At 47.1% G+C, this 56,509-nt stretch carries 67 protein-coding genes and 1 pseudogene (1 of these 68 cut by a window edge); 29 read left to right on the plus strand and 39 right to left on the minus strand.

What is annotated here, in order from left to right:
- Positions 1-157 precede the first annotated feature (157 nt).
- From AB5213_RS05725 to AB5213_RS05805, 17 genes and pseudogenes are all read right to left on the minus strand, one after another.
- A pseudogene (locus AB5213_RS05725) lies at positions 158-295 on the minus strand (L-serine ammonia-lyase, iron-sulfur-dependent, subunit alpha); the annotation flags it as partial.
- 3 nt (positions 296-298) lie between these two features.
- Positions 299-598 (minus strand): hypothetical protein, encoded by a 300-nt coding sequence (locus AB5213_RS05730; RefSeq protein ID WP_022220610.1) that lies wholly within the window; start codon positions 596-598, stop codon positions 299-301.
- 223 nt (positions 599-821) lie between these two features.
- Positions 822-2,105: a bifunctional phosphoribosyl-AMP cyclohydrolase/phosphoribosyl-ATP diphosphatase HisIE gene (gene hisIE / locus AB5213_RS05735; protein ID WP_117834741.1), complete on the minus strand. Its 1,284-nt coding sequence runs from the start codon at positions 2,103-2,105 to the stop codon at positions 822-824.
- 22 nt (positions 2,106-2,127) lie between these two features.
- Complete coding sequence (gene hisB, locus AB5213_RS05740; RefSeq protein ID WP_368276426.1) at positions 2,128-2,718, minus strand: imidazoleglycerol-phosphate dehydratase HisB; 591 nt, start codon at positions 2,716-2,718, stop codon at positions 2,128-2,130.
- A 3-nt stretch (positions 2,719-2,721) separates the two neighbouring features.
- Positions 2,722-4,020, minus strand: a complete 1,299-nt coding sequence (hisD, locus tag AB5213_RS05745; protein ID WP_215634455.1) for a histidinol dehydrogenase — start codon at positions 4,018-4,020, stop codon at positions 2,722-2,724.
- Between the two features lie 5 nt (positions 4,021-4,025).
- On the minus strand, positions 4,026-4,682 hold the full coding sequence (hisG, locus tag AB5213_RS05750; RefSeq protein WP_022220614.1) for an ATP phosphoribosyltransferase: 657 nt from the start codon (positions 4,680-4,682) through the stop codon (positions 4,026-4,028).
- Between the two features lie 10 nt (positions 4,683-4,692).
- The gene (hisZ, locus tag AB5213_RS05755; protein ID WP_177999326.1) at positions 4,693-5,931 is read right to left on the minus strand and encodes an ATP phosphoribosyltransferase regulatory subunit; all 1,239 of its coding nucleotides are present in this window, start codon (positions 5,929-5,931) and stop codon (positions 4,693-4,695) included.
- Between the two features lie 148 nt (positions 5,932-6,079).
- Positions 6,080-6,619, minus strand: coding sequence for a Holliday junction resolvase RecU (locus tag AB5213_RS05760; protein ID WP_008370565.1), 540 nt, complete (start codon positions 6,617-6,619; stop codon positions 6,080-6,082).
- A complete protein-coding gene (locus AB5213_RS05765) occupies positions 6,592-7,617 on the minus strand; it encodes an RluA family pseudouridine synthase (protein WP_368276427.1) in 1,026 nt (341 codons plus the stop codon). Before AB5213_RS05765 ends, AB5213_RS05760 begins: the two co-directional genes overlap by 28 nt.
- A gap of 21 nt (positions 7,618-7,638) precedes the next feature.
- The gene (locus tag AB5213_RS05770; RefSeq protein WP_368276428.1) at positions 7,639-8,214 is read right to left on the minus strand and encodes a hypothetical protein; all 576 of its coding nucleotides are present in this window, start codon (positions 8,212-8,214) and stop codon (positions 7,639-7,641) included.
- 12 nt (positions 8,215-8,226) lie between these two features.
- Positions 8,227-9,006 (minus strand): SDR family oxidoreductase, encoded by a 780-nt coding sequence (locus AB5213_RS05775; protein ID WP_055248821.1) that lies wholly within the window; start codon positions 9,004-9,006, stop codon positions 8,227-8,229.
- Between the two features lie 24 nt (positions 9,007-9,030).
- Positions 9,031-11,082, minus strand: a complete 2,052-nt coding sequence (locus AB5213_RS05780; RefSeq protein ID WP_368276429.1) for a YgiQ family radical SAM protein — start codon at positions 11,080-11,082, stop codon at positions 9,031-9,033.
- The gene (locus AB5213_RS05785; protein WP_215634458.1) at positions 11,082-11,750 is read right to left on the minus strand and encodes an HAD family phosphatase; all 669 of its coding nucleotides are present in this window, start codon (positions 11,748-11,750) and stop codon (positions 11,082-11,084) included. The genes AB5213_RS05780 and AB5213_RS05785 overlap by 1 nt, the downstream gene beginning before the upstream one ends.
- Complete coding sequence (locus tag AB5213_RS05790) at positions 11,744-12,448, minus strand: pseudouridine synthase (RefSeq protein WP_368276430.1); 705 nt, start codon at positions 12,446-12,448, stop codon at positions 11,744-11,746. The genes AB5213_RS05785 and AB5213_RS05790 overlap by 7 nt, the downstream gene beginning before the upstream one ends.
- The gene (locus tag AB5213_RS05795) at positions 12,445-13,830 is read right to left on the minus strand and encodes an RsmB/NOP family class I SAM-dependent RNA methyltransferase (RefSeq protein ID WP_349095857.1); all 1,386 of its coding nucleotides are present in this window, start codon (positions 13,828-13,830) and stop codon (positions 12,445-12,447) included. The genes AB5213_RS05790 and AB5213_RS05795 overlap by 4 nt, the downstream gene beginning before the upstream one ends.
- A 38-nt stretch (positions 13,831-13,868) precedes the next feature.
- Positions 13,869-14,582: a M23 family metallopeptidase gene (locus AB5213_RS05800; RefSeq protein ID WP_368276431.1), complete on the minus strand. Its 714-nt coding sequence runs from the start codon at positions 14,580-14,582 to the stop codon at positions 13,869-13,871.
- A 10-nt stretch (positions 14,583-14,592) separates the two neighbouring features.
- Complete coding sequence (locus AB5213_RS05805; protein WP_368276432.1) at positions 14,593-14,718, minus strand: hypothetical protein; 126 nt, start codon at positions 14,716-14,718, stop codon at positions 14,593-14,595.
- A gap of 88 nt (positions 14,719-14,806) precedes the next feature.
- Between AB5213_RS05805 and AB5213_RS05810 the strand changes: the two genes are divergently transcribed.
- On the plus strand, positions 14,807-15,745 hold the full coding sequence (locus tag AB5213_RS05810) for a nucleoside recognition domain-containing protein (RefSeq protein ID WP_349095753.1): 939 nt from the start codon (positions 14,807-14,809) through the stop codon (positions 15,743-15,745).
- Between the two features lie 5 nt (positions 15,746-15,750).
- Here the strand turns inward: AB5213_RS05810 and AB5213_RS05815 are convergent, their stop codons facing one another.
- From AB5213_RS05815 to AB5213_RS05900, 18 genes are all read right to left on the minus strand, one after another.
- The gene (locus AB5213_RS05815) at positions 15,751-16,362 is read right to left on the minus strand and encodes a hypothetical protein (protein WP_008370579.1); all 612 of its coding nucleotides are present in this window, start codon (positions 16,360-16,362) and stop codon (positions 15,751-15,753) included.
- A gap of 29 nt (positions 16,363-16,391) precedes the next feature.
- The gene (gene coaD, locus AB5213_RS05820) at positions 16,392-16,871 is read right to left on the minus strand and encodes a pantetheine-phosphate adenylyltransferase (RefSeq protein WP_215634460.1); all 480 of its coding nucleotides are present in this window, start codon (positions 16,869-16,871) and stop codon (positions 16,392-16,394) included.
- A 4-nt stretch (positions 16,872-16,875) separates the two neighbouring features.
- Positions 16,876-17,484 carry a 16S rRNA (guanine(966)-N(2))-methyltransferase RsmD gene (gene rsmD, locus AB5213_RS05825; RefSeq protein WP_177999314.1) on the minus strand — a complete coding sequence of 203 codons (609 nt, stop codon included), beginning with the start codon at positions 17,482-17,484 and terminating at the stop codon, positions 16,876-16,878.
- A 122-nt stretch (positions 17,485-17,606) separates the two neighbouring features.
- A complete protein-coding gene (locus AB5213_RS05830; protein WP_215634461.1) occupies positions 17,607-18,506 on the minus strand; it encodes a mechanosensitive ion channel family protein in 900 nt (299 codons plus the stop codon).
- A 3-nt stretch (positions 18,507-18,509) separates the two neighbouring features.
- On the minus strand, positions 18,510-19,367 hold the full coding sequence (gene pgeF / locus AB5213_RS05835; RefSeq protein WP_118199173.1) for a peptidoglycan editing factor PgeF: 858 nt from the start codon (positions 19,365-19,367) through the stop codon (positions 18,510-18,512).
- Between the two features lie 61 nt (positions 19,368-19,428).
- Positions 19,429-19,806 (minus strand): YraN family protein, encoded by a 378-nt coding sequence (locus AB5213_RS05840; RefSeq protein WP_022220621.1) that lies wholly within the window; start codon positions 19,804-19,806, stop codon positions 19,429-19,431.
- 41 nt (positions 19,807-19,847) lie between these two features.
- Positions 19,848-20,609: a ribonuclease HII gene (locus AB5213_RS05845; RefSeq protein ID WP_215634462.1), complete on the minus strand. Its 762-nt coding sequence runs from the start codon at positions 20,607-20,609 to the stop codon at positions 19,848-19,850.
- Complete coding sequence (gene lepB / locus AB5213_RS05850) at positions 20,602-21,177, minus strand: signal peptidase I (RefSeq protein WP_008370589.1); 576 nt, start codon at positions 21,175-21,177, stop codon at positions 20,602-20,604. Before lepB (AB5213_RS05850) ends, AB5213_RS05845 begins: the two co-directional genes overlap by 8 nt.
- Positions 21,170-22,027: a ribosome biogenesis GTPase YlqF gene (gene ylqF / locus AB5213_RS05855; protein WP_008370590.1), complete on the minus strand. Its 858-nt coding sequence runs from the start codon at positions 22,025-22,027 to the stop codon at positions 21,170-21,172. The genes lepB (AB5213_RS05850) and ylqF overlap by 8 nt, the downstream gene beginning before the upstream one ends.
- Positions 22,028-22,041: 14 nt before the next feature.
- On the minus strand, positions 22,042-22,635 hold the full coding sequence (gene lepB, locus AB5213_RS05860; RefSeq protein ID WP_008370592.1) for a signal peptidase I: 594 nt from the start codon (positions 22,633-22,635) through the stop codon (positions 22,042-22,044).
- Between the two features lie 68 nt (positions 22,636-22,703).
- Positions 22,704-23,051: a 50S ribosomal protein L19 gene (rplS, locus tag AB5213_RS05865; protein WP_008370594.1), complete on the minus strand. Its 348-nt coding sequence runs from the start codon at positions 23,049-23,051 to the stop codon at positions 22,704-22,706.
- A gap of 98 nt (positions 23,052-23,149) precedes the next feature.
- The gene (gene trmD, locus AB5213_RS05870) at positions 23,150-23,920 is read right to left on the minus strand and encodes a tRNA (guanosine(37)-N1)-methyltransferase TrmD (protein WP_055157163.1); all 771 of its coding nucleotides are present in this window, start codon (positions 23,918-23,920) and stop codon (positions 23,150-23,152) included.
- A 24-nt stretch (positions 23,921-23,944) separates the two neighbouring features.
- Positions 23,945-24,457 carry a ribosome maturation factor RimM gene (gene rimM, locus AB5213_RS05875; RefSeq protein ID WP_008370599.1) on the minus strand — a complete coding sequence of 171 codons (513 nt, stop codon included), beginning with the start codon at positions 24,455-24,457 and terminating at the stop codon, positions 23,945-23,947.
- Positions 24,458-24,636: 179 nt separating this feature from the next.
- On the minus strand, positions 24,637-24,867 hold the full coding sequence (locus tag AB5213_RS05880) for a KH domain-containing protein (RefSeq protein WP_008370600.1): 231 nt from the start codon (positions 24,865-24,867) through the stop codon (positions 24,637-24,639).
- Between the two features lie 23 nt (positions 24,868-24,890).
- Positions 24,891-25,136 carry a 30S ribosomal protein S16 gene (rpsP, locus tag AB5213_RS05885; protein WP_022220623.1) on the minus strand — a complete coding sequence of 82 codons (246 nt, stop codon included), beginning with the start codon at positions 25,134-25,136 and terminating at the stop codon, positions 24,891-24,893.
- 79 nt (positions 25,137-25,215) lie between these two features.
- Complete coding sequence (ffh, locus tag AB5213_RS05890; protein ID WP_215634463.1) at positions 25,216-26,580, minus strand: signal recognition particle protein; 1,365 nt, start codon at positions 26,578-26,580, stop codon at positions 25,216-25,218.
- A gap of 1 nt (position 26,581) precedes the next feature.
- Positions 26,582-26,926, minus strand: coding sequence for a YlxM family DNA-binding protein (ylxM, locus tag AB5213_RS05895; RefSeq protein WP_008370603.1), 345 nt, complete (start codon positions 26,924-26,926; stop codon positions 26,582-26,584).
- Entirely contained in the window at positions 26,926-27,870 is a 945-nt protein-coding gene (locus AB5213_RS05900) for a S8 family peptidase (protein ID WP_215634464.1), read from the minus strand. The genes ylxM and AB5213_RS05900 overlap by 1 nt, the downstream gene beginning before the upstream one ends.
- A 135-nt stretch (positions 27,871-28,005) precedes the next feature.
- On the opposite strand from AB5213_RS05900, the gene AB5213_RS05905 reads away from it, so the two are divergent.
- Positions 28,006-28,284 carry a hypothetical protein gene (locus AB5213_RS05905; RefSeq protein WP_022220624.1) on the plus strand — a complete coding sequence of 93 codons (279 nt, stop codon included), beginning with the start codon at positions 28,006-28,008 and terminating at the stop codon, positions 28,282-28,284.
- A gap of 66 nt (positions 28,285-28,350) precedes the next feature.
- On the opposite strand, the gene AB5213_RS05910 is transcribed toward AB5213_RS05905, so the two are convergent.
- Complete coding sequence (locus AB5213_RS05910; protein ID WP_276571673.1) at positions 28,351-28,482, minus strand: hypothetical protein; 132 nt, start codon at positions 28,480-28,482, stop codon at positions 28,351-28,353.
- 37 nt (positions 28,483-28,519) lie between these two features.
- Positions 28,520-28,756 (minus strand): hypothetical protein, encoded by a 237-nt coding sequence (locus tag AB5213_RS05915; RefSeq protein WP_044998655.1) that lies wholly within the window; start codon positions 28,754-28,756, stop codon positions 28,520-28,522.
- Between the two features lie 128 nt (positions 28,757-28,884).
- Here AB5213_RS05915 and AB5213_RS05920 point away from each other — a divergent pair, with 128 nt between their 5' ends.
- From AB5213_RS05920 to AB5213_RS05930, 3 genes are read left to right on the plus strand one after another with little or no spacing between them, the layout of a single operon-like run.
- On the plus strand, positions 28,885-29,019 hold the full coding sequence (locus AB5213_RS05920) for a hypothetical protein (RefSeq protein WP_264471514.1): 135 nt from the start codon (positions 28,885-28,887) through the stop codon (positions 29,017-29,019).
- Between the two features lie 2 nt (positions 29,020-29,021).
- On the plus strand, positions 29,022-29,324 hold the full coding sequence (locus tag AB5213_RS05925) for a hypothetical protein (RefSeq protein ID WP_022220626.1): 303 nt from the start codon (positions 29,022-29,024) through the stop codon (positions 29,322-29,324).
- A gap of 30 nt (positions 29,325-29,354) precedes the next feature.
- Positions 29,355-30,122 carry a tRNA pseudouridine(38-40) synthase TruA gene (locus AB5213_RS05930; protein WP_368276433.1) on the plus strand — a complete coding sequence of 256 codons (768 nt, stop codon included), beginning with the start codon at positions 29,355-29,357 and terminating at the stop codon, positions 30,120-30,122.
- A gap of 1 nt (position 30,123) precedes the next feature.
- On the opposite strand, the gene AB5213_RS05935 is transcribed toward AB5213_RS05930, so the two are convergent.
- Positions 30,124-30,528: a secondary thiamine-phosphate synthase enzyme YjbQ gene (locus tag AB5213_RS05935; protein ID WP_008370619.1), complete on the minus strand. Its 405-nt coding sequence runs from the start codon at positions 30,526-30,528 to the stop codon at positions 30,124-30,126.
- Positions 30,529-30,540: 12 nt separating this feature from the next.
- Positions 30,541-31,398: a patatin family protein gene (locus tag AB5213_RS05940; RefSeq protein WP_173690547.1), complete on the minus strand. Its 858-nt coding sequence runs from the start codon at positions 31,396-31,398 to the stop codon at positions 30,541-30,543.
- A 177-nt stretch (positions 31,399-31,575) separates the two neighbouring features.
- Here AB5213_RS05940 and AB5213_RS05945 point away from each other — a divergent pair, with 177 nt between their 5' ends.
- The 24 genes from AB5213_RS05945 to AB5213_RS06060 all read left to right on the plus strand — a co-directional run.
- Complete coding sequence (locus AB5213_RS05945; RefSeq protein ID WP_368276434.1) at positions 31,576-33,219, plus strand: ABC-F family ATP-binding cassette domain-containing protein; 1,644 nt, start codon at positions 31,576-31,578, stop codon at positions 33,217-33,219.
- 502 nt (positions 33,220-33,721) lie between these two features.
- Entirely contained in the window at positions 33,722-34,102 is a 381-nt protein-coding gene (locus AB5213_RS05950; protein ID WP_008370635.1) for a helix-turn-helix domain-containing protein, read from the plus strand.
- Positions 34,074-35,423, plus strand: a complete 1,350-nt coding sequence (locus AB5213_RS05955; protein ID WP_368276435.1) for a helix-turn-helix domain-containing protein — start codon at positions 34,074-34,076, stop codon at positions 35,421-35,423. The genes AB5213_RS05950 and AB5213_RS05955 overlap by 29 nt, the downstream gene beginning before the upstream one ends.
- A 118-nt stretch (positions 35,424-35,541) precedes the next feature.
- Positions 35,542-36,180, plus strand: coding sequence for a hypothetical protein (locus tag AB5213_RS05960; protein WP_227120083.1), 639 nt, complete (start codon positions 35,542-35,544; stop codon positions 36,178-36,180).
- 17 nt (positions 36,181-36,197) lie between these two features.
- Positions 36,198-36,446: a hypothetical protein gene (locus AB5213_RS05965; RefSeq protein ID WP_368276436.1), complete on the plus strand. Its 249-nt coding sequence runs from the start codon at positions 36,198-36,200 to the stop codon at positions 36,444-36,446.
- A 92-nt stretch (positions 36,447-36,538) separates the two neighbouring features.
- Positions 36,539-37,807 (plus strand): hypothetical protein, encoded by a 1,269-nt coding sequence (locus tag AB5213_RS05970; RefSeq protein ID WP_368276437.1) that lies wholly within the window; start codon positions 36,539-36,541, stop codon positions 37,805-37,807.
- A 65-nt stretch (positions 37,808-37,872) separates the two neighbouring features.
- Complete coding sequence (locus tag AB5213_RS05975; RefSeq protein ID WP_227120081.1) at positions 37,873-39,780, plus strand: VirD4-like conjugal transfer protein, CD1115 family; 1,908 nt, start codon at positions 37,873-37,875, stop codon at positions 39,778-39,780.
- A gap of 65 nt (positions 39,781-39,845) precedes the next feature.
- Positions 39,846-40,046, plus strand: a complete 201-nt coding sequence (locus AB5213_RS05980) for a hypothetical protein (protein ID WP_173700131.1) — start codon at positions 39,846-39,848, stop codon at positions 40,044-40,046.
- A 57-nt stretch (positions 40,047-40,103) separates the two neighbouring features.
- Complete coding sequence (locus tag AB5213_RS05985; RefSeq protein ID WP_368276438.1) at positions 40,104-40,307, plus strand: hypothetical protein; 204 nt, start codon at positions 40,104-40,106, stop codon at positions 40,305-40,307.
- Positions 40,308-40,322: 15 nt separating this feature from the next.
- Positions 40,323-40,769 (plus strand): PrgI family protein, encoded by a 447-nt coding sequence (locus tag AB5213_RS05990; protein ID WP_368276439.1) that lies wholly within the window; start codon positions 40,323-40,325, stop codon positions 40,767-40,769.
- Positions 40,687-43,659, plus strand: a complete 2,973-nt coding sequence (locus tag AB5213_RS05995) for a VirB4-like conjugal transfer ATPase, CD1110 family (protein ID WP_215634312.1) — start codon at positions 40,687-40,689, stop codon at positions 43,657-43,659. Before AB5213_RS05990 ends, AB5213_RS05995 begins: the two co-directional genes overlap by 83 nt.
- Before the next feature lie 30 nt (positions 43,660-43,689).
- Positions 43,690-45,405, plus strand: a complete 1,716-nt coding sequence (locus tag AB5213_RS06000; protein WP_207719283.1) for a phage tail tip lysozyme — start codon at positions 43,690-43,692, stop codon at positions 45,403-45,405.
- 18 nt (positions 45,406-45,423) lie between these two features.
- Positions 45,424-46,263: a hypothetical protein gene (locus AB5213_RS06005; RefSeq protein WP_215634314.1), complete on the plus strand. Its 840-nt coding sequence runs from the start codon at positions 45,424-45,426 to the stop codon at positions 46,261-46,263.
- 12 nt (positions 46,264-46,275) lie between these two features.
- Positions 46,276-47,265 carry a hypothetical protein gene (locus AB5213_RS06010; RefSeq protein ID WP_368276440.1) on the plus strand — a complete coding sequence of 330 codons (990 nt, stop codon included), beginning with the start codon at positions 46,276-46,278 and terminating at the stop codon, positions 47,263-47,265.
- A gap of 26 nt (positions 47,266-47,291) precedes the next feature.
- Positions 47,292-48,242 (plus strand): hypothetical protein, encoded by a 951-nt coding sequence (locus AB5213_RS06015; protein WP_368276441.1) that lies wholly within the window; start codon positions 47,292-47,294, stop codon positions 48,240-48,242.
- A 120-nt stretch (positions 48,243-48,362) separates the two neighbouring features.
- The gene (locus tag AB5213_RS06020; protein ID WP_342999389.1) at positions 48,363-48,998 is read left to right on the plus strand and encodes a DUF3846 domain-containing protein; all 636 of its coding nucleotides are present in this window, start codon (positions 48,363-48,365) and stop codon (positions 48,996-48,998) included.
- Between the two features lie 44 nt (positions 48,999-49,042).
- Positions 49,043-49,861, plus strand: a complete 819-nt coding sequence (locus AB5213_RS06025; protein WP_368276442.1) for a hypothetical protein — start codon at positions 49,043-49,045, stop codon at positions 49,859-49,861.
- Between the two features lie 158 nt (positions 49,862-50,019).
- Positions 50,020-50,601, plus strand: coding sequence for a hypothetical protein (locus tag AB5213_RS06030; RefSeq protein ID WP_368276443.1), 582 nt, complete (start codon positions 50,020-50,022; stop codon positions 50,599-50,601).
- 12 nt (positions 50,602-50,613) lie between these two features.
- Positions 50,614-51,945 carry a hypothetical protein gene (locus tag AB5213_RS06035; RefSeq protein WP_368276444.1) on the plus strand — a complete coding sequence of 444 codons (1,332 nt, stop codon included), beginning with the start codon at positions 50,614-50,616 and terminating at the stop codon, positions 51,943-51,945.
- Positions 51,946-51,951: 6 nt separating this feature from the next.
- On the plus strand, positions 51,952-53,325 hold the full coding sequence (locus AB5213_RS06040; protein WP_368276445.1) for a DUF4313 domain-containing protein: 1,374 nt from the start codon (positions 51,952-51,954) through the stop codon (positions 53,323-53,325).
- A gap of 2 nt (positions 53,326-53,327) precedes the next feature.
- Positions 53,328-54,194: a 3'-5' exonuclease gene (locus tag AB5213_RS06045; RefSeq protein ID WP_349123967.1), complete on the plus strand. Its 867-nt coding sequence runs from the start codon at positions 53,328-53,330 to the stop codon at positions 54,192-54,194.
- Between the two features lie 16 nt (positions 54,195-54,210).
- Complete coding sequence (locus AB5213_RS06050; protein ID WP_368276446.1) at positions 54,211-54,693, plus strand: hypothetical protein; 483 nt, start codon at positions 54,211-54,213, stop codon at positions 54,691-54,693.
- A gap of 32 nt (positions 54,694-54,725) precedes the next feature.
- Complete coding sequence (locus AB5213_RS06055) at positions 54,726-55,682, plus strand: hypothetical protein (RefSeq protein ID WP_368276447.1); 957 nt, start codon at positions 54,726-54,728, stop codon at positions 55,680-55,682.
- A 25-nt stretch (positions 55,683-55,707) separates the two neighbouring features.
- On the plus strand, positions 55,708-56,509 hold the 5' portion of the coding sequence (locus tag AB5213_RS06060) for a hypothetical protein (protein WP_368276449.1). Its footprint extends 524 nt past the window's final position; only the first 802 of its 1,326 coding nucleotides appear in the window; it begins with the start codon at positions 55,708-55,710; the stop codon falls past the right edge of the window.

Raw genomic sequence — 56,509 nt, forward strand, 5'->3', positions numbered from 1 at the left:
TACTCTTTCTGAACATGAAAATACCCCCATATAGGACTTTTATATTTCATTGTCCTATATGAGGGTAGCATATCATTAAACCATATGTGGTGTTTTTTTAGTAAAAATACACAATTTCTACATTTATGATTCCAGTTCATATTACTTTGTCAATAAGTTACCTTGTTATGATCTGGATGATCGTCTTATCCGTTTCACGCATTCCCTTCTTTGCAAGCTCTCCGATATTGCGGATTGTATTTTCTACACCTTTTTCTACAAGTCCGTCTCCGCCATAGAACTGCTTTCCTATCTTCTCTTACCATTTTCCACCCATAATATCCGGTTGGTACTCAATCTGTGACACGATCTGTGAGGGCGTATATTTCCAGATTTTCTCTCCTGTATAATCTGCCGCCACAAACATCCCAAAGATAAGGAAACTGATAAACATCCGCGCAAAGAAACTGCTTCCGCCATTTTCTTCTGAAGAATGTTCTCCATATAATCCCCTGTATACATGCTGATACCTTGGATGCACCGCCGGGATACTGCCCTTTCTCCATTTTTGACGTGACATCCTAAGCAACTCCTCGCGGCGTTCCTGTGATTCGTTCATTCCAATCTCTCCCTTCTGCTAAAGCATCCAATTAAACTGAATGTGCCTCGGTGCATTCTACACCGAACGCAGTTACTTGCAACATTCTTCTTTGCGCGAGTGCGCATCTTTGGCAGGTAGTTCTTTTCATTTACCAGAAAGTTCTTTCCCAATTTCAGGCAAACAAAAAGGACATATACCTCTACCTCAGTATATGTCCCTCTTTTTTTCAAATATGCTATTTTTACCGTTTTGCCATCTCTTCCATGATGTCATCCCAGGTGATCCCGCGTTCTGCCATCAACACCATCATATGATACAGGAAGTCGCACATCTCATATTTGAGTTCTTCCGGGTTCGGATTCTTCGCTGCAATGATGATCTCGGCAGCCTCTTCTCCAACCTTCTTCAGAATTTTATCAATACCTTTTTCAAACAGATAGTTCGTGTAAGATCCTTCCTTTGGATGCTCTTTGCGATCCATGATCGTATGATACACGCTCTCAAATACCTGCTGCGTATTGATTTCTTCATACTGATCCCCTACGATTGGCTGGAAGAAGCAGGTCGGATTGCCGGTATGACATGCCGCTCCTACCTGATCGACTTTTGCAAGCAGGGTATCTTTGTCACAGTCGATGGTCAGGGATTTGACATACTGAAAATGTCCGGATGTCTCGCCTTTTGTCCAGAGACTCTGTCTGCTCCGGCTGAAATAGGTCATCCGTCCGGTTTTCACTGTTTTTTCAAATGCCTCCTGATTCATGTATGCCACCATCAGCACTTCGGACGTCTTATAATGCTGTGTGACAACCGGAAGTAATCCATCGGAATTTAATTTAAATTCGGAAAAATCCATCAGACTCTCAAAGGATGTCATACGAATTCCTTTCTGGCTGCACTCTTCTTTGAAATCAGCACAATTGATTTCTCTCTGACTCACATACATTCCAGAAAGTCCTTTCACACCCGGGCATTCCAGAATCTTAAAAAGCTCTTCCTTTTCCAGTGTATCGGTCACAACCACACACGGAATATCCGTAATATTTACAACGGAATTCAGATCCAGACGGTGCATAAATACAATCTGGCTACTGTAAGTCTGGATCAGATGCTGCTGCTTAAATAATGCATCAAAGTCATTCAGTGACACCGCGATCTTCTCTTTTCCAAACCGCTTTGCCACCTCTTCGATCAGTTTCTGTGAATCCGGCTTTGAAAAATTCAGCATGGCACGCTTTGCACCGGTGTAGAGGATTTTCTTGACATCCTCCTGCCGCTTTACATTTCCTCCGGCAACCATCGGAATCCGAATCACGCGGTTGATCTTTTTCATCAGTTCAATGGACTCATCATGATCCTGGTCCGTATTTGACAGGTCAAATACCAGAAGTTCATCCGCCCCGTTATCGCTGTACTCTTTTGCCAGCGCGATCACATCTTCAGATACAACTGTCGGGTCATCAAACCATTTTACCGCCTTCCCTCCAAGGATAAAAATGCAGGGAATCAATCTTTTATAACTCATACGAGAAACTCCTTTTATCTTTTTACAGACTGCCTTTTGTAGACCACACTTCTTTCATCCGTGGTTCTTCGGATACAGCCATATCAAGCGCTTTTCCAAATGCTTTAAATAACGCCTCTGCCATATGATGGTTGTTGCCGCCATCCAGGACTTTCAGGTGCAGGTTCATTGCACCGCTGTAGGAAACAGCATAGAAAAATTCTTTTACCATCTCCGTGTCCAGTTCTCCTAATTTGTCACAGGTAAATGTGGCGTCAAAATTCAGATATGGTCTTCCGGAAAGGTCGATTGCCGAAAGCACCAGCACCTCATCCATCGGAAGCATAAAATGTCCATACCGCTTGATTCCTTTTTTATCTCCCAGTGCTTTTGCAATGGTCTGCCCCAGCACGATTCCGGTATCCTCGATCGTGTGGTGGCTGTCTACCTCCAGGTCTCCGGTAACTTTGACAGTCAGATCAAAAAGTCCATGTCTTGCAAAGCCGGTAAGCATATGGTCAAAGAAACCGATGCCAGTAGAAATGTCAGTCTTTCCTGTTCCGTCCAGATTCAGTGTCATCTCGATCAGTGTCTCTTTTGTCACACGACTGCAGGATGCAACTCTGCTCTCCATCTTTTAGTCCTCCTCTTCAAAACGTACATGGATCGAATTGGCATGCGCAGTCAGCTGTTCCGCTTTTGCAAAGCTTTCGATATCCTTATGTACCTTCTGCAGTGCTTCTCTTGAATAAGAGATGATACTGGATTTCTTAATGAAATCGTCTACAGAAAGCGGGGAAAAGAATTTAGCGGTTCCGTTGGTCGGAAGGATATGGTTTGGTCCGGCGAAATAATCGCCCAGTGGCTCGCTTGCATATTCTCCGATAAAGATAGCTCCTGCATTGCGGATCTTGGTCATCACTTCAAATGGATTTTTTGTCTGGATTTCCAAATGCTCGGATGCGATCTCATTTGCCACGTCGATCACATCTTCCATCGTATCGGCAAGCAGAATATATCCGTAATTATCCAGAGATTTGGAAATGATCTCTGCTCTTGAAAGTTCTTTTAAGAAACTATCTACCTGATCGGATACCTCATGTGCCAGCTTTTCACTTGTCGTAACAAGAATTGCGGAAGCGAGCTCATCATGCTCTGCCTGGGAAAGCAGGTCTGCCGCAACATATCTCGGATTAGCTGTCTCATCTGCCACAACCAGGATTTCACTTGGTCCTGCAATGGAATCAATGCTGACATGACCGTAAACTGCTTTCTTTGCAAGTGCTACATAGATATTTCCAGGTCCTACGATCTTGTCAACCTTCGGGATACTCTCTGTTCCGTAAGCAAGCGCTGCAATTGCCTGTGCACCGCCGACCTTGTAGATCTTATCCACACCGGCTTCTTTGGCTGCAACCAGTGTATTCGGACTTACTTTTCCATTTTTTCCAGGAGGCGTTACCATGATGATCTCATCCACACCGGCAACCTTTGCCGGCATCACATTCATCAGTACCGAAGACGGATAAACTGCCTTTCCTCCCGGCACATACACGCCGACTCTGTGAAGCGGAGTGATCTTCTGCCCAAGAATGGTTCCGTCCGGTTTACTGTCAAACCAGCTGTTCTGACGCTGTTTTGCATGATAACTTTCGATATTGTCTTTTGCTTTGCGGATGACTGTAAGAAGTGTATCATCAACCTGCGCATATGCTTCTTCAATTTCTGCATCTGTGACTTCAATCGTATCTGCAGTAAGCTCTGCCCCATCAAATTTGGCAGTGTATGCAAAAACTGCCGCATCTTTTTCTTCTTTTACTTTATCTAAAATTTCTTTTACGCTTGCCTCATACTGTCCATAATTGTTCGGACTTCTTTTCAGCAGATCTTCCAGCAGATTTTTCTTTGTATCGCTGTTCAGCTTTTGTATTCTCATGTGCATTAAGCCTCCCTTTTTAATATACTTCTGAGTTTATAAAGAAGTTCCTTGATCCTGTCATTTTCCAGACGCATGCTGACCGGGTTTACGATCATACGCGCTGATAACGGGCAAACCTCATCGAGAACTACAAGTCCGTTCTCCTTCAGGGTGGATCCGGTTTCCACGATATCCACGATCACCTCTGAAAGGCCAACGATCGGTGCAAGTTCAATCGAACCGTTCAATTTGATAATCTCTACCGTCTGGTGTCTGGTATTATAAAAATAATCCTTTGCAATATTCGGATATTTTGTTGCCACACGGATCAGTTCGTGATTCTCCAGATATTTTTTCGCATCTGCCGGTCCGCATACGCACATCCTGCATTTACCAAAACCAAGATCCAGTACCTCATGTACTTTCTTTCCCGCTTCCAGAATCGTGTCTTTTCCGACCACGCCGATGTCCGCCGCACCATATTCTACATAGGTCGGTACATCCGGTCCCTTCGATAAGAAAAATTTGAGTTTTAATTCTTCATTCACAAAAATCAGCTTTCTGGAATCTTTATCTTTCATTTCCTCACAGGTGATCCCCAATTCTTCCAGAAGCTCCAGTGTCTGTTTTGCGAGCCGCCCCTTACAGAGCGCAAATGTCAAATATCTTGTGTCTTTCATCGTCTCACCCCTACCCTACAATTTTCTCTTCGCCGGTCATCAGGTTCACCATCTGCACATCTCCTTTGCTGCGAAGATACAGCATGCTTCCTGCAAGACTGCGTTTTCCATAATCCACATAGAATTCCAGCGACTTATCCGATGCTTTCTGAAGGATCTGGGTATTCTTGTCCTTTCCTCTGAATTCCATGGCAAGCTGGATTGCATCCTTCAACCGTTCTTTATCATATAAGATCAGGGAACTCTTCTCGCCACTTGAGATCTGGATCTTCTGGCGGGAAAGTGCGCTCATCAGTTCATCTACTACGATCGCAAAACCGATCGCCGGCTCTGCTTTTCCAAACTTTTCAACCAGGTGGTCATAACGTCCGCCTTTTACAATGGCATCCCCGGTCCCAAAAGTGTATCCCCGGAAGATAATACCGGTATAATATCCGTAAATTCCGCTCATGCTCAGATCAAACGTAATATACTGTTCCATTTTGTAGACAGATAAGATCGCGTAGATTTTTTCGAGACGCCGGATTGCTTTCATCGCTTTTTTGCTTGGCGCTACCTTTTTCGCCTCCTCCAGGATCTCCACACCACCGACCATCTCTGAAAGTGCAGAAAATGCTTTTCTTGATACCGGTTTTGCATCAGCCTCTTCTAAAAGTTCGTCTGCACCGAAAAAGTTCCGGTTGTTAATCAGCTCACGCAGACGTTCTTCTGTCTCATCATCAATCTCGGATTCCTCGATCAGACTCTGGAAAAAGTCTACATTTCCTATACTGATCTGAAATTCTTCCAGTCCGGCATTCTTCAGACAGTCAATGACAAGTGCCAGCATCTCCGCATCAGCGTCCGCCGCATCCAGTCCGATCATCTCCGCGCCCATCTGGGTACTTTCCTTTAATCGTCCCTGATAACTGGAATGATTGATAAATGTATTCCCCATATAGCAAAGCCTTGCCGGGAGCTCATCATCCTTAAATAAAGTTGCCGTCGCACGTGCGATCTGCGGAGTGATATCCGGTCTTAACACCAGTGTGTTGCCGTCTCTGTCAAAAAATTTATATAATTCCCTTGAAGGAATGGTTCCGATCTCTTTTCTGAATACATCAAAATATTCATACATAGGAGTCTGGATATCATGATATCCGTACAAATGCAGAGTCTTATGAAGTCGGTTCTGAAGTGCCAGCTTTTTGGCGCATTCTTCATGATAAATGTCTCGGACCCCTTCGGGTGTATGTAATAACTGCTCCATAGATTGTAACTCCTCTTTTTTGTTTATTTGTCACTTTAGTATGTTACCATATTAAAACGTGACCTTGTTGTATTATACGAACTTTGACGCAGCTTGTCAAGCCTGCACACTCAGAAGTTCTATCCTGCTAATCTCTTCTCCATGTTTCTTATCTTTCTTCCCGGTGATCCAGATCCTTCTGGAGCATCTCCAGATACGGAACGAATACGCCCTGCCTTAGCTGCATAAAATATTCCTCATCCAGTTCTTCAAAGCGTACGCTTTTCCGTCCGCCCTGCTTCATCCGCTCCCAAAACACTTCTATTTCTTCAAAACGCATGTAATAAAGCAGGTTTTTTGTACTGTAATAGATAAGAAAAAAGGAAATTCCATCCTGTTTTTCAAAATCCCGCATAAAGTTCATCTGGTGTTCATGGATATTGTGTAGTGGAAAGGTATCCATACTGCACTCTTTTGCGTCAAAACATACGGGAATTCCCTGTACTGCTCCAATATAATCGACCGTACTGCGCTGGTCAAAATAGGCCAGCGTGATCTGGCGGTGATCTTTGTCCATTCGTACCGGAGTGATCGGTGTCGGGATTTTCTGAATGAGCGCCAGTCCCTGCTGCTGATAGCGTTCATTCGTCCGGTTAATAAAATCCTCCAGGGTTGAACCTCTTAGCCCTCTTGAATTCCAGGTTCCCATTCTAATCCTTCTCCTTTTATGATGGTTGTAAATCCTTCCGGAAGAGGCGCGGTAAGCTCCTTTTCCGATACCTTTGCAAGCGCATCCTCTCTTTTCGGGAACTGCATTTTCCATGCATGTAAAAGTTGATATTTTAACGCATATTTTTTCCTGAAAATAGAATTGACCTTTGGATTACCATACTTGCTATCCCCGATGATCGGATGACCGGTCGAAGACAGATGTGCACGGATCTGATGGGTCCGTCCCGTGATCAGATGCACCTTCAGAATCGTCTGCTGACCATTATCCGCAAGCGGAATATACTCTGTGGCTATCGGCTTTGCCTCGCCTTTTGCTTCTTTCAGAATTTTCACCTGATTGGTCATCTCATTTTTCAGAAGATATCCTTTGATCTTCTGACGGTCTTTTATCACCCCATCCACGATCGTGAGATAATATTTTTTCACGGTCCTGTCTCTTAAAATCTCGCTGAGCTGCTGTAATCCCGCAAGGCTTTTCCCTGCGGTTACAAGACCACTGGTATTCCGGTCCAGGCGGTTACAGACAGATGGGCGGAAAGTAGCAAGCTCAGCTAGTTTCAGATCGCCTTTTTTCAACAGATAAGCGATCATATATTCATTCAGGGAAAGGTCAGACGGTGCTGCTTTCTGGGAAAGCATGCCTGATGGTTTGTTCAGGATCAGAATATCCGGATCCTCATAGATTACCGACAGCCGAATGCTGCTTTCCATTGCCCGTGCAAGATCTGCCGGAAGCTGCTTTTCTGCTCCCGGTGCCCCTGCGAATTTCTGCCAGGTATCATCTGAGAGAAATACTTCAACCTGGTCTCCTTTTGTCAGTTTTTCATTTCCCTGCGCTTTTTTCCCGTTTAACTTGATGTTCTTTTTCCGCAGCATCTTGTAAACAAAGCTCATCGGCGCATTACTTAAATATTTTCCAAGAAGCTTGTCCAGACGCTGTCCTGCTTCATTTGACGAAACGGTTATTTTCTGCATGCTTTTAATTCCTCTTGCCTTTTACAGTGAAATGTCCAGAAGGAGTCCTTTGATCATCTCTTCGTGTTTTCTTGTATCCTGCTGTTCTACAGAAGCAATGTTGTTCATTCCCTCGGCGCGGGTCAGAAATGCTTTGTAATCATGGAAAAGCTTGACCACCACCTTGTCGAACTGGTTCTGCTTCATAATGGATTTGATATGCTTTGCGGCATAGTCCACATCCACTTTTTTCACCGGCACATAGCCGCAGATCGTATTGTTGTAAATTGCAACAGTTGCTACCGGCATTGCCTTTTTCTCACTGGTGATCACAAGATCGTATGCAACGGTAAGTTCTTCGGTGACAGCCGAGATTTCAAGCTCAGTTGCCTCATCGATGGAATCATGCGGCATGACCATGATCAGATTGACCAGGATCCGGCTTGCCGGAAGACATCCGAGTACCGCTACTACAGTGAGCAGATTGAGCTTTGTCTTTGTTGTTACATAACCGGCGATCATCAGTGCGGCAACCAGTCCAAAAGAGACAACAGCTTCCAGTATCAATAATCGTTTTCTTCTGCGCAGATAACCTGCATCTCCTTTTTGTATCTTCATCTTGTCTTTCGCTTACTCCTTCGTTATTTTCTCCATCATTGACATGGCTTTTAAGATCATTCCATGCGGAAGCACTTTGGTTGCAGCTTCTGCCCCTTTCATTGCCGTGCCATATACAGAAACCTCTTTTTTGTATTTGGCATCAATGAGCGCCTGCTTTACAACCTGTACCGGATCTGCCATCACAGCCTCTTTCATGCCACCGGGCAACTTCCCTGACACTTCAAAAAACGGGGTGTCCACAGGTCCCGGGCAGACCGCTGTGACGAAGATTCCTTTTTCCTTAAGTTCAGCTGCAAGGCTCCTTGAAAAGCTCAGTACATACGACTTTGTCGCTGCATAAACTGCGAATTTTGCCTGCGGGCAAAAAGCTGCTGCGCTTGCCAGGTTGATGATCCTGGTTCCTTTATGCATCCAGGGCAGACAGGTACAGGTCATCTCGGTCAGTCCCCGGCAATTCAGGTCGATCATGCGGAGCTGAAGTTTCTTGTCTTCCTTTGCAATCTCCTCTACTGTCCCGGTCTTTCCGAATCCTGCTGCATTGACCAGCATACGGATATCAGGATTCTGATTCTCCAGTCGGTTTTTCACCTGCTTGTATACCAGATCCTCTTCCATGTCCCCTGCAAAGATCCGGATATAGGTCTTGTGGCTTTTCTTGATCTCTTCCAGCTTCTTTTCACTGCGGGCAATCACCCAGATTTCGTCCAGTTCCTTGTAAAAACGTTCAATCTGTCTGACAAATTCTTTTCCCATGCCGGAGGATGCCCCGGTAACAATCGCAATCTTCATAAGCGGTTCTCCTTTCTCCTGTGACTACTTCCGTTTGTGTACATTACGGATGGATTTCTTTTTTTGCGGTCTTGACGAGGACTCACCTCTGCCGTTTCCTGTAAATGCAGGCTTTGTATTCTTATGCCCTGCATTTGAATTTTTATAATTTCCGTTTGGCTTTCCTGGATTTTTGTTATTTCCATTCGGTTTTTTGCTCTTTCGCTCCGTGCCACCATGAGTTCCGCCATGGTTTCTTCCGCTGTATCCATTCTTCTCCTGCATTTTTTCCGAATGCAGCTTTCTCGGACGGATCAGACATTTCTCATCAAATCCTACCAGATCCATACGGTCTGCGATTCGCAGTGCCTCCATGACCAGATCATAATTCTTCGGATTCCGGTACTGGATCAGTGCTCTCTGCATCGCTTTTTCATGCGGATTTTTCGGCACATACACCGGCTTCATCGTCCGCGGATCTACACCGGTATAATACATACAAGTGGAAATCGTAGACGGTGTCGGGTAGAAATCCTGTACCTGCTCCGGCATATAACCAAGATCCTGCAAGTATTCGGCAAGCTTTACCGCTTCTTTCATAGTAGAACCCGGATGGGACGACATCAGATACGGAACCAGGTACTGTTTAAGTCCAAGCCTTTTATTGATCTCTTCGTATTTGTGGGTAAAACGTTCATAAACTGCATTTTCCGGCTTGCCCATCATCTGAAGAACCGGGTCTGCTACATGCTCCGGTGCAACTTTCAGCTGACCGCTGACATGATACTGACACAGTTCTTTGAAAAACGTGTCATCCGGATCCGCCAGCAGATAGTCAAACCGGATACCGGAACGGATAAATACTTTTTTGACTCCAGGTATCTTTCTGAGATCCCTGAGAATGCTTAAGTATTCTTTATGATCTGCGATCAGATTTTTACACGGCTTTGGAAAAAGACACTGTTTGTTCGTACATGCCCCGTATTTTAACTGTTTCTTACATGCCGGCGCACGGAAGTTCGCGGTCGGTCCGCCTACATCATGAATATATCCTTTGAATTCCGGATCCTCCGGAAATGTCTTTGCTTCAGCGATCAGTGATTCCTTACTTCGTGTCTGAATGATCCTTCCCTGATGGAATGTCAGTGCACAAAAACTGCAGCCTCCAAAACATCCCCTGTTGCTGATCAGACTGAATTTGATCTCCCGGATTGCCGGAACTCCACCTGCCGTCTCATAAGATGGATGGTAGGTTCGCATGTAAGGAAGTGCGTAGACATCATCCATCTCCTGCTGGGTCAACGGTTTTGCCGGAGGGTTCTGTACCACATACAGATGATCCGAATAGGGCTCAACCAGCCGCTTTCCGGAAAATGGATCTGTGTTGCAGTACTGTCTGTAAAAGCTTTTGGCGTACAGGAGCTTATCTTTTTTCATCTCTTCATACGGTTCCAGAATCTCTGCATCATACACACTGTACAAATTCTTGACCTTGCAGACTGTTCCATCGATATAGGTAATGTCCTTGATATCCAGTCCGGCATCCAGTGCCTCTGCAATCTCAATGATCGAGCGTTCGCCCATTCCATAAGAAACCAGGTCTGCACCCGAATCCAGAAGAATGGAACGCTTAAGCTGGTTGGACCAGTAATCATAATGTGCAAGTCTTCTAAGACTCGCCTCGATACCACCCAGAATGATTGGTGTCTTCTTATATGTCTGACGGATCAGATTGCCGTACACAACTGCTGCATAATCCGGTCTCTTTCCCATCACTCCGCCCGGTGTATAAGAATCCTGCTGCCGTCTTTTCTTTGATACAGAATAATGGTTGACCATGGAATCCATATTTCCCGCCGACACCATAAATCCAAGCCGCGGCTCTCCAAATTCTGTAATACTTTCTTTATCCTTCCAGTCAGGCTGTGCAATGATCCCCACGCGAAAGCCATGTGCCTCTAAAAGGCGGGTGATGATCGCATGTCCAAAAGACGGGTGGTCTACATAGGCATCTCCGCTTACATAGACAAAGTCTACCTGATTCCACCCCCGTTCTTCCATCTCTTTCCTGCTGATCGGTAAAAATCCATGATTCATTATAGTACCTCGTATGTTTGATTGGTAATGTCTTCATAGCTGTGAATAAAATAGTCGGCAAGTTCCCGCTTTTTCGCATCCTGTGGGCGTGAAAACCAGTCGTCCACCGCGCACACACGCATTCCTGCATTTTTCCCGGCGAGGATTCCCATCGGAACATCTTCAAATACCAGGCAGGCAGAAGGCTCTGCACCCAGCTGCCCAGCCGCCTTCAGATAAACATCCGGTGCCGGTTTCCCTTTATTCACTTCGCAGCTTGTACAGATCGTATCGAAAAGATGGGTGATCTGCCTTGCCTTTAAAAATTCTTCCACCAATTTCCGGTCATTGCTGGTTGCGATTCCTGTCCGGATTCCTTTCTCTTTCAGCATCTCCAGAAATTCCTTTACCCCTGGCTTTAGTGTGACCTCTTTTGTATATTTATCCACAGACATATCATACCATTCTTTTTTGATCCCCTCCACAGTATGCGGAAGCTCCGGAAAAATCTTCAAAAAGTACTGCGCTGTCTCGGTATAGCTCATCCCTTCCATTGCCTCATGAAAATCTTCCGGCGGATTCAGATGATATCTTCTGATATAATCTTCATCTATCGCTGTCCACACCCACATGGAATCTACCAGAGTCCCATCCAGATCAAAAATGACAGCTTTAGTGTGCTCTAACATAATTTTTTTATCTCCTCTTCGGTCAGTGACCGGTATTCTCCCTTTGTAAGTGTCTTATCCAGAGCAAGGCTTCCCATAGAAAGCCGCTTCAGATAGATTACCTCTTTGCCGACTGCATGAAACATTCGCTTCACCTGATGGAAACGTCCTTCAGTGATCGTAAGCTCGATTTCCGACTCCTCCCCACTTTTCAGGATTCGAAGATCTGCGCTTTTAGCCGGCGTATCGTCTCCGATATCCACTCCATCTGCAAATGCTTTCACCTCAGATTCATCTACCTTTCCCTGTACTTTCGCATAATACACCTTATCCACATGCTTTTTTGGGGAAAGCAGGCGGTGTGCCAGTTCTCCGTCATTGGTGATCAGAAGAAGTCCTTCCGTATCCTTATCCAGACGTCCTACCGGGAACAGATCATTTCTTTTTTTATCTGTGATCAGATCCAGAACCGTCTTGTCCCGGTCATCTTTTGTTGCGGAAATAACACCTGCCGGTTTATAGAGCATATAATACTCTTTTTTAGCGTATCCAATCTGTTTTCCTTCAAGACTTACTTTCTGTGTGGTCTCATCGATTTTAAGTTCCGGTTTTTTCACCGTCTCTCCATCAACCATAACACGTCCGCTGCGGATCAGCTTTTTGATTTCACTTCTGGTTCCCTGCCCCATCTCGGCAAGATATTTGTCTATGCGCATCATGCAGACTGATTCCTCCATCCAGGCAGATATTTGTTCTTCAAAGTTCCGTTCGTGACTTTTCCCCATCCAAGTGGGAAACCGTCTGTACAGATCAGATGCCAGCCTTTTGCCTTAGCCGGAATCAGATCCTCCACATCGATTGTCTCACCTTTCAGATAACGCATCAGTCGGTCATCATCAGAAGACAGGTTCAAAGTATGCGCGTACTCTTCCATTTTCAGGTTCATCGCCAGTGCCTGGCTCGGTTCAAAACGCTTTTTCTTCAGTTCACCAAGGAGAAGTCCGCTTCTTAAAAATCTTGCGCCTTTCAGTTCCGGAAGATTCTCCGGCATATAGTACACGCGTTCTCCATGGATATCCAGTCTCCACGGCTTCAGATCCCACTTTACATCACGGAAGAATTCCTCCAGCTCTGCCGGGATTTTCTTCGCTTTCTGCTCTGCGACCGGGGAAGACGAGCAGATTGCATCCTCACTCTTTTTCAGCAGTGCGAGGTAATGTCCCTCCCCTTTCATATGATGTGGAAAAATACGGATAGTCTTAGCAAAATCCGGATCCTTTGACTTGGTTACTTCCGGCCTGCCCGGTGCAAATCCTTCATATCCTGCGATATCCTGAATCTCGAATTCAGGATATTCACCGAGCAGATATTCGATCGTCCCCTCATTCTCCAGTGGATCAAACGTACAGGTTGAATACAGCATCATGCCACCCGGCTTTAACATTCTTGCCGCCTGGGTGATAATACTTCTCTGCAGCTTCGAGAAAAATTCCGGTCCATGTTCTTCCCAGGCGCGTACCATCTTCTTATCCTTACGGAACATCCCTTCCCCGGAACACGGCGCATCGATCAGGATCTTGTCAAAATAACCGCTGAAATAGCGTTCCAGTCGTCCAGGTTCTTCACTCATGACCAGCATATTGCCGATTCCGAAAACTTCCAGATTCTTTAAGAGTCCTCTTGCTCTGGAGCTGCTGATATCATTTGCGACCAGAACACCTTCGTTCTGAAGCTTCGCTCCAAGCTCGGTTGCCTTTCCACCGGGTGCGGCACAGACATCCAGTACCCGGTCCCCCGGTTCTACCGGAAGACGGTTCGCCGGTGTCATCGCACTCGGCTCCTGCAGGTAGTAAAGTCCTGCAAAATAATACGGATGCTTCGCAGGAGATATCTTTTCTCCATCATAGTAAAAACCGTTGTCGATCCACGGGATCGGTGTGATCTCAAACGGACAGATCTTCACAAAATCCTCCACAGAAATCTTCTCCGTATTCACACGAAGTCCGTAATATCTCGGCTCGTCATAACATTTTATATAATCCTCAAATTCATCTCCGAGGAGTGCCTTCATCTTCTCTTCAAATTCATTTGGTAAATTTATCATTCTTTCGTCCTCCATATCATTTAAGTATAGCATAGTTAGAAAGAACAGGAAAGTTTTTTCTCCCCGGCAAGTCTTAAAATCCAATAGGGATTGTAGCTGGTTTCTTCGCCGTCCGGATAGAGATAAATCCCCAGATGCAGATGCGTGGCAAACATCCCTTTCGTCCCCTCCGGACCATATCCGGTATTTCCCATAAATCCAATGATATCCCCTGCCTTCACCTCGTCCCCCTCCTGATAACTTCCATAAGAGTCCAGATGTGCATAATAGAAATATGCACCGGACGGTGCGGTAATCCCGATCCTGTATCCTCCCTTTTCCAGCCAGCCTCTTGCCGATACTACCCCATCTGTCATACTCACAACCGGATAGAGACCGGGGATATCTTTCGATGCCATCAGATCACAGCCTTCATGTCCCCTTTTTCCTCCGTAGGTGCGCTCTCCCATCCAGCTGTCCACAAAAGATACCTGATACTGTGGATGTTTCGGTGATTCCGGAACAGGAAAATAGCGGATATCATTCCAAAGAGCTGTACAGATCTTTTCAAAAGATTTCCACTCTTCTTTTTCCGACCATTTTTCAAACAGCTCTTTTTCGTTATCCTGTGGAAACAGGCTGTTTTCCAGAAAATAAATGGCATAAAGTCTTCCTCTTTTTTCATGATCTGTCTTCGCAAGAACCTGGAAAAACGCCTCCTCCATCCCAAGCTTTCTGAATTCTTCTGTGCTTCCTGTTTTTAGGTTCAATCGGTTTTTTTTAGCTTTCTCGTTGATCTGTATGCTTGCTGCCACGCAAAAAATCAGCAATAAAAAAAGGAGCAGAAGCGATCTGCGTTCCAATCTTTTTTTCAAGATTTCTCCATTTTTCTTTTATTCTATTCACACTGAATCTCTTCTATGCACATGTGCCCCGGTATATCTGTCTGCGTTTTTTCATAAACTATTGCAAAAGAATACGGCAGGTATACACGATGAAAACAAAAAAACTGTCTGTGTTTTTTCTGATCGGACTTTTCCTTCTGATGCTTTTTTCCCCGGAAACCGTTGCCACAGGTGCCGCAAACGGACTGCTACTCTGGTATAGGCAGGTGCTTCCGGTGCTCTTTCCTTTTCTTCTTATAACCGGTCTTATGATCCGCACAGAGAGCACTTCCCTGATCAACCATACCCTTTCTCCAATTCTGAAGCCTTTTCTTGGCATTTCTGAAAATGCTTCTTTTTCGGTGGTCTGTGGATTTCTCTGTGGCTTTCCAGTAGGGGCGAAATCCTGCTCTGACCTGACTGATAAAGGGAAAATTTCTTCTGCCGAAGGAGAATACCTGCTTTCCTTCTGTAACAATGTCAGTCCTGCGTTTCTGACCGGGTATGTGGCAGTACAGAGCCTCAAGCAGCCTGAAATGGCGCAGATCTGTCTGCTTTTTCCTATTCTTGCCGCACTGTGCTGCTCCTTTTTGTTCCGCAGATGGTATCTGCCGCGGAATCCTTTTGCGGTCGTAGAAGAACAGGCTGATCCCAGACAATTTCTTCCTTTTTCCGAGGCTCTTGACGAAAGTATTCTGTCAGCATGTGATTCCATCACGAAAATCGGCGGATATATGATCGTTTTTTCAGTGCTCATTTCTTTTATGGCAAAACTTTCCTTTCAAAATTTCTTCTGGAAATTGTTGCTTCTTCCCGGAGTGGAACTGACCGGGGGAATCCGCATGCTCTGTCAGCTGGACCTTACTTCTGAACTGCGGTTTCTTCTCGTCATGGCGCACTGTTCTTTTGGAGGAGTCTGCGCGCTTTTCCAGACAAAATGCATGATCCGATCCCAGAACTGGTCTTTTCCTCGCTATATAGCAGAAAAGCTGATTACCGCAATGGTAACCAGCCTGTTCGCTTTTTGCTATATGAAATTGTTCGGATAAAGAACTTATTCTCTCTGTCCCTGGTCCGTCTGTCCGGCTTCTCCGCCGAATTCTGCTTCCAGTCCGCGTGAGGACTTATCCGGAACTTCCAGTTCTGCACGGTTGTTACGGACAACATCATAACATTCCTGAAGGGATGTTACCAGACTGTCATACTTGCTTGTGTAACTGTTCAGTGTATGACCGATGATGCTTTCAGCATTGGCAAGAAGATCATCTGTATACTGCACTGCCCCGATACGGATATCGTTGGCATCATTAGTCGCATTATCCAGAATCTGCTGTGCCTGGTCTGTTGCTGCCATAACGATCTCGTTTGCCTGTGCGTATGCCTGCTGCATGATCTCATGCTCGCTTACCAGTTCACTTGTCTGTGCATGTGCTTCTTCAATCATGCTTTCTGCTTTCTGTTGTGCATCCGCAAGGATCGCATCCTTGTTCGCAATGATCTTCTGATAACGCTTGATCTCATCAGGTGTCTTCATACGAAGTTCACGGAGAAGTTCATCGATCTGGTCTTTATTCACGATAATCTTTGTAGTTGATAATGGCTGAAACTTACAGCTGTCAATGTACTCTTCAATTTCTTCAATAATCTGCTCAATACGGCTGCTCATAATTTTGCACTCTCCTTCTTGTCACAGACCTACTGTGACATCTTTTCTTTTATACTTTTGGCGACAGTCTCCGGCACGAACTGGGAAATATCCCCTCCGAAAGCTGCGACTTCTCTTACGATTGTAGAGCTAAGGTAAGAATACTTGAGATTGGTTGTAAGGAACATGGTTTCTACTTCCGGTTCAAGCTTATGATTCGTCTGTGACATCTGGATCTCATATTCAAAATCTGTGATCGCACGCAGTCCGCGAATCACAAGACGTGCCTTTTGCTGTCTTGCAAAATCTACAAGTAGCCCGTCGAAAGGCACTACTTTCACGTTGTCGAGATCTTTTGTCACTTCCTTTAACATTTTAACACGTTCTTCTACAGAAAACAACGGGGTTTTTGCTTTATTCATCAATACTCCGATTATAAGTTCGTCTACAATTTTACTGCTCCGGGTAATAATATCCAGATGTCCGAAAGTTACCGGGTCAAAGCTTCCCGGATAAATTGCTCTTATCATGAGTCTACTCCTCCACAGATATAAATACATGCATATTGGTCTTGTATTTCTTTTGTTTGATCATTAAAAAACCAAGTTCCTCCAAATAAGAAAAATCAGTCGCCAAAGATGCTTCCACGATGATCAGTGCATCCTTTTCCAGCAAGTCTGATTTTGCAAGATAAGTAAGCACCTCTTTTTCCAGCATATGGTTGTACGGTGGATCCATAAACACATAATCGAATTTTTCTCTTCCATCCAGCCTGCGAAGTGCCGAAAATACATCCTCCCGGATTACTTCCGCCTGATCTGCAAGCTGTGTCTTTTTCAGATTCTCCATAATGCACTGGATTGCATTCGGATTGTTTTCCACAAAAACCGCCTTTTTTACACCTCGGCTGATCGCCTCAATCCCGATTGCCCCGCTTCCAGAAAAAAGATCCAGAAATGTACAGTCGCAGAGTCCGTGTGCGATCATATTGAATAAGGTTTCTTTGGTTCTGTCGGTTGTCGGACGTGTCTCCATTCCTTTTACCGTCACAAGTGGTATTCTTCTGGCTTTCCCTGCTATGACTCTCATCTTATCGTTCTCCTGATTTATGATGTCAGAAACTACTCCATCATTCCAAAACATAGGGTGTTTTGTCTTTTAACCCTGACAACATATTATACTTTTTTGTGATTATTTTGTCAATTTCTCCGCTTGTATTTTACCAGATACATTTTTTATATTTGTCTTTTTTCAGATACAAAGCTCTACTTTTCCGACTCCATATGTGCCTGATGGACAGTGATCTGCTGATATGGAATATCAATATGATTTTCATCCAGTGTCAACTTGATATTTTCCAGCATCCGCCATCTTGTCGACCAATACTCTTCACTTTTTACCCAGGCACGGACACCAAGCACCACTGAACTGCTCCCAAGCTCATTTACAAAGACATTATGTTCCATACTCTGGATGACGGACGGATCATTTTTTACAAGTCCCTGCAGCAGTTTCTTGGCAAGGCGCAGATCTGCTTCATATGCAATATCCACCTTCAGATCCAGCTGACGGTAATCTTTGTCCGTCACATTGGTAAGGCTTGTGTTGGCAAGTGTTCCATTCGGCACAATGATCGTCTTGTTGTCAATGGTGGCAAGCTTAGTGTAGAAGATCTGGATCTCTTTGACCGTTCCTTCATTGCCATGGCTGTCTTCTATAATATAATCCCCGACAACAAAAGGCTTCAAAAATAAAATCAGCATCCCACCGGCAAGGTTGGAAAGGCTTCCCTGCAGGGCAAGACCAACTGCCACGCCTGCCGATGCAACCGTTGCTGCAATCGATGCAGATTCTACACCGAGCGAATTGATAATTGCCAGAAACAGCAGAATATGAAGTCCGTATTTCAACAGAGAATCCACAAACTGTCTTGCACCGGTATCCGAATTGGCGCGTTCCATGGATGCCCGCGTAATCTTGCGGATCCAGTTGATCACCTTATGGCAGATGATGAATATGAGCAGCGCCATCAGAATCCGGATTCCAAACGCAATCAGGTCCGGACCTTTCTCCTGAATGAATTTGTTAAATCCGGTGATTGTATCCACCGTATCCTGCACGGTCTCCTCTACCTCACTTCCTGCGGCTGTCTGTGTCAAAAGCATGTTTTATCCCTCCTTCAGTGCAATAAATGCTGCAAGATTCCCCCTCTTTCCTTTGGATGCGCGATGGGAAAATAAAAGCTCCGGGTTGCAACAGGTACACACATTAGTAACCGCCAGATGTTCCGGTCTGATCCCTGCATCTGTGAGAACCAGTTCATTTGCCTTCCAGAGATCCAGCTGGAACTTTCCATTCTCCTTGGCATAGAACAGACGGTCATATTCAGACTCTCTGAAATTTGCGCGGAACATATCGATCACATCTTCACTGACTTCATAGCATTCCTGACAGATGGACGGTCCCACACAGGCAAGGATATTCTTTGGATCACAACCGAATTCTTTCTGCATCTTTTCAACCGTCACCTGTCCCATCCGGTTCACAGTGCCTCTCCAGCCGGAATGGCTGGATGCTACCACCTTTTTCACCGGATCCAGAAACAGAAGCGGTACACAGTCCGCGTAAAATGTCACCAGACAGATCCCCGGTACATTTGTGATCAGTCCATCTACATCTGTGTAATCTTTTTCTCTTGTAACACCTTTGCCAGCATCTTCTCTTGTCACGATCCGTACGTTCGTCGTATGGGTCTGATGCGTGCAGACCATATGCTCCGGCTTCACGCCGATTGCAGCTGCCATTCTTCTGTAATTCTCGTCCACATGCGCGGGATCATCCCCTCTGGTATAGCTCAGGTTCATGCTTCCCAGGAAACCTTCACTCACTCCTCCAAGTCTGGTCGAAATTCCATGTTCTACAAGCCCTTCCTTTTCAAGAATCGGATATTTGAGAAATGGTACACCAGCACTTATGCATTCGTCAAAGATATGCTCCTCGTTTTTATATTTTAATCCTATTTTCATCTGTACTCTCCCGTATTGTGATATCTGCAGGCAGCCATTTGCCTTTCCCCGGTATCATAACTCATACAATTCCAAAATCTCCGCAGTACTCAAATGCATTTTTCCGCAAAGAAATCTTATTCCCCGCGATTCCTATTACATCGAAGCGGCATGGTATCTCTGTGCAGCCGTTCTTCATCAGATAATAAACGGCCGCTCCGGACAGGCGCATCTGTTTGGGCACAGATACCGCCTCCAGAGCAGCCGAAAGCCCTCCTGTTTTGCGAAATTTCACCTCACAAAAGACCAGATATTCTCCGTCTTTTGCAACAATGTCAATCTCCGCATAACGGCAGCGGAAATTATACTCCAGTATCCGATATCCTTGCTTTTCCAGAAATTCACCTGCTATTTTTTCATATTTTGTACCGGTCCTTCGCCGGTTTTTTTCATTCTCCAATCGCCTTTTGGATCTGATCTTCTACCTGTTCTGACGGATTTTTATACGAAGTGTCCGATAAAACTTCTTCTGTGGATTGGTGTCGGTCCAAGCGTCTGAAGCGCTTTGATATGTTCTGCTGATCCATAACCTTTGTTGGACGCGAATCCATATCCCGGAAGTACCTTATCATACTCTTCCATCAGACGATCTCTTGTTACCTTTGCCACAATACTTGCTGCAGCGATGGATATGCTTTTCGCATCTCCCTTGATGATTGGAACCTGTGGAATCACAACCTCCGGAATGGTAACTGCATCATTTAAAAGCAGATCCGGCTTGACTTTCAAATTGCCAATCGCCTGACGCATGGCTTCGTAAGTTGCCTGCAGAATATTGATCTCGTCAATCCTTGCAGGGGAAGCCATCCCGAGACCTACCGCAACTGCTTTGTCCATGATTTCATCATAAAGCTCATCTCTTTTTGCTGCGGAAAGCTTCTTGGAATCATTTATATAAAGGATCTCGCACTCTTTGGGCAGGATCACGGCTCCTGCAACCACCGGACCCGCAAGTGGTCCCCTTCCCACCTCGTCAATTCCACAGATAAACGCATGGTCAGCATATTTTTCTTCGTACTGACGCATTTTCGCAAGGCGCTCTTTTTCGGCAAGCAGCTTTTCCTTCTGCTTTCTGTACTTTTCCAGAAGTTTTTGCACACCGGCTCTGTCATCCTGTGCATAGACCTTCATCAGCTGCTCCCTTTCGGCATCCTCTGCCATTTTTAAACGGCTGTTGATCTCTTTGATACTTTCTTTACTCATGCTTTATCACTCCGATTTTGTTGAACGGATAAATTCTTACCCAGGCACGCCCAATCAGCATATCACGGGTAAGTACACCCACACTTGCCACACGACTATCCGAGCTGTGATTCCGGTTATCTCCCAGGACAAAATATTCATCATCTCCCAGTTTAATCGGCTCTGCTGCAATTCCCGGATCTTCCATCACCTCTGCACCATAATGTTCATCCAGCTTTTTGCCATTAATATACATATATCCATCGATCACCTGCACAGTCTCACCGGGCAGTCCAATGATACGTTTGATATAATAGGTATTCTCTGCATGCTGGTAAGGGAATACAATAATATCATATCTTTCCGGATCGCGGAAGCGGTAGCTGAGCTTATCCACGATCAGGTTATCTCCGTCTGAAAGTGTCGGCTCCATTGAATGACCGTCTACTTTTGTGCGCTGTCCGACAAAGGTGACGATCACCCATGTCAGCAGAACAATGACCAGAAGATACAGAAGAGTTCCTCCCAGTGATCTCCATATACTCTGCTCCTGCTCCGGGGCTTCTTCCTTGTTGTCTTCCTTACTCATTTGTATACTCCTTTACAAATTCAAGTGTGATCCTTCCGAGTCTTCCATTTCGGAAATCATCCAGCAGCATACCAGCTGCTTTTGCGGTATCTAATTCATTTCCACGCACCAGACAATGGCGGCTCTCAGCAATTGCTTCCAATACACTGTAGCTGTTCTGCTTTTCGTTGATCGTATATTTCTCAGCAAGAACACCCGGATAAGCATCCTGCATAAAGCTGATCAGCTCCGCCGCAAGCTCTTCCAGATTCATGATCTCATCCTTGATCGACCCGATAAATGCAAGGCGCAGTCCCACCTGCTGGTCCTCAAACTTCGGCCAGAGAATTCCCGGTGTATCGAGAAGCTCTACGTTCTTGTTTAGACGGATCCATTGCTTTCCTTTGGTCACACCCGGTTTGTTACCGGTCTTTGCACAGGCTTTTCCGGCAAGTGCATTGATAAAAGTAGACTTTCCGACATTCGGGATTCCGACTACCATCGCACGGACCGGACGGTTCAGAATCCCTCTCTTACGGTCACGCTCTGTCTTTTCTTTACATGCTTCCTGGATTACTCCCTGAATAGACTTAATCCCACCGCCTTTACGGGAATTAACCTTAACTGCCGAATATCCTTTTCCACGGAAATAGCCGATCCACTCTTCTGTCTGCTTCTCATCTGCAAGATCTGCCTTATTGAGCAGGATCAGTCTTGCTTTATTCTTTCCAAGTTCATCGATGTCCGGATTCCGGCTGCTCATCGGAACTCTTGCATCAACCAGTTCGATCACAAGATCGATCAGTTTGATATTCTCCTGCATCATCCTTTTGGCCTTTGTCATATGCCCCGGATACCATTGAAAATTCATCCAGTTTCCTCCTTCTATTTACCAAGCAGTCCGAAACGGTCTTTCGGGGAAAGGATAAACCATACTTTCCCTTCAATCTCGGAACGCTTTACATTTCCAATATCAGCCATCCGGCTGTCTTCACTGCTCTCCCGGTTGTCGCCAAGGACAAAATACTCATCTCCACCGAGAACGATCTTCTCACTGGCAATACCTGTATCTGCAATTGCAGTAGTCTCATACTTTTCATTCAGCTTTCTGTTGTTGATATAAATCTCTCCATCCCTGATCTCAACACTTTCGCCCGGAAGTCCGATAATCCTTTTAATATAGGAATGAAGGTTCTCATTCCCCTTGGGTTTGAACACGATAATGTCTCCGCGCTTCGGTGTACTGGCATCATATACGATCCGGTTTACCAAAACCACATCCCCATTCCGAATCACCGGGTTCATGGACTCTCCGATATTACTGATCTGATGCCCGAAATACCACACAAACACAAATGCGCACAGGCAGACGAGCACAATTTGGAATACCCATCCAAATACTTCGGGAATCCATTTCAAATTGATATGTTTTCTATGCTTTCTGTCAAATCTGAGTTCTTTTCTTTTTCTATGTCTCATCTGTTATCATATCCTATATTAGCAAAAGGGACAAGTACCTGTCGTATTTGTCCCTCTTTAAGCATTTACTATTTTACTAATTCTTTAACTTTTGCTCTCTTACCTACACGATCTCTTAAGTAGTTCAGTTTTGCACGTCTTACTTTACCTTTACGAACAACTTCTACTTTTTCAACGTTTGGTGAGTGAAGCGGCCATGTCTTCTCAACGCCGATTCCGTTAGAGCTCTTTCTTACTGTAAATGTTTCTCTTGCTCCGCCGCCCTGTCTCTTTAATACAGTACCTTCGAATACCTGAATTCTCTCACGGTTTCCTTCTTTGATCTTACCATAAACTTTTACAGTATCTCCTACGTGGAATTCCGGAGCATTTTCTTTTAACTGAGCTGCTTCAATGTTCTTAATAATTTCGTTCATGTGTGAACCTCCTTCATATTTTGACGTTCTTAATACGCTTTTCTATCGTATCAGAGGACCATCTCTGTTTTCATCACAACGTGCTATATATTAACACATTATTCTTCATTTTTCAAGTCTTTTTCTCGATTTTCTATAATCTCTTCTGCAAGTTCTCTTTCTTTCATGGTAAGCTCTGCGTCTTCCAGAAGGTCCGGACGCCATTTTGCAGTACGGATCACGGACTGCTCTCTGCGCCATTTCTCTACATTGGCATGATGACCGGATAAAAGGATTGGTGGAACCTGCCTGTCGTGCCAGATCTCCGGTCTGGAATACTGCGGATATTCCAGGAGATTGTCCTGAAAACTCTCAAATTCGGCAGATACATCATTATGCAGAACACCCGGGATCAGGCGGGATACCGCATCCACGATCATCATTGCCGGAAGTTCACCGCCTGTCAGTACATAATCGCCGGCTGACACATAATCTGTTACGATCTCCTCCAGCACACGTTCATCGATTCCTTCGTAATGTCCGCACAAAAGCACCAGTTCGTCTTCTTTCGCAAAATCTTCTGCCATCTTCTGGTTAAACGGCTTCCCCTGCGGGGAAAGATAAATCACACGTGGTCTCTTTCCTTCCGGGAGGGCTGCTTTTTCCTGAATGGCAAGATAGGTCTGGTAAACCGGCTCTGCCTGCATCAGCATTCCTGCGCCGCCGCCATACGGATAATCATCCACACTGCTGTGCTTGTTAAATGCGTAGTCCCGGATATTCCAGGCTTCAATCTCAAGAATTTTATTCTTCACGGCTCTTCCGATAATACTGGTTTCCAGACCGTTCATCACCATCTCCGGAAAAAGCGTCATGATATCAAATCTCATATTGTTCTCCTACTATTCTGTCGCTTAAATCAGTCCGTCCATCAGATGAACAGTCATTTTCCTATTCTCAGTATCTACATCCAGAATACAGTCATGGATTGCCGGAAGAAGCACCTCTGTGTGCGCCTCTGTCGATACCACATAGACATCATTCGCACCGGTTTCCATAATATCTTCCAGGACACCGAATTTTTCACCGTCCTCAGTGTAGACATCCATGCCGATGATATCTGCCATGTAATACTCATCCTCTTCCAGTTCCACGGCATTCTCACGAGATACAAGAAGCGGCATCTTTCTGTATTTTTCAATATCATTTATGTTATCGATCCCTTTGAACTTCAGAATCACATACTGTTTAAAGAATTTTACACCTTCAATTTCAAGGGGAATCTGTTCTTTTCCTGTATCAAGAACCACATCTTTCAGAGCACGGAAGCGGTTTGGATCATCCGTTGTCGGAAATACTTTGACTTCACCTTTGATTCCGTGGGTAGATGTGATCACGCCAACTTGCAGGTAATCATTTTGTTGCATACTTTGTCCTTTCTTAGCATAAGATAAACTTTACACCGAAAAATTCTGTTTTAGTCTTTTGAAGCGACTTTTTCTCCATCCCCAGATACAGTGAATCTGTCATTGGCAACTTCACTTGCATACTAAGGTATGATAAAAAACGCAGATAAAAATAAATTTACCTGCGTTTTATTTTTATGCTATTGCATAATTTCAACCACGACTTTTTTGTCTTCTTTGGCCGCGGCTGCCTTTACAACGGAACGGATTGCTTTCGCAATTCGGCCTTGCTTACCGATCACCTTTCCCATATCATTATCTGCGACATGTACTTCGATCACGGTAGTCTTGCCTTCCTGTTTTTCCGTAACCACGACGCCTTCAGGATTGTCCACAAGTGCTTTCGTAATTACTTCTACTAAATTTTTCATCACTCGCACCTCCGCGAAGCAACCTATTTTTCAATACCTGCTGCCTTAAAGATTTTTCCAACTACTTCTGTAGGCTGAGCACCGTTGTTTAACCATTTCTTAGCTGCTTCTTCATCTACTTTGAATACGCTAGGATCCTGAGTTGGATCGTATGTTCCGATTTCTTCGATGAATTTTCCGTCTCTTGGTGATCTAGAATCAGAAACAACGATTCTATAGAAAGGAGCTTTCTTCTGTCCCATTCTTCTTAATCTGATTTTTACTGCCATTTTACTTTCCTCCATAAAACAATTTGTATTTATAATAGTTTATCTATATATCACGCATGGTCTGCGGAATATATCTCCTTTAGAAAGGCATCTTGAACTTGCCTTTTTTACCTTTCCCGCCCATCATTCCCGGGAAGGACTTCATCATCTTGCGCATCTGCTCGAACTGCTTCATCATCTTGTTGACTTCCGAAATGTCAACTCCGGCTCCTGTTGCGATTCTTCGCTTTCTCTGCGGAGTGATGATGTCCGGATTCTGACGTTCCTTGATCGTCATGGAATAAATGATTGCTTCGACTCTTGCCATCTTCTGTTCCGCATCATCCGCATCGATATCGGGCATCTTGCCTTTACCAAGACCACCCATGCCGCCAAGTCCGGGAAGCATATTCATGATACTTCCAAGACCGCCCATCTTGCGCATCTGTTTCATACTTTCCAGATAGTCCTCAAAATCAAACTGCGACTTTTTGAGTTTTTCTGTCATCTTACGCGCCTGTTCTTCGTCGATCTCTTCGCCGGCTTTCTCGATCAGGCTGAGTACATCCCCCATACCAAGGATTCTGGAAGCCATACGATCCGGATAAAACTGCTCCAGATCTGATAATTTCTCACCCATACCCACATAAAGGATCGGGCATCCGGTGACTGCCTTGATTGAAAGTGCCGCACCACCTCTGGTATCGCCGTCAAGCTTTGTGACGATTACTCCATCTATACCAATCTTCTCATTAAAGTTCTCTGCAACATTCACGGCGTCCTGACCAGTCATTGCATCGACAACGAGAATACTCTGATGAACCTCGACCGTGTTCTTAATCTCCTGCAGTTCTTCCATCATATCTTCATCAATATGAAGACGTCCTGCAGTATCCAGAATAATCACGTTGTTTCCATTCTTTTCAGCATGCTCCAGTGCTGCTTTAGCGATATTCGCCGGCTTCTGGTTATCTCCCATGGAGAACACTTCCACACCCTGCTTCTCTCCGTTGATCTGCAACTGTTTAATAGCTGCAGGTCTGTAGACATCACATGCTACCAGAAGAGGCTTCTTACCTTTCAGCTTGAACTTTCCTGCAAGCTTTGCTGTGGTCGTTGTTTTACCTGCTCCCTGAAGACCCATCATCATAATGACCGTCTTCTGGCTTCCCGGCTGGAATTTAATCTCCGTTGTCTCAGAGCCCATCAGATTCACCAGCTCGTCATTCACGATCTTGATCACCATCTGTCCCGGATTCAGTCCGCTCATCACATCCTGTCCGACTGCACGCTCCTGCACACTTTTTACAAAATTTTTGACAACTTTGAAGTTAACATCTGCCTCCAGAAGAGCCATCTTAACTTCACGCAGAGCCGCTTTTACATCATCTTCTGTAAGTCGTCCCTTGCTTCTTAAATTCTTGAATACGTTCTGAAGTTTTTCTGTCAAACTGTCAAATGCCATGTTATAACTCCTCTATGATCTCTCCCGAAAGCTTTTTCACTTTCTTTATCAGTTCTTTTTCGTCCTGCTCTTCATAATTCTCAAGAAGCAGATCGATCTCATGGACTTTTTTTTTCACAGACATGAACTTCTCCACCAAATGCAGCTTCGCTTCATAATCCTCCAGACTCTTGTTACAGCGTCGGATCATATCATGAACACCCTGTCTGCTGATCCCCGCATCTCTTGCAATCTCGCTGAGCGAATAATCTTCAAGAACTGCCTGTTCATAAATCTCTTTCTGATGTTTTGTCAAAAGCTCACCATAAAAATCATATAATAATGTCTGCTTTAAAATCTCGTCCATCACTTATCACCTGTGCTATCATATAACAGATTTTCATTGGTGTCAAGTATTTTTTCTTGACATTCAAGAAATTTTTCTACATGCAGATTCCCATGTCCCTGTCTCTGGTCATAATACCTGCCCTTTTCACAGGAATTCCACAGTCTGTATTTAAGTTCCAGATTACACATATCCGGGTATTTCTGCAAAACCAGAGCCGCTGCCCCGGACACTACCGGTGCTGCCATAGAAGTCCCGGTTTTCGGAATATAGGCATAAGGGCTCCGCACCGGATACAGGTAATTGCAGGAATAGATCCGGTTCCCCGGCACGGCAAGATCCGGTTTTTTAATACAATCTCCGGTCGGCCCACAGCCGGAATACTTCTTTCCCAGTTCTTCATCCGCCCCAACTGTGATCACCTTACGGCTGTTTCCCGGTATCGTGACGCTCCCTTCCTTTGGTCCTTTGTTTCCTGCCGCCGTTACGACTACCAGACCAGCATCCCAGAGCCGTTCTACCCAGAACAGGAATAATTCATCTTCCGGATCCTTCTTATGAGGAAGAGTTCCAATCGAAATATTGACGATCCGGATCTTCATTTCCTTTTGTTTTAACAACACGTACCGGATCCCGTTTATCACATCCCGGATTTTTCCACCACCTCTCTGATTCAGCACCTTGACAGCAAAGATCTGCGCCTCCGGTGCCATTCCGCTGTACAGACCTCTTCCGCTTTTTCCATTTCCGGCAAGAATTCCTGCCACATGGGTTCCGTGTCCGTTGTCATCATATATGGTTTTCTTCCCCTGTACACAGTCCTTCCATCCCACGATGCGGCCGACAAGATCCGGGTGCTGTGTGATCCCTGTATCCAGAACGGCACAAACGACGCCCTTTCCAGTGATTTTGTTTCGCATTGTATCCGAACACCAGTAGTGGATTTTCCGTTTCAAATCTTTCATATTTAAAATATCCTTTTTCTATTAGAATATTCTTTCTGAAATCAGATGCCAATTTCTTCGGAACTTTTTTGAAACACTGACATGCCTCCTTACATATGATGAAGTGTAAAGAAACCTTACTGGAGGCTATCAAATATGAGTGAATTAAGTGCAACAAACTGCGGATGTGGAAATTCTATGGATAACTGTGGATGTGGCTGCGGAATGTCTTCCTGCGTATGGATCATTCTTCTCCTCTGCTGCTGTGGCGGATGGGGACGCAATGGCGACGGATGTGGATGTGGAAATGACAGCTGCCTGTGGATCATCCTTCTTCTCTGCTGCTGTGGTGGATTCGGTAACGGATTCGGTAACGGATGCGGTAATGGATGCGGATGTGGAAACGGCTGTGGCAACGGCGGATGCGGCTGCTAGTTACGAAACTCAGATCTTATTCGTTCAGACAGACCAGAGGCGGGGCAAATTATATCCCCGCCTTTTTTATGTTTTGTTTTTGCGCTTCTCCTGTTGCTTTTCGTGTTCCTTTTCCTGCTCCTTTTCCTTTTTCTTTCGCAAACATTCTTCATCCACTTCATAGATCGCATTCCCATCAATAATAATCCGGCTGCTCATTTAATAAAATCCTTCCATTAGTTCTTCCTTTGCTTTATTATATGTGGATCTCATATTTTCCGTCTTCTTTACATATATATTTATAACGCTGAACCGTGGAGGACATATGGAAAAGAAACCGCCCCTTGTCATGACGCCATTTGACGAGTCTCTCACGAATGATTTTCTGCAACTTGTCAAAATCATTCTTCCCTATCTGCCCGATCACGTTCAGCGTATAGCTGGCATTTATGTGAAACTTACGGAACTTATGAATGCCTTTTACTGTTTCCAACCTCCTTATTATCATAATCGCAGAGGGCGGCTACGAAAGCAGGAGAAAGATCCGGGCAGCATGTTTGAAGCAGTTGTACCCTATCTTTCTCCTGAAAAAAGAGAAATGTTTGATTCCTTTTCCGGAATATGGCAAATGATGGAAATGATGAAAGAGATGGACTTTGGAGATCCTGCAAATATGGCAGATATGATGAATGGATTTCAGGCAGCACAGGATATGACGGATATGATGAGTGGATTTCAGACAGAAAGGATGGATGAAAATGAACGAATGGATGGAGCATCCGGATCTTGCGAATCTGGATCCGCTGAAACAGGAGCTGATCCGGACAGCAGCGTTGAAAGCCGGCGGCAAGAACGGGAAAGCACTGGTCCCGGTGATGATGTCACTGATCGCCGGTGCGAATAAACGGGGAATCCGGTTTACCCCTGATGAGATTTCGCTGATTCTTTCAGCGATCAAAGAAGGGAAAAGCAAACAGGAGCAAGCACAGATCGACCAGATGGTGCAGATGATCCGGACAATACAGGCAGGAAAACAGCCACCAAGGTCCGGAAGGCAATAAAAATTGCCTTGCCCGACAATCAATGCTATAATGAACGGCAGAAATGCACTTCAGGAGGCGCTTATGACAACGATCAAACTTACCATAGAATACGACGGAAGCCGCTATCCGGGCTTTTCCACAAAGAAAAAAAGCACCAGTATCGAATCAAAGCTTACACTGGCGATCAGGGATGTAACCGGACAGTCCACACAGCTTTTTGCCGCCGTAAAGACGGAACCGGGTGTTCACGCAACACACCAGATTGTAAGTTTTCAATTAGAAAAAGAATCTTTTTCAGACAATACAGAACTGTTAAAAATGAAATTAAACGCAGCTCTTCCGGCGGATATTGCAGTCACCTCGCTGGAAATCGCAGATGAACGTTTTGTGGCTTCTCTCGCGGTAAAAAGCTGTACCTATACCTGCCGGATTGCCACAGATCCTGCCGCAGCATTATTTTCCCGTCCGTACACCTGTGTTGTAACCGAGTCTCTTGACCTGGAATCCATGCAGCAGGCAGCGCAGCTTCTTACCGGTACGCATGACTTTGCCGCATTTTCAAACGGACGTACCAAAAAAAGTACAGTGCGCACTGTAGAAACGATCAAAATTAACCGCGAAGACCAACTGATACAGATTCAGCTGACTGCAAATAGTTTTCTCCGGCATATGCCGCAGCTTCTTGCCGGTACCATTCTCACAGCTGGAAAAGAAAAAAAGACAGACGGAACTACGCTGACTCTTGCTAGTGTAGAATCAGCAGCTCCTGCCTGTCCTTCGCATGCATTCACCCTGACGGATGTACAACTCCGTTAATCTATCCTTCGATGATCTTCACATAAAAGGTACGGTTTCTTGGTCCGTCAAACTCGCAGAAATACAGATCTTGCCAGATGCCAAAGACGATCTCTCCATCATGGATGATCAGCGTCTGTGACGGTCCGACCACCGTCGTCTTCATATGTGCATGCGAATTTCCTTCTGCATGCTGGTAGAAGAACTGTTCTGCCGGAAATACTTTTTCAAAGCCACACAACATATCATGCACCACATCCGGATCTGCATTCTCATTGATCGTAAATCCGGCTGTCGTATGTGGTGAGAAGATCACAGCAATCCCTTCTCTTACACCGCTTCTTTCGATGTCTTCCCTTACCATTTCTGTTACCTTTGTCATTTGCTGCGATGCGTTTGTCGCAATCTGATGTTCGTACAGATGCATATGCACACCTCCTTACTTTTCCAGATAAGCTTCGAGTCTCGGAAGCTCTCTTTTCATCATTTCATAGCCATGATCGTAGAAAGCCATCAGCTTATCATAATCTTTTTCCAGTCTGGATACCGGCTTCATTTCCGGGCGAAGGACGAAGATATTTCCTTCTTTTTCCAGCTTTTCTATGTATTCTTCTGTCCGGTTATACATCACCGGTCTTCGGATACAGGTGCGGACAAGTGCCGGATATTTGCTGTACATCTTCCGGTATAACTTACCGACCGCTTTGGAAGTTGGTTTTTTGCGGTAGCCTTCCGGTCTCGTCAAAATGAGAACTATTTTTTTCAGTCCCTTTTCCTGCACATGCTTTACCGGAATGGAATCGGCAAGTCCACCATCCAGATACGGAATCCCGTCTATATTTACGATCGGACATACAAGTGGCATACTGCTGCTGGCGCGGCAGATCTTCATCAGCCGGTCACTGTCGTTCTCTTCGGTCATATATTCGGCATTTCCCGTAAGACAATTGGTTGTCACGATCTCACAGGTCATTCCATTTGAAAAATAAGTATCAAAATCAAACGGAAAGAGTTCATTCGGATATTTATTGAATATCATATCCATATCCAGAAGACTTCTTTCTTTTACGAAATCTTTAAGTCCGTAATAATAGCTGTATTCCTTTCCTCTGTGGATCATACAGTCCCTTGTCCTGCCGATCTGCTTTGAGACATAATCGACTGCATTACAGGAACCTGCCGATACACCGACCACGTATGAAAAATACAGATCTTTTTCCATCAAATAATCCAATGCGCCGGAAGTAAATACACCTCTTGTTGCACCGCCTTCCAACACCAGTCCTGCTTCTGTCAAAACACTCGCTCCTTTCGTCCTACCATGCTGTATATTTCGTGTATGATTTATAAGTATACCACAAATTCTTCCTTATGTTAATGCTTATTCTCTTGCGAAAATTGTGCAGTCATGTTACCATAATGAACGTAATGCAAAAATTGAAACGATAATTCTATTTGAATAAGGAGAATTTTTATGATTAGTACAAGTAATATCACCCTCCGCGTAGGGAAGAAAGCCTTGTTTGAAGATGTAAATATCAAATTTACAGAAGGCAACTGCTACGGTCTGATCGGAGCGAACGGAGCCGGAAAATCTACATTTCTTAAGATCCTTTCCGGGCAGCTTGAACCGACCAGCGGAGAAGTCATCCTCACACCAGGTGAGCGTCTTTCTTTCTTGCAGCAGGACCACTTCAAATACGACCAGTATCCGGTTCTTGATACTGTAATCATGGGAAATGCCCGTCTTTACGAGATCATGAAGGAAAAAGAAGTGATCTATGCCAAAGAAGATTTCACAGACGAGGACGGGATCAAGGCAAGTGAACTGGAAGCAGAATTTGCAACCCTGAACGGATGGGAAGCAGAATCTGATGCCGCATCTCTTCTGAACGGACTTGGAATTGAGACAGAGCTTCACTACAATATGATGAGCGAGCTGACCGGTGCACAGAAGGTCAAAGTCCTTCTTGCACAGGCACTTTTTGGTAATCCGGATATTCTTCTTCTGGATGAGCCTACCAACCACCTGGATCTGGATGCGATCGCATGGCTGGAAGAATTCCTGATCAACTTTGACAATACCGTTATTGTTGTTTCCCATGACCGTTATTTCCTGAATAAGGTCTGCACACAGATTGCCGATATCGATTACGGTAAGATCCAGCTCTACGCCGGTAATTACGACTTCTGGTACGAATCCAGCCAGCTGCTGATCCGTCAGATGAAAGAAGCCAACAAGAAAAAAGAAGAAAAGATCAAGGAGTTACAGGACTTTATTTCCCGGTTCAGCGCCAATGCGTCCAAGTCCCGTCAGGCAACTTCCCGTAAGCGCGCTCTGGAAAAGATCCAGCTTGATGAGATCCGCCCATCCAGCCGTAAATACCCTTACATCGATTTCAAACCGAACCGCGAAATCGGTAATGAAGTTCTGATGGTCGAAGGCTTATCCAAAACCATCAACGGGGAAAAAATCCTGGACAATCTTTCCTTCACACTGAACCGGGACGACAAAGTTGCATTTGTCGGTGGAAATGAATTTGCCAAAACTGTTCTCTTCCAGATCCTGATCGGAGAAATGGAGCCGGATGAAGGTACTTATAAATGGGGAATCACCACTACACAGGCATATTTTCCGAAAGACAGTGGAAAAGAATTTGACAATGACGATACCATCGTAGAATGGCTGACTCAGTATTCGGAAGAAAAGGATGTTACCTATGTACGAGGTTTCCTTGGAAGAATGCTTTTCGCCGGCGACGACGGTGTAAAGAAGGTTAAAGTTCTTTCCGGCGGGGAAAAGGTACGCTGTCTGTTATCCAAGATGATGATCTCCGGTGCCAACGTACTGATCCTCGACGAGCCTACTGACCACCTGGATATGGAATCCATCACTGCACTCAACAATGGAATGAAGAAGTTCCCTGGCGTACTTCTGTTCTCTTCAAGAGACCACCAGATCGTTGAAACGACAGCAAACCGTATTATGGAAATCCTTCCGGGCGGAAAGATGATCGACAAGATCACAACTTACGATGAATACCTTGCGTCTGAGGCTACGATTGAGATGCGTCGACGAGCGCTTGATTTGCCTGAAGATAGCTTAGACAAATCCTAAGAAAACCCAATAAAATCAAGGGTTTCCGGCATTTTCGAACAACGCTCGAAAAGAAGCCGAACAGGCGAACGTACGCTCATCTTTGATGCTATTGCTACAGTTCACTTATGAAGACGAGGCTGATACATATACCTAAAACAATAGATGGAATGCCGTCACACAGCCTCAAATACACACAAGATTTCTCTAGGAAACCCAAAAAGGGTTTCCTTTTTTAGTGCCTGTTTTTCTTACGCCTACTTTTTCTATCAAGTTATCCTCTCTCCGGGAAACAGAAAAAGAAGTCCCTGTGCTACCATAAAAAAAGAAAGGGGCCTTGCGGCCCCGGTAAGCTGAAAAAGTCCCAAAGTTTTGGCGAACGGACGGACTCTTTCGGAAAGTGAGCTTCTTTGAGAACTCTCAACGAGGTTCAAAGGCGGCTCTGTTGATTCGAGTATACCACACTCGGTAAGACAGGCCTCCTTTTCCGAAAGTTCAAATGACCTAAGAGGAGGTTCTACATATGCCACACAAAATGATGAATTCGCAGATAGCGGACGTGCTTCACGATAACAGGTTGTCGATCGAGGCACGTATGCTATATGCATACCTCTGCTCATTCGATGATGGCGCACCACCCTCGACCTGTCAGATTATCAGGCAGCTCGGTATCGGCAAGACGCGATTCTATCGATATCGAAACGAGCTCGAAGCGTTCGGACTCATCGAGGTCGAGAACACGATCACGTCCGGCGGCGGGGTCGCAAAGTACTCTTTCCCCGACAAACCGGTACCGACCGCAGAAGCCGAGGAGATTTTGATCAACCGCCTGATCAACAATAACAACAAAGCGATGAATTTCAAAAAGGAAAGGAATGATGAAAATGCAGGGGAACACAACTGAAATCGACGAGCGCAACCTTTTGCGGCTTGATGCGCTACTCTCCCACGGATATGGACTCTCCCCGCAGCTCGTGATGAGATCAAAAGGCCTTTCCATCGAGGCGAAGGCACTCTACGGATACCTGAGCTCATTTGCCGGCGCGGGGGACACGGCTTTCCCGTCAACTTCCCGCATTCTCGAAGAGCTTGATATCAGCAAGAACCGTTTCTACAAGATCCGCAAGGAACTGGTCTCATGGGGCTTCATCTCGATCGAGACCACGGCGACCTCTGCGGGGTTAAGGACTGTCTACACGCTGCCGCAGAACCCGATCGCCATCAAGACGGAAATCGACGAGATTGCAAACCGACGCAATGAAATCAAGAGCAGCTTGGTGGCGAATCTCCATAACGAGGACATGGTGAGTCATAAGGGGGATTCTGAGTCTGAACGTCTTCAGCAATCAGCAGGTAACGAGCCTTGTCGTCAATCTGAAGCCAAGGCTCAAAACAGGGGCTCCAATCTGAAGCCATGTCTCCAATCTGAAGACGAGGGTTGTCTTCAATCTGGCGACAAGCTATATATAGATACTAATATCAATCCAAAAGTATCAATAGATAGATCCGCCGCCCATCCTTCCGATGATGAAGGTCCAAGCGACTGGAAAGTCACCGAGGGAATGACTGATCCGACTCAACGAGATGACGGCGAGTCGGATCGCGATGCGAATAGACGGGACGCGTTAGATGCGGTGCCTGACGGCACCTATGATCCGCTCCCTACGGTCGCTGATGGATATACCCTTTCAAATTCTGAATTCGAGGCTTTCAACCGTCTCTGTTCCCTGTCCATCAAGACGGTAAGAGGAGCCGTTCGGAACGAGGCAGCAAAACAGTATGCCAAGAGACTCGGGGAAGGATACTCTCCCGCCACCATCGAGAAGGCCTATATCGACTATGCGGAAGCCTATCGGCAGAACAACCCTTCACCGAGGTTTGCGAAGCAACTGTCAGATTGGTTCGTCAAAAGCGATGGTTTCGCGTATTTCGCCAAGAAACCTGTAATTCGAACAACGACAGCCACCAAGGCTACAAGTGGTCAAGATTCGGATTTCAGGGCCGCAACGGAGGCAAAGAACGATCGGCTGACACTTGCCGCGACCGATCCGACCTTCAGGGACCTTGAGGCAGCCGTTTCGAAGGCACGGTCACTCTGGGGACATGCCTGCATGACGTCTGACGTGGAGACCGCAAGCCACCTCAAGGAGGAGTGGAGCAAGGCAACGGAACGGGCCAACGAGTATTACGAAACCCATTGCACATCAGCGGTCGCGACAGCTTAGACGATCAGAAAACACGGGGGAACGGAAAATTGCCACGTTCCCCCGACCGTGCAAGATGTGAAGTGGTAGAATCTTACAAAAGATTTCTCAAGACCCTACCAAAGAAAGGAGAAATCATATGAGCAGCAATTACCAGCAGAAAAAAATGATGAATGCCCTAGGCGCTATCGATACAAAGGGCAACATCGTCCTCGAGCAGTTCCAAGACGGCACGGCACTCCTCTTCCAGCCGGGCAACGCGCAGCCGTTTTGCGTGGCTACAGACTATGACCGCGCGACGGCCTCGTGGTCATACGGAAAGTACTTCAGCGATCTCGGATGCGCCTATGAGGCTGCTGACCCTGAGATTATCGAGGACGCCAGCGTCAGATGGGTCAAGGAGGATATCCGGGAAAAGCTCAAAGCACAGGATATCGCACCGACAGAATTCAACGTGCAGTCCGTCATCATGGGCGATTCAAGGCTTTGGGAACGCCCTCTCGACAGAGATTTTCGAGACAACATGATTGCGAGCGGAAACGACGATCTCGATGCACGCGTTGCCATTCTCAAGGAGAACGGAAACTTCAAGAATGTTGACACCGCAATGCCGGTGGAAAGTCTTGATGATCTGGAACAATACAGGTCTGATCGACTTACGGATAAGGTCACGTCACTTAAAGACAGTCTTGATGCACAATATAAGGCAGATGAGCGTGGTCGCGTTTTCGACCGTCCATGTCAAGTACTTGACGACGGTGATCTCGACGAACATTAAATAGAAAGGAGACAAAAATGACAAGTCGTGAAATGGTTCAAGATTCCGCCACACGCAATCAGAGAACTCTTGCTGATGCTGTCGTGGCTACAAATCGTTTCAGGAAGCTAGATGCTCGCTTTAAGTCGCACGATGGAATGGACCTCGATCCATCGACACCTGAAATCGAATCGGGATATGAATTCAATCGGCGCTCCATCGAGGATGACCGTGCTGCTGATGACCGAAATTCCATTTCGGATCAAGATATTGATTCACGGCTGTAATATGAATTTCCTGACGTATGGTTTGCAGATCGCATAATCATTGCGTGTTAGTACCGTAGGATGCAAAAGGCATCCAGAAGGGATGATTGATAATGGCAGATTTGGGAGAGGAAGCATTCTCCTCACAAATGAAAGTCGTCGCGACTTTCTTGCGGTTGCTTGAAGAGCTCATGCGTAATAAGCAGCAAGACCTCCGCTATGGCACCAAAACGCAAAGGCGAGGTATCCTTGGTCAAATGAAAGACTTCGTCGGAGGAATCTTCAAGAAAGTCTATGATGGCACATTCGGACGCCTGTCGCGTAATGGAAAAGATTATGGTCAACTTGACCTTAATGATCCGGCTGTTGCAAAGCTCTTTGCGGACACAATGAAGCAAATGGGCATGGATGCGATGCATGAAGACAACAATCTTCTGTTCAGCACTTCCGATGTTGCAAAAATCCTGGCCTTTTCCAAGATGGTTGAACAAGAGCTCGGTAAAAAAATCGAGCACGAAAACGATACCCCTGAAAAAGAGCAATCTCAGGAGCACGGACAAGACCAGGAAAGGCAAGCCAATGCCCGAGGTTGGTCTGACTATCCCGCAACGCCCGAACAGATTGATCTCACAGCTACCGTTCTGGCAGCCGATGAGGGTGTTTCGATTGATGAAATCAAGAAAGACTTTTCGGAAAACCCGTCAATCGGCGAATTGCAGATTGCTCTTGAAGCAAAAGGCCACGACACTATGGCAATCCAGCCCGACCTGAAGAATTACGCGACACCAGAACAACGAGCACAGCTGGACATGCTCAAAGATAAGGGCATCATCGGTGAAAATGAGCTTATGCAGCTTGGTAAGTATCCTTCTCAGGACAAGGCGAGCGAAGTGCTCGAAAACCATGCGGATGCCGTAAAAATGCTCGATTCCGATGAAATCTCAAATCGAGCGGAAGCAATTCGCAGTCACGATGGAATGGATCCAGATTCTCACACCAAACAGGTCGAATCCTGGAAGGAGGATCTTTCCGCGAAAGTCGGAAATGCCTTCGAGGCATCTCGTGATGCAAATGGTCAACCGAATCTCAATAATTTCGCTCTTCAGTGCAATTTGCGCGGCATCGCCGTACAGTTCGCCAATGATGGAGAGCTTCTATTCACGGATGCCAACCAGCATCACAAGCAGGTCCGCGCCGACAACCTCGATCCGAAATTCTCCCGTAACAGCGAGGCTTTCAAAGGTCAGAAAATGTCGAAACCGTTGAAGCAAAAACAGGAAGAAATCATTAAGAGCACAGACCAGCGCAATCATGAACATTCACGTGCCCACGACAGTCAGGATCATGGTGACGCGCATGGCTCCGAGAACAAAGCTAGGTAAGGTGGTGCTCCTTGGCGTCCAATAAATCGAAAACTCCGGGCCCAATTCAGGTCGTGGTAGTTCTAATGTTGACCGTTCTTGCCTTCTACTTCGGCAATCGGTTCGGACAAGTCTTTGATTTCAACACCATGGAGATTACCGACGGGGCGCTCGCGACGGTCAATTCGATCGTCGCGGCGCCTGCCGCTATCTCTATGGCATCTGTTCCCATGCTGTATGCAATCGGACTCGCCATTACGGTTCTTATCGTCTGGCTCTACACATTCATGTATGCCGGTAACTATCGCTATGGAGAGGAAGCCGGGTCTGCGAAATGGGGCACCCTTAAAGAAGGAGTCGCCTTCAAGGATCAAACGGATCCGTCCAACAATCTTCTCTTCACGAAAAATTATGGCCTTGCCCTGAAAAAACCGAAGTTCGACCTCGAACATGACCGAAACCTCAATGTCATGGTTATCGGCGGGTCCGGCTCTGGCAAGACCCGTAACTATGTAAAACCTAATCTCATGCAGCTTAATGCAAGCTACTTTCTGACCGATCCGAAAGGAACATCCCTTCCAGAGTGCGGATATCTTTTCAGGGACAACGGTTACCGCATTAAAGTGTTCAACACCATCGAATTCAATAAATCGATGCATTACAACCCACTTAAATACGTTAAGACAGACGCAGACATTCTTTCCTTTGTCAACTGCCTGATCTCGAATACCAACGGAGACAAACAGTCCGGCGGAGATCCGTTCTGGGAGAATTCAGAACGTCTGCTCTATACCGCGCTCATCGCCTTGTTGAGAGACTGGTTCCCACCGGAAGATTACTCGTTGGACGGATTATTGACGCTTCTTTCCATGGCAGAAGCCAAGGAAAACGATGAGAATTTCAAATCTCCGCTCGACATGATTTTCGATGAGATCGAGACGGGCAAAGTTTACGAAAGAAATCCGTTCTACCAAGGCCCGTCGACCTCAAGCTCCTATGCAGACGCGGAATCAGACCGAATGGCAATCAGCGAGAACACGACCGACGAGTTCACTTGGCAGTCAAGCCTCATGGAACGTAACAATGACGGACTGTCTCCTGCACGTGAAGGCGGATTGACGTCCGATCAGGATTTCGCATTAGCAAACTATAAGATGTTCAAAGTAGCCGCAGGCAAGACGCTGAAGTCCATCATCATCAGTTGCAACGTACGCATGGCCCCGATGCGAATCGAGCAGGTGCGCGAACTGTTGAAATACGATGAGATGAATCTTGACGAGATGGGAGATCCCGGACAACGTACCGCTGTCTTCGCCATCATGTCGGATACTGACAAAACTTTCTCGTTCCTGCACGCAATCATGATGTGGCAATCAATTGATATCTTGTGTCGCCGAGCGCTCGAGAAATACAACGGCAAATTGCCCACGATGGTCAACTTCATCTTCGATGAGTTCGCAAACATAGGAACTATCCCAGATATCGAGCAGACGATTGCCGTCACTCGTTCTCGTAACATCGGCATCTCGATTATCCTCCAGTCTGTCGCACAGCTGGAAAGCCGCTACGATAAAAAGGCAAAAACGATTATCGATTGTTGCGATACCACCCTCTTCCTTGGCGGCAAGTCGAATTCCACCAACAAGGAAATCTCCGAGATGATCGGCAAGCAGACGATCAATCAGAAGACATTCGGCGAGACGCGCGGACAGTCCGGTTCAAGCTCGAAAAACATTCAGATCCAAGGTCGTGACTTGATTGATGCCGCCGAGATCGGCAAGATGAATCGCCGCGAGGCAATCCTGCTCATCGCCGGCACGAATCCACTTAAAGATTTGAAATACCCGGTCGAGCAACACCCTAACTACATCTATCTCGACCCCGGTCGAAACAAGCCCGGTCAGGTTAAAAACCGCTGTCTGTACGATGAACCCTTCAATATCTTGGAATACATGGACGAAATTAGGACAAAAGACGATACCTACGCGTCATAAATCACGCGTTTGGTATACACTGAATCAGTGCAACCGACACGGAAAAAAGGAAAGGAATTGAATGGGTGGATAAACTTATAAGAATTTTTGCCCAGCCGATAGGTTTTGCCGGTACTGCTTTTGGCATTGCCGGCCTAATCTATCTCGGCATCTCATTGGCAAGCGGTGGAAGGCGCCAGCCTGAAATCGTTAAAGCCATTGCAATGATCGTAGCTGGTTTTACCGTTGCAGCAGCAATGGCGCTCTATGGCTACACCGGGCATTAAGCTCATGGAATCTCAGAATATTTAAAGAAAGGAATTTAGCGTATGCTCTCTCAAATCATGACTAAGATTTCCGGAGGCGTCACCTTTCTCGGCGGCGTCCTCATCGTTTTCGGTCTTGTCAATCTCGGTATGACAATCAAAGACGGTATGCAAGGCGGTGGCGGTCAGCTCGCCGGCGCCATCGCCATGATCGTCGGCGGCGGTATCGTCATCGCAGCCTCCGTTTTCCTCGGCAACCTGGACACCAGTTTCGCTGGCTAAAGGAGGAAATGCCCGATGCTTAGCGTTGCAATTCATAAGGATGTCGCCGAATATCAACCGAAAGTCATCGGTAAGCTTACCGGCCGTACCCTTATTTCAATCACTGTCGCATTAGGGCTTTCCATCGCTGTCGCCGTCTATATGAATCTCGTTTTGAAGATCGATCCGACCGATCACCTGGAGTTCATCTATGCGGTTTCACTGCCCTGTTGGTGCTGTGGCTTTTGGAAGCCTCACGGGCTGCCATTCGAGCAATTTGCTCTCCTTTGGCTACAGCACCAGCTCTCCGATAATCGGCTTTTTTACAAACCGTCAATGTTTAAGAGCGGGTTCGTGAAAACGCCGGATGAGATCACGCAAAGCAGGAAAGGAAAGCTTTATGACAAATCAACCAGAAAGTTCCTTGATGGGACAAACGGACTTGAAGCCTACAGCCCAAGGGCAGGTCGAGTCATCTATTAACGATACAATCAATTTTATCATGGCTAAGGTTGCCGCTGGCGAAATCGACGCCGCCACGGCAACCGAACTGATTGCTGCCGCTCGCAAGGATTATGAAAGCAACGTTCCGGTGACCACATCTGCCCAACAGGCCGTGCAACCCCAACAAACTGCGAATCCCTATCAAGCCGATCCTCAGACTGCATACGCTGTACCTGAGATGGAACCAGAACAGACTCCTATTGATTATGGACAGTTCGCTACTTCGACAAACTATCCACACACCTACGATGTCGAAGATTCCTCCGATGTCGATATGGATGCACTGAGCGGTATTGCCAGCGATGTGTTCGATAAGCAGCCTCGGAAAAAGCTTTCCCGTAAAGAAAGAAAAGCCCAGGCTAAGGAAATGAAAAAACTCCAAAAGGAGTCGAATGCCAAACTCAAGGCGAATGCAAAGAGCAATAAGTCCATTCAGAAGCAGCTAAAAGACCGCGATAAGGAACTCTCGAAAAAGAATGAATTTGCTCGCTACAGGCGCAAAACCGCAAAAGACGTCACTTCATTCATCGGGTACAATCGCATGTATGAAGACGGCATATGCGAGGTCGAGGAGGGAATGTTCTCCTCCTGCATCTGTTTCGAGGACACTTCTTACCATTCTGTTCGCGAGGATGCTCAGAAAGCTGTATTTACGTCGATCTGCCGTCTCTACGACCAGTTTGGCGCGGACACGCTTGTTCAATTCAATATCATCAACACACCGCTGCTCAAGGAACAGATTGGGCATCGCAAGTTCTTCAATCCGAGCAGCCAACTGAATGTAAACGCCGCAAACGATGCCGCCGTCTTCAATGAGATCTTAAATGAGAAGATGCGGCAGGGTGTTTCGAACATCCGGCGTAAGATGTATATCACCTTTTCGGTTTCCGCCCCCACGGTGGACGATGCCGTTCCGAAACTCGCCCGTATTGAAAATCAGATCTCGCAGATTCTCACATCTATCGGTTCAAAGAGCCATGTTCTCGATGGTGCGGAACGACTGGCACTTCTGAATAGTCAGCTCAACCCACTCAAGCCATTTAACTTCGATTATCGACGGGATATCTCCGCTAGGATGGTGCAGACGACAAAGGATTGTATCGCACCGATGACACTTGATTTCAAGCCGGAAGGTCTTGCCGACTGCTTCAAGACGGGTGATATGTGGGGACAGGTTCTTGTTATCAAGAAGCTTGGTTCGGAACTAACCGATCAAGCGCTTTCCGATATCACCGAACTCCCGATTCCTCTTAATGTCACTTGGTTCGCACAACCTATGGATAAAGCGGCTGCCGTCGCTTTCACGCGACAGCGTTTGGCTTGGATCGATAAGGAAATCATCGAGGAACAGCGCTCGGCAGTTCAGAAAGGCTATGACTTTTCAATCCTTCCGCAGGAGCTCAAGTACTCTAAAGAGGAAACTGAAGACGTCATCGATAACCTTCAGAACAAAAACCAACGTCTTTATGTTTTCACGGGACTTTTCTATACATACGCACCGACTAAGAAGCAACTGGATAACCAGGTGCTTTCCATCATCTCCGCCGCCCGCCAAAACTCCATAGAGGTCAGCACCTATGAATACCGACAGCGGCAAGGTTTCAACTCTATCTTGCCGTTAGGTCACAACCACTGCGAGATCTCCCGTATGTCCACAACTGCCGAAGTCTCCATCCTCATGCCGTTCGCAACAATGGAACTGGATGATAAGGGCGGCAACTATTACGGTCAGAACAAGCACTCTTCTAACCTGATTTTCTGTAACCGCAAACTCCTCGCATCACCGATGGGTTTTGTTTGCGGCAAGACCGGTAGCGGCAAGGGCATGGCCGTAAAGACCGAGATGACCGGTACGATTCTCAGCAACCCGACAGATGAAATCTACATCATCGACCGTGCCGGCGAATATACGGGTATCTCAAGTCGCTACGGCGGCGTGACTTACAACTTTGCAGTCGATTCGGATACCTATCTGAATCCGTTCGATACCGTTTCCGTCGAAAGCCTCAGCCCGGATGCCCAGCTTGCCTTCAAGATCGATGCCATGCTCGCCCAGGCAGGCGCTTCGGCCGCCGAAGCAGGCCGTGATCTCGGTGAGGAAGACCAGTCGATCATCACGCGTTGCGTACAGGAGGCTTTCTTCGACGCGCGTCAACGCGGCGAACAGCCGCCCCTCCTTGAAGACTTCTACAACAAGCTGCTTGAACAGCCTGAGCCTGAGGCAAAGACCATCGCGCTGCGTTACGAGCGTTTTGTCACAGGTGCCCAGTCCTTCTTTAACCATCAGAGCAACGTCGACTTCAAGTCTCGTATCGTGGATTTCAATTTGAAGGACTTGCCGGACTCGATGCTCGTCTTCGGTCTAATCAACGTCTGCGAGGCAGTTCGTAATCGTATGTACTTCAATGCGAAACGCGGAGTGCGTACATGGCTGTATGTCGAGGAGATGCAGTCCATGTTCGCTTACCCGACGGTGCTCAACTACTTCTCTCGCTTCTCGAATGAGGGCCGAAAATTCGGACTTTTGCTGACAGGTATAAGTCAGAACGCCGTGGCAATGTTAAAGAACAAGGCCGCCCAAAATCTTGTCCTGAATTCCGACTTCCTGCTTCTGCTCAAGCAGTCTCCGCTCGACCGTGCCGAATGGGTACGCCTGCTCGGTCTTTCCGAACAGGAGGAGGAGTTCATCGACGAATCTGTCGAGCCGGGCGATGGTTTGCTTATCGCCGGCGGTGCGCGTGTCCCGATTCGCGGTAAATTCCCGTCCGGTAACGTACTCTATGACCTCTTCTCGACGAACCCGAATGAGGCTGCCGACAAGAAGCGCATGCAGGAATTTGCAGCACGCGAAAAATCCCGCCTTGGATAAAATTAGCTGAAAAGGAAAGGAGCTGACAAGATGAGAGCAGACGATTTCGTCACAGGTGATTCTGCAAGAGGAGCTGGACAAAGCTCTCTTGTTGGTACCGAAACAACGAATGCAGTCAACACTGGTCTTGTCGGCTCCGCCACTGCAATTGCCAAAAACATGGTCATCGGCGGCACTGAACTCGGTGATGTCGACAAGATGTATCAAACTGGCAAATCGGCTATAAAAGGATCTGTAGGTGCCGCGCGTGTCGGTTCTGACCTTGTGAAAGACACCGTTGACACGGCAAAAACAACGGCTAAGGCTTTTAAAGCAGGGCTTAACGGCGAGGATATCGATCTTTCCGGAACAAAATCACGTTCCGGAAGTAATCTGGCGAAGGGTACGAAAAAAGCTGCCAAGGAAGGATTTCGAGCCGCAAAGCGTGCCGCCATCAAGGATTCCGAACTTGAGGATGTGGACAACCTTTATCAAGAAGCAAAAGGATTAAGCAAAGCGGCTGTCAGTTCTACAAAAGGCGCCGTCAGCAATACCCGTAAATCTTGGAAGATGCTAAAACGCTCAACCGCGCGAATTAAAGCCCTTTCGAGAAAACGATTCACCGCCGGCGCCGGCAACAAGTTCAACCAGCAGATGTATCGGTATATGCGTTCAGCCGCGTACCAATCTGTTTCCACCGGCGGTGGAATCATCAATACAGCAAAGAACGTTCTTTCTTATGCATACTGGAGCGTACGCATGGCAGCAAATGGCATCGGCGCAATTTTGGGTGCCTTGTTCGGCGCCATAGGTGTGCTTATTATTCCAGTGATCATCATAATCGCCGTCATTTGCACTATTTCTGGTGGAAGTAAAGGCGAAAATGCATCCGTGGGCTCTTTGACTGGTGACGAGGCCACGATAGCGCAATACCTTATCGACAAGGGTGTCGATCGCACCCATATAGCTGCAATCATGGGAAATATGTTCCAAGAGTCGGGCTGTCACCCTACTGCTTTGAACAGTTCATCCGGGGCCTATGGAATCTGCCAGTGGCTTGGTGGACGAAAGACTGGTCTGGAAAACCTTGCCAAGGAAAAAGGCAAAGATATGTCCGACCTTTCCGTTCAACTTGACTGGTTCTGGGAAGAATTCGCCGAATCGTGTTCGGGATGGAATAAAGCAAAGTATAAGGTTTTTTGTGCCCAGTCCGATCTCAAACAATGTGTCTATCTTTTCAGAAGCCAGTTTGAGCGCTGCGGAGAAAGCGAAGCGGCCGACGCGAATCGTTTGGCGCAGGCTCAGCGTATCTACGATGCACTGGGAACCAGTAATGGAACTAACGGAATTGACGGAAACGGTCAGGATTTAAAGAAAGCCACCAGAAGGCAAAAAGACGTAGTTAATGCCGCCAATACAACTAAGTCCCCAGGACAGGGATGGTGTGCTGCCTGGGTCACGAACGTCTTCCAGAGCGCCGGTATCGGTTACTTTGGGGGAAACGCTTGCGATATGTGCCGCGCTTACTGCACCAGCACTAACGTTCGGGATTTAAAAGTTGGAATGATCATCGCTGACGTGTCACATCCTGGAACAGGCGATGCGGGTCGTCTTTATGGGCATGTCGGAATCTATATCGGCGATAATAAGGTCATCAGCAACGAGGGGGCTATTACCATCAAGAGCCTTCAAGAATTTGTCGGTTTTTATGGAAAGGGTACTGGATGTAAATGGGGATGGCTCGGCGGCGTCGATCTATCTAAATAAAAGGAAAGGAATAAAAGCATGCGAGACATCTGGTTTTTAATAACAGACCATAAGGGAATCGTGAAAATCCTTGCAATCCTAATCGCTATTTTCTGCGTCGTTTCCATCGGTGTCAGTTCTTATACGTCTACGATGAAAGTTCAGGAACAGCAAGAACAACAGGCGAAAAAAAAGGAAAAAGAAAAACAGATCAAAAACAGCTCAGTAAAACTGAAAAAAGACCAACAGAAAACCATCGATGAATATGATGATGCAACAGCGCAATTTTCTGCCTTGCTGTCCTCTAATGTCTGGGCAACTTACAGCGGCACCGGAAGAACGCTATATTTCACAGACTCGTCAATCATTATCGCTGATCCGGAAGCTGATCCATCTAAAGTTGAAAAGCCCTTTGTCATCAAAGGCCTTTCAACTGAAAAGGTCGATGTCGGTGAGATGAAAAATCTCACTAGGTACAATTGCGCCTATGAATCAGACGATGATAAAACCAGAGTATTGACCGTCGATAAAAACGATGACGGTACATATTTCAAGATGTCTATTGATGTGAAAAACAGCGGCACGAACGAGGAATATGTAAGAACTCAAGCCGCTGGTACTTTTGATATCGACGGCATTAGTGAAGATATGTCTGCTTTGCTTGGCGATTCGAGAAGCATCATTGAAGATTTTCTACGCGAGCAATGTGCTCTCTATTATCCGACCGCGGTCGAAGCCGAGTGCAACGGTATCCTTACGGCCGACTTCAACGCTAACGAATATAGGGTTGATTTTTCCCTGAAAGACACGGAAGACCAGCAGCTTACGGGGATTACTGTGGTTTACCATCTGAGCACAAAACAATGTGAACTGATGTAAAGGAGGAATTTTATGTTTAAAAATAAAAAAATAGTACTTTTTCTCCTTGTTCTACCTCTGGTTGCTGTTTTGGTTGCTCCGAAAGTAGCCCTTGCAGATGACGACTCCGATTGGGTCAAAAATATCCCAATCATTGGCGGCGTTGTTGACTTTGCTTCGGATCCAGGTGGATGGATTACCGATCGTTTTGCTGAAGGAGCTGAGTTCTTTTTCAATGATGGTCTTCAAAATATCAAGACTACTTCTACAAAATCGATTCTTGGAAAATCATTCAATAATCTTCTGGGCAAGAAAACAGGCACCTTTTACAGCACGGTTAGCTTTGTTAATAAGTCAGTCGTCATGCCAACAGCAGCTTCCATCCTAAGCCTTGTGATGTTGATACAATTGATAAAAATATCACAGCGTATTGATGGAACAGCTACCTTACCAGCAATTAAAGACATTGTCTTTTTAATTATCTATGCGACGATCTTCATTTGGCTTCTCAAAAACTCATTGAAGATCTGCGCTGGAGCATATGATCTATTTAACGAAATGATTGGTAAGATCAATCAGTCGACCGTTGATGAATTAAAAACTGTCACAATAGCCAATTCTTGTAAAGAGAGTTTTGGAGCGGTAATTGGTATATGGGTTCAGAGCATGATATTCGATTTGATCACGATTATCATCAAGGGCTCGGTTTCGGTCATGTGTTATATGCGAGCAATGCAACTATATGTTATGGCTGCGTTCTCACCGCTTCCGTTTGCGCTACTTGGATTCGACGAAACAAAAAACTATGGAGTATCTTTCTGCAAGAACTTCTTAGCGACATGTCTTGCAGGCGTAATTATTCTTTTTGCAATGGGACTTTTCCCAAACCTGCTTTCAGGCTTTAGCGGAGGAGAAATATCCGGCTTCAAGGGCGATATGTGGAGCTCTGTATGTGCATCTGTTGCTCTGATGCTAATCGTAATTAAATCCGGCACAATCGCGCGTGACGTTTTTGGCGGATAACTTATTAACCAGGGAGGTGTAGCATCATGAACGATGGAAATGATAAGCATGAGGGAGCTTGGTGGGGAAATCTCGAAACTCTGAAACCCTCTCAAGTGCAATCTGATTACAGTTATGTAGATGAGGATGATCGACGTAAGAAGTTCATCATTATTGCAGCCGTTATCGGTATTGTTCTAGTGCTGCTCCTCGGTGGCGTGACTGCTTTTACCGTTCTTTCAAGTAATAAAGGTCACGACTCAGATACAAAGAAAGAACAAACGCAAACTCAGAAAAAAGAGACCTCGACTGAGAATGCAAAGAAGAAAAAATCCGCTGAAAAGAGTGCTATCTCCGTCATGGTGACAGCTGACGGAGCTGCTGAGGATTCTAAGGCTTCCGTTTCGGTTTCCGAAAAGGGTAAGAACGGAAAGATTGTTGTCAAAGATATTTCCGTTGCAGTCAACGACGAAGTCAAGATCTGTACTCTGCCGAAAGGCAAGTATTTGCTGACCGTTGAGTCGGCACCGGACGGTTATGATAAGCCAGCAAAAAGCACCAGTTTCACCGTCAAAGGTAATGGGGAAAAGGTGTCAGCTTTCGCTTTTTTAGCCAAACATGTCGATAAGACTGCCAAGAGCGGTGAGTCTGAAGATAATGCCGAAGCGACTCCGGCAGACGGGGCTTCGCAAAACCAGAACGCTTCTTCTGACGGTCAAAATCAGAACAATCAGGCAGAAAATTCTTCTGCCGATATGAATCGTGGTGCTTCCGCTCCATCGTCTGGCAACGGACAGCCCTCTTCTACTTCAACGCCGACAACCACGAAGACTATCCATCATCCCGCCGAGACGATTAGGATCGCGATCTGCGACACATGCGGGGCGGATATCACCGATGATATCGAAGGCCACAAGAAGTCAACCGGTCATCCGTGGTATCACTACGATGCGAAAGTGATCAAAGACGCTTGGGATGAAACGGTGACCGTTAAGTAGCTGAAATTCGCAAGCGCTTGCGAATTTGAAAGAAAAAACAGGGCACCCGACCGAGGTGCCCTTTTCCGGTATCGAATGGTAGAATCTTACCAAGCATCAAGACGCAAGGAGGTACCCCGTATGAACGAAATGCAAGCCCACGGCCTTTTAATCCCCGTCGGATCGAAGCCGTTCGAGGTTTGGATCGATAAGAATAACTCGCTGGCCGAACTGCAGGACCTCGTCAACGGCAACGTTGATGTACTGAGCGTCCTTGGTAATGGGGTTGACCTGTGGGTCAATGAAGAAGGTTTAATCAACGGCAGCAAGCCCAATCGCGCCATCTATGCGACGAAGCATATGGAGGAAGTCGGATATCTCGACCAGCTGACGTTTGGTCATCCGGTCAAGGAAGGGGAGCTCTATTCGCTAATCTGCGGTGATTTCGTCGCATTCGGTGTCGACGAGGAAGGCGAAATCGCAAGCCTTCCTCAGGAGACGATCGACAAGCTGAAAGAGACCTTTGCGGACCCGTCCACCGGTTACAAAGAGTATATTCATATTAAGTACGGCATCGAACCGGATCGATATCAGCTTCAGAATGAGCACGCCGCCGGCGACAAGCATGAGAAATCTACGAAGTCTCTCGCCGAAGTCGCTACAGAAGCCAGGGAGAGTTCATTAGTACTCAGCCAGGACGAGGGCAACCACGACGACAGCGGCAACGATATCGGTAATTCGCGTCCAATCGACCACGAGTACCCGATCAGTCACTAATCAGAGCTCTATGAATCGTTTTAAAGAAACAAGGCGGTGAAACGATGGAATCCAATAAAGTCATAGGCCTGATCTTCCCTGTCGGTGGGGAGGCTCAGACCTTTCTCGCCGACAGGGACAGACCATATCGAGACATCCGTGAGGCAGTCCAAGGTGAATATGACGAACTCGGTGCCACGTTCGCCGATGCGGATATCTATGTGAATGCCGCCGGTGCAGACAGTTTGCTGCCAAACCGCGCCATCAACCCCGATGCCTTCATGGATGACTCGGGCTTCCTGTCTGAAAAGAGCCTCATCGTCGGAACAAACGACGGCAAGCCCTTCTCTCTCATTTTCGGCAATATCGTCGCCCTCTCACGTGATGAGACCGGCGAGCTTATCGATATGCCCGTCGATATCGAGACGGAGCTGAAAGAGTCACTTAGCGATCCTTTGGACGGATATGATTTACGGTTTCGCGAGGCTTTCGGCAGATATCAGAACTGGGACCTAAGCCAAGCCCAGGCCGCCAAGATCGCCGGCTTGAGCCAACAGGCATTCTCCTATCATGTGAACAAGATCACGAATGCACAGGATACCCGAGGAAGGGGATTGAAACCCCTTCCCAAGGGATTCGACCGTCTCTACAGCGAATATAAGAACGGAGACATCTCGGCAAGATCCGCAGCGACGAAGCTCGGCATCACGCATCCGACGTTTCTCAAATATGTCAAGGAATGCGATGTCCGCCTGCATAAGGACGACCTCGTGCAAACCCACAATCCGCGGGGACTCACGGAACGCCATGCAGCGGCTACGGATGCGGCAAGGAATCTGAACCATGACCAGGACGCACCTGATTCGCCATTACAGGACAGATAGACGGCACAAACACGGGGACTCGCCGCTTCGGTGAGCCCCCGTGCCCTTCTACACGACACCTTTTGCAGATGACGTGCCGTATCCGTCATCGATATATAGGCGAAACGCAGCCGAAGTGGTAGAATCTTACAAAACACGCCGCCGGAACGGAGGGTAACATGCAAACCGGAACGAAGAAGACCCCTGATCGCTTCCAGAACTACTTCTGCCCTGCCGCAGCCAACGATATCGTGCACCATGCCTACGCATGGATCGTCAAAGAACCGAACATGCAGCCGAAATTCCTCTACTGCCGCGCTATCGACGATCCAGCCAACGTTCGCGGATGGAATATCATCGCGGAGGTCTGGGAACGCGATGTTCTCGGCGGATGGGGCATCTCCTCTTCCACCATACATCCCGAATTTGAAGACACCGCCGACGGATATGTACTTGCCGAGGGTATGCCCGGAACGGCAGCATCACTGCCTTACCAGGTATTCCGAGAGGTGGTCAATGAACATGACACGAATTACCTGATCGCCCTCGCCATTGCAATCGATGCCCTGCCGAAAGATTCCACTTGCGACATGGCATCTGAAACTATCCGTGCAAACGCCGACATCGATATCGCCGAGCGCCGCAAGAGCGTCCTTCCCGACCAAGCCGGCCTCGCTGCAAAAAAGGCGTCCTGTATCGAGTCGCTTGCGCACATCGGCGGCAATGCGCCCGTTTGCGGACAGAATGAAATCGCCCGGTAAAGGAGAACCGATATGAGTGAAATCAAGACGAAAATCAGAACCTACAACGACGTCATCGATCTGTTCGGCGAAGAGAAAGCTGCCGATATGCTGAGCGAGGCGCTTGACTGGTCGACAATCGATCCGAAAAACGATAAGAAGAATATCATGGAGCGCAAGCCACTCCTCCTCGATCCGTATATGACATACGAGGGCGAGGATTACTGCAAGCATATCGTCGCCGGATTCTTCGGTGACCGCGACCTCGACTGGGCGAGCGGATATATCGACGAGGAGAAAATCAAGAACGGACAGGTAATGCCGGCCGACCTCAAGTCGGCACTCTCTATGGCACTCGACAACGAGCTGTCTACATCCTGGGCCTATCTGGATGCCCTTTCCTCCCAGTGCGCGGAAATCTTCAATAAATTTGCCGGATATATCGAATCTGCCGGCCTTGCCCGCGGGGTCCTCGTGCCCGGAGAGTATGAGTTGGACCACGATGCGCTGAACGCAGACGTCTCCGAGAGATTCAATATCCAGTATGGATTCCAATGCGACCAGATGATCGATGCCATGCAGTTCGATATGACGCTCATTCTGACTGAGAAGGTCGACAGCATGGACGGATACAGGCTGATCCAGAGCGTATGCGACTGGCGCGAAGAAAACCTCGAGGTTATCGAGGACGCAGAGAACAATTTAGATTATGGCAAAGTGCCCAGCTACGTGGCTTACGAACGTCCGGCGGATATCGGTACGACAATCATCGATGAGCTGTGCGCATCGCAGGGCACCGCCGTCGAGAAACTGGTGAACTATCCGACCACTAAATTCGAACGCACCATGCGAGACGAGCTTTTCGAGGCATTGGCGGTAAACGAGACGACTATTTCCCTTATGGCTAAAGTCCCCTCTTCCGTCTTCCTCGATGCCGTGGCATGCATGGACTCACGCTATATGAGCGGACACACAGTCGATACCGGTCATGCTTTTATCGTTTCCCCGGGAACATACGAACCGTATATCGGTATCCACGATCCCGTCTACGGCGCGGGTTATATGATGGTCGACCTCGATAAACCATTTGAAATCCCGATGAACCGTATCTGGATCGCCATGGATGACTACAGTGGCCCTGAGACCAAGGAGGGTCTGCGTGGAATGTACCACAGCCCCCAAGATGTCAGTGCCTTCAGCGACCCTTTCTGCGGTTCCGTCAGCGTCACGCCGACTCGCGATGAGAAACAGGAACCTGCAAAGAGCGGTCTAGAAGCCAAGCGCGATGCATGTGCCATAAGCGCCGCTCATCTCGACAGCCCAAACACGGAAATCCCCAATGGCAAGAATATGGAAAGGGAATAGCCGATTATGGAATACAAAGACATCAAGACTGCAGATGAACTCGAAAGCTGGTATGCGGAGAAGGAAGATATCCTCGAGGGCTATGTCCGCGATTATGCCGTACCATTCGGCAACGTATACCACCTGGATTCCCCAGGCTACGTTTCAGAAGAACGTTGGTGCGATACCCTTCCTTCTGACCGGGAACGCTCGACCTTCATGGCCTTGCAGAACGGTGTATCGGCCAAGGAGATCATCGAACATAAGGATGAGTTCGGTTGGATCGACCGCATGGCGATGTCGTCTGTCGCCGATGATTACGCCGAGTGCTACATGACACAGGCAGGTCCGGATTACCTGGATGAACAGGAAATCATGAACGTGCGCGAACAGTACCCTGAGCTTATCGACTCTAACGGAGAGATCGTCTGGAACGATCCAGATTTCGTGAAGCGCGGAGTCACGTTCGATGTGGAAAACTTCGGGGAGAAATATAAGATCGAGCTCGTCTGCGACAGCTATCTCGATAACGGCAGCCTCTATGTCGGCGCTTACGACGTCACGCCGGAAAGCGATAATTTCGGAGAGCGCTGGGCAGATATCTCCGTCAACCTAAACAATCCATGCCAGAACGACAGGACTGTTTTCCTCGACATGAACAACCTGTATAACCCGGCAATCATCGAGGCTATCTATGGGCTCGGAACCGTGGAAGACATCGTCTCCCATTCCGGTTCCTGCTCCTATCCGGCATTCACGTTTGACGCCGACGTGATCTCCCAGATGCGCAACACGCAAGAATTCATGGATGCGAATACCCCCGACGACTATAAGCTGGTCGCCGTGAAGGTAGGCTATAACTTCGCGCTCGTTCCGAAGATCGAGCTCTCCGGTATCGAGACGAACGCCACCGAGACCATCGTCGATATTTCCGGTAAACAGTATGGCCTTCTCGCCGGCAAGACCTTCGAGGATTCGCAGAAACTCGATGCCGTCCTCGATATGTTTCCGGAGTACGCGATTAAGGACTACAAGGTACCAAATAAAATCAGTGTATTCATCATGCCTGTCCAGATGTACTGGAAGGATGACCCATCTGAGATTATCGAGACGAATTTCAGTTTCGAGGACACCTGCGGTCTTGTCATCGACGATAGCGTTACGTTCTCCGGCTATACCCAGAATGAACTCGTGGACATGATCGGCAGGGAAGACAACGGGGAAGACTTCGTCATCACCGGTGTGGGCGCCGGGCACTATGTCGGCACCTGCAAAAAGGAACCGTCTAAAAACAAGAGCGTTTCCGAAAAAACCTGCAATGCAAGAGAGTCGTCGGGGCGCCTCGATGCGGATCGAAACGTCGACAGGAACGATATTGCAAAAGACAAGGAGGTAAAGTAGCCATGAGCAGCAACAATCCCAACCGCGTCTACCTCGATACGGAGACCACCGGCCTGCATCCCGAGGAGGGCGACGAAATCCTGTCGCTCACTATCGTAGATGCCAATGGACGGCTTCTCTTCGATGAGAGGTTCAAGCCGAAACACAAGAAGGAGTGGCCGGAAGCCCAGGCGGTGAACCACATTTCCCCGGATGACGTGGAACACCTGACCACTATCGATGCCTATATGGAACAAATCTGCCGCATCCTCGACCGTATCGCCGACGAGATTGTTGGCTACAACATAGCCTTCGATATCGGTTTCCTGAAGGCCGCCGGTGCCACCATCAACCCCGATGCTGCAATCATCGACACCATGCAAGAATTCATGGATGCCTTCGGAAACTCAAATACGGGACATAGATACCAACCGCTCTCCATGGCAGCTGAACGTCTCGGCTACAACTGGACGAGCGCCCCGCATGGCTCGCTTTCCGACACCCTCGCCTGCCTTGCCGCACAGAAATGCGTCGACGACCATAACTGGTGTGTGGAGAACCTTGAGCTTACCGAAGACGCTATCATGCACGCCAAACCGATTGAGAATGGTTCAGAGGGGCTTCCAAAAGACTGCTGGGACCTCAACCCCGGAGGCCGCCCGTTTGCCGTCACGGAGCCGATTCTCCATCGGCTCCAGAGCTCTGCGAAACTCTGCGCACGAGCCGGTACCACCACCCAGTTCACGCGCATGACCGTCAACCAGTGGTTCGACAAAGCGGAACGGTCACAGCGAAGCCCGCTCGGCCGGTCTGTAGATATCGGACGCGCGGCAAGTGCCTTGAACAGCCAGCATGAGCATGCGGAAGTTCCACAGGACCTTACAAAATAAGCAAAGGAGAACCAACATGGACGATTATAAGAAAATCCCGTTCGATGATCCGGACCTCTGTGTGCCGGATCTCGATGATTTCGACCAGATGAAGGAATTCTTCCTCGATTGCGCGGCTGAGTATTTCCGCTACCTGTCATCAGATGATATGGAAAAGATGCTCGCTGCGCTCGGGAAACGCGTCGACGTGCTCGCGACGCCGACAGATGATGTATTTATCTCCGTAAGCCCGGACGCCGTACTGAGGCAATATCCCGATATCACGATCGATGAAGCTATCCAGATCCGCGATAACGCATGTGAAAACATCTGGGAGTCCGGTGGACAGTCCGATCTCGATGAAATCGTCTGGGACCAAATCGGTGCGGAATATAAAAGTATCAAGTCCGATTCCCACCGTGGACTTTCCGATGTAAAGGATGCAAAAGCGAAGCAGGCCGTCCACGCGAATGACGATCGCGAAAACGATGCGGTTGCACTAGACGTGCAGGAAAAATAGAACTTGACGTCGAGCTACAGGGGAGGAACGATATGGATGGCTATACGCTTAACGCTGCGCGAACGATTCGCGAATACGAATCCTCGATCCAGCGCCCGAAAGCAGAAAGAACGATCAACGACTCGATTCTCTCCGCTTTGCTCAGAGGAGACGAATTGCCTGAAATGGACGTCAAGGCAATCAGGCAATATGGGATACAGTGTTCGGAATATCTGGATTTCGGTTACGATGTCGATGCAAGCCTGAGCGGCATGCTGTCACCGCACGCCGTTCTGGAACCCCGGCCCAACACGCCGTATGTATTCAGGAGAGCCGGATTCGACAACCTGCCCTTCATCTATACGCAAAGACATCTCAGGAATGCAATCGCCCCAAAAGAGGCTGACAACCATCAACATGGGCTTACCATCGAGCAGATCAAAGCGCTTCCGGAAAAGCTCGAAGAGCCGGTAGTCGTTTTCGACCAGCCGAACTATACGGTAAACGGTAGGTCGTTTGAGGGCAAAGGCGTCGCTGCCGTACTCGATATGTACGACCCTGACGGCGTCCCGGTCATCGCATACTTTTTCCCAAACGGGTATGGAACCAAGACGAACGATAACGGCTGCAGCAATGTGATAGCCAGCCTTTACGGACGTGACAACTTCACTTCATATCTCGCGCGTGCTGCAAACGAGGAAAAGATCCTGTATATCGATTCTGAGAAATATGAACAAATGGAAAAAGAGCTACCCCGCTATGGTGGGACACGATTCCCTCCGGCGCTTGCAGCTCTTTCAATGGATATTATAATACCTTCATCCTATATTTGCAAGATGAAAGCGGAAATAAATCCGAAGCTGTCCGATCGCGAAAGGGAACATAATTCCCTTAACCGCACCATGCATTTCAAGGTCGCGGACAGCAGGCGAAATAGGCTCGCGCAAGATAGGGATAGACCGCGCAACATCACTCTCAGATATGACGACGACAACCGCGATTCGCAGTAAAACCATTGAAAAGGAGAATTAAGAAATGAACACGCTTGGCCTGGTAAATGTCTTGAACAACGATGGAAACGTACTGATCGATGTGGCTCAGATGGCCGATAACCATATCCAGAACGCCGCCATCCACAATGCGCTGGCTGAATGGAACGAAACGGACGATCCGTTCTCGCCTGAAACGACGCAAAGGCTGATCGGTAAACTCAAAGGCGAGATGCCGTCGCTTATCGCATGGCTGTCGGAAGGGAACTATCCAAAGAGCAGCCTGGTGCCGGAACTGTTGGCTTACGTGAAGATGCCCCATCCGCTCCAGGTCTATAAGAACCTTGATCTGGATATCACTATCGAAGATTCCGAAAAAGGGCCTGCATTCGATGTAAAGCTCTCCTATGCGGGCAACGCGGAACATTTCAAATACGCCCACCTGCCCGTTGAAACAGATAAGACATCCGTCGTATTAAGCATCATCGACGCGTATGATGGGCTGCAACTGAAAAACGATCCGGAGCATCACGGTTACAGGGAAGCGGTCGAAAAGAACTATTCAAAACTCACGGACCTCATCGGGAAAGACGGAATCGACTCGATCAGGGACTTCCATGAGGGCGTAGAGACCGGCAAGTATTTCTCGGATATGGAATTTGACCTAAAAGACCCGGATCCCTCCGCGAAACATATTCTAGAGTGCCTTGGATCCCTGGAGAAACCCGTTCAGAAAGCGATGGATAATTTCGCACGGGTAACCACTTTCCGCAATCTCGCGGAAAAGAACCTCCTGCGCGAAGCGACCCTGTTTACCTCCGGTATGCTAGAGGAAAAGAACGGTCGCC

The sequence above is a fragment of the Coprococcus sp. RTP21204st1_G4_RTP21204_210225 genome (genome assembly GCF_040915385.1).
GTDB lineage: Bacteria > Bacillota > Clostridia > Lachnospirales > Lachnospiraceae > Allocoprococcus > Allocoprococcus comes.

Coding starts and splice junctions, on each gene's coding strand:
- AB5213_RS05730 (WP_022220610.1), bottom strand. CDS start 598: ATGAACGAATCACAGGAACGCCGCGAGGAGTTGCTTAGGATGTCACGT.
- hisIE (WP_117834741.1), bottom strand. CDS start 2,105: ATGAGTTATAAAAGATTGATTCCCTGCATTTTTATCCTTGGAGGGAAG.
- hisB (WP_368276426.1), bottom strand. CDS start 2,718: ATGGAGAGCAGAGTTGCATCCTGCAGTCGTGTGACAAAAGAGACACTG.
- hisD (WP_215634455.1), bottom strand. CDS start 4,020: ATGAGAATACAAAAGCTGAACAGCGATACAAAGAAAAATCTGCTGGAA.
- hisG (WP_022220614.1), bottom strand. CDS start 4,682: ATGAAAGACACAAGATATTTGACATTTGCGCTCTGTAAGGGGCGGCTC.
- hisZ (WP_177999326.1), bottom strand. CDS start 5,931: ATGGAGCAGTTATTACATACACCCGAAGGGGTCCGAGACATTTATCAT.
- AB5213_RS05760 (WP_008370565.1), bottom strand. CDS start 6,619: ATGGGAACCTGGAATTCAAGAGGGCTAAGAGGTTCAACCCTGGAGGAT.
- AB5213_RS05765 (WP_368276427.1), bottom strand. CDS start 7,617: ATGCAGAAAATAACCGTTTCGTCAAATGAAGCAGGACAGCGTCTGGAC.
- AB5213_RS05770 (WP_368276428.1), bottom strand. CDS start 8,214: ATGAAGATACAAAAAGGAGATGCAGGTTATCTGCGCAGAAGAAAACGA.
- AB5213_RS05775 (WP_055248821.1), bottom strand. CDS start 9,006: ATGAAGATTGCGATTGTTACCGGGGCATCCTCCGGCATGGGAAAAGAA.
- AB5213_RS05780 (WP_368276429.1), bottom strand. CDS start 11,082: ATGAATCATGGATTTTTACCGATCAGCAGGAAAGAGATGGAAGAACGG.
- AB5213_RS05785 (WP_215634458.1), bottom strand. CDS start 11,750: ATGTTAGAGCACACTAAAGCTGTCATTTTTGATCTGGATGGGACTCTG.
- AB5213_RS05790 (WP_368276430.1), bottom strand. CDS start 12,448: ATGATGCGCATAGACAAATATCTTGCCGAGATGGGGCAGGGAACCAGA.
- AB5213_RS05810 (WP_349095753.1), top strand. CDS start 14,807: ATGAAAACAAAAAAACTGTCTGTGTTTTTTCTGATCGGACTTTTCCTT.
- AB5213_RS05815 (WP_008370579.1), bottom strand. CDS start 16,362: ATGAGCAGCCGTATTGAGCAGATTATTGAAGAAATTGAAGAGTACATT.
- coaD (WP_215634460.1), bottom strand. CDS start 16,871: ATGATAAGAGCAATTTATCCGGGAAGCTTTGACCCGGTAACTTTCGGA.
- rsmD (WP_177999314.1), bottom strand. CDS start 17,484: ATGTTTTGGAATGATGGAGTAGTTTCTGACATCATAAATCAGGAGAAC.
- AB5213_RS05830 (WP_215634461.1), bottom strand. CDS start 18,506: ATGCTTTTGACACAGACAGCCGCAGGAAGTGAGGTAGAGGAGACCGTG.
- pgeF (WP_118199173.1), bottom strand. CDS start 19,367: ATGAAAATAGGATTAAAATATAAAAACGAGGAGCATATCTTTGACGAA.
- AB5213_RS05845 (WP_215634462.1), bottom strand. CDS start 20,609: ATGAGTAAAGAAAGTATCAAAGAGATCAACAGCCGTTTAAAAATGGCA.
- lepB (WP_008370589.1), bottom strand. CDS start 21,177: ATGAGTAAGGAAGACAACAAGGAAGAAGCCCCGGAGCAGGAGCAGAGT.
- ylqF (WP_008370590.1), bottom strand. CDS start 22,027: ATGAATTTTCAATGGTATCCGGGGCATATGACAAAGGCCAAAAGGATG.
- lepB (WP_008370592.1), bottom strand. CDS start 22,635: ATGAGACATAGAAAAAGAAAAGAACTCAGATTTGACAGAAAGCATAGA.
- rplS (WP_008370594.1), bottom strand. CDS start 23,051: ATGAACGAAATTATTAAGAACATTGAAGCAGCTCAGTTAAAAGAAAAT.
- trmD (WP_055157163.1), bottom strand. CDS start 23,920: ATGAGATTTGATATCATGACGCTTTTTCCGGAGATGGTGATGAACGGT.
- rimM (WP_008370599.1), bottom strand. CDS start 24,457: ATGCAACAAAATGATTACCTGCAAGTTGGCGTGATCACATCTACCCAC.
- AB5213_RS05880 (WP_008370600.1), bottom strand. CDS start 24,867: ATGAAAAATTTAGTAGAAGTAATTACGAAAGCACTTGTGGACAATCCT.
- rpsP (WP_022220623.1), bottom strand. CDS start 25,136: ATGGCAGTAAAAATCAGATTAAGAAGAATGGGACAGAAGAAAGCTCCT.
- ffh (WP_215634463.1), bottom strand. CDS start 26,580: ATGGCATTTGACAGTTTGACAGAAAAACTTCAGAACGTATTCAAGAAT.
- ylxM (WP_008370603.1), bottom strand. CDS start 26,926: ATGGACGAGATTTTAAAGCAGACATTATTATATGATTTTTATGGTGAG.
- AB5213_RS05900 (WP_215634464.1), bottom strand. CDS start 27,870: ATGAAAGATTTGAAACGGAAAATCCACTACTGGTGTTCGGATACAATG.
- AB5213_RS05905 (WP_022220624.1), top strand. CDS start 28,006: ATGAGTGAATTAAGTGCAACAAACTGCGGATGTGGAAATTCTATGGAT.
- AB5213_RS05910 (WP_276571673.1), bottom strand. CDS start 28,482: ATGAGCAGCCGGATTATTATTGATGGGAATGCGATCTATGAAGTGGAT.
- AB5213_RS05920 (WP_264471514.1), top strand. CDS start 28,885: ATGGCAAATGATGGAAATGATGAAAGAGATGGACTTTGGAGATCCTGC.
- AB5213_RS05925 (WP_022220626.1), top strand. CDS start 29,022: ATGAACGAATGGATGGAGCATCCGGATCTTGCGAATCTGGATCCGCTG.
- AB5213_RS05930 (WP_368276433.1), top strand. CDS start 29,355: ATGAACGGCAGAAATGCACTTCAGGAGGCGCTTATGACAACGATCAAA.
- AB5213_RS05935 (WP_008370619.1), bottom strand. CDS start 30,528: ATGCATCTGTACGAACATCAGATTGCGACAAACGCATCGCAGCAAATG.
- AB5213_RS05945 (WP_368276434.1), top strand. CDS start 31,576: ATGATTAGTACAAGTAATATCACCCTCCGCGTAGGGAAGAAAGCCTTG.
- AB5213_RS05950 (WP_008370635.1), top strand. CDS start 33,722: ATGCCACACAAAATGATGAATTCGCAGATAGCGGACGTGCTTCACGAT.
- AB5213_RS05955 (WP_368276435.1), top strand. CDS start 34,074: ATGATGAAAATGCAGGGGAACACAACTGAAATCGACGAGCGCAACCTT.
- AB5213_RS05960 (WP_227120083.1), top strand. CDS start 35,542: ATGAGCAGCAATTACCAGCAGAAAAAAATGATGAATGCCCTAGGCGCT.
- AB5213_RS05965 (WP_368276436.1), top strand. CDS start 36,198: ATGACAAGTCGTGAAATGGTTCAAGATTCCGCCACACGCAATCAGAGA.
- AB5213_RS05970 (WP_368276437.1), top strand. CDS start 36,539: ATGGCAGATTTGGGAGAGGAAGCATTCTCCTCACAAATGAAAGTCGTC.
- AB5213_RS05975 (WP_227120081.1), top strand. CDS start 37,873: ATGTTGACCGTTCTTGCCTTCTACTTCGGCAATCGGTTCGGACAAGTC.
- AB5213_RS05985 (WP_368276438.1), top strand. CDS start 40,104: ATGACTAAGATTTCCGGAGGCGTCACCTTTCTCGGCGGCGTCCTCATC.
- AB5213_RS05990 (WP_368276439.1), top strand. CDS start 40,323: ATGCTTAGCGTTGCAATTCATAAGGATGTCGCCGAATATCAACCGAAA.
- AB5213_RS05995 (WP_215634312.1), top strand. CDS start 40,687: ATGACAAATCAACCAGAAAGTTCCTTGATGGGACAAACGGACTTGAAG.
- AB5213_RS06000 (WP_207719283.1), top strand. CDS start 43,690: ATGAGAGCAGACGATTTCGTCACAGGTGATTCTGCAAGAGGAGCTGGA.
- AB5213_RS06005 (WP_215634314.1), top strand. CDS start 45,424: ATGCGAGACATCTGGTTTTTAATAACAGACCATAAGGGAATCGTGAAA.
- AB5213_RS06010 (WP_368276440.1), top strand. CDS start 46,276: ATGTTTAAAAATAAAAAAATAGTACTTTTTCTCCTTGTTCTACCTCTG.
- AB5213_RS06015 (WP_368276441.1), top strand. CDS start 47,292: ATGAACGATGGAAATGATAAGCATGAGGGAGCTTGGTGGGGAAATCTC.
- AB5213_RS06020 (WP_342999389.1), top strand. CDS start 48,363: ATGAACGAAATGCAAGCCCACGGCCTTTTAATCCCCGTCGGATCGAAG.
- AB5213_RS06025 (WP_368276442.1), top strand. CDS start 49,043: ATGGAATCCAATAAAGTCATAGGCCTGATCTTCCCTGTCGGTGGGGAG.
- AB5213_RS06030 (WP_368276443.1), top strand. CDS start 50,020: ATGCAAACCGGAACGAAGAAGACCCCTGATCGCTTCCAGAACTACTTC.
- AB5213_RS06035 (WP_368276444.1), top strand. CDS start 50,614: ATGAGTGAAATCAAGACGAAAATCAGAACCTACAACGACGTCATCGAT.
- AB5213_RS06040 (WP_368276445.1), top strand. CDS start 51,952: ATGGAATACAAAGACATCAAGACTGCAGATGAACTCGAAAGCTGGTAT.
- AB5213_RS06045 (WP_349123967.1), top strand. CDS start 53,328: ATGAGCAGCAACAATCCCAACCGCGTCTACCTCGATACGGAGACCACC.
- AB5213_RS06050 (WP_368276446.1), top strand. CDS start 54,211: ATGGACGATTATAAGAAAATCCCGTTCGATGATCCGGACCTCTGTGTG.
- AB5213_RS06055 (WP_368276447.1), top strand. CDS start 54,726: ATGGATGGCTATACGCTTAACGCTGCGCGAACGATTCGCGAATACGAA.